Here is a 48,017-nt window from a genome sequence, read left to right as displayed (position 1 = left end):
AGCCCTGGCCACCCGCTACACGAAGCGGATCGCCTACTACCGATCAGAGATCGTCATCGCGGCCATCGTGTTGTGGCTGCGTACCGACTTACAGGACACGCCCTAGTTGCGGCCTGCCATGACCCCGCCGTCGACGTTGAGGATGGCGCCCGTGATCCAGCTCGAGGCCGACGAGAGGAGGAACGTGATCGCGGAGGCCAAGTCCTGTGGGGTGCCGACTCGGCCGAGTGGGTGCAGGCCGGCCATTTGTTGCAGTGTGGCGTCCCGCTGGTCGGCGGGCAGCCAGTCGAAATGGGGAGTACTGGTGACGGCCGGTGCCACTGCGTTCACCCGGATACCCTCGCCGGCGAGTTCGATGGCGAGGTTGTGCGTCAGTGCATGCAGGCCCGCCTTGGCCATCGAGAACGCCGACGATGGTGTCGCGGCGAGGGCCTGGTGCGCCCACATGGCGCCAACGTTCACGATCGCGCCGCCCTGACCGCCGGCGACCATACCTCGGACGACGGTCTGGGTGAGGAAGAAAGTCGCCCGATTGAGGTCGTGATAGGAATCGTAGTCGGCCACCTGGTGGTCGACGAAGGTCTTCAGCCGGACGAGCCCTGCCGAGTTGACGAGGAGGGTGGCGTCGGAGTGGTTCTCCGCAAGTTGCTTCTGCGCCTCGACGACCTGCTCCCAGTCGGTCAGGTCGGCCGCGATCGACCACGCGCTGCCGGAGCACGAAAGGCTCGCCACGGCGTCGTCGAGTTTGCGACCCGGGCGGCCGACGATCACCGCACTACCGCCCTCCGCGATCACATCCTCCGCGGTCTTGAAGCCGATGCCGCTGGAGCCGCCGATGACGACGCATTTTCTGCCTGCAAAGTCCGTGGCCACGCGAACCACTCTCCGTCCGGGTATGAAAACTTCCGATTTTCTGCTTTGCCGTGGCCGGACCGGCCGGCAGCAGGATCACCGATGCACGCGCGCCGACTTCCCGCGAGCAGGCTCCGCTGCTCCGCGGTGCACCAGCTCGCCTCGGGATCGACCTGGCTCGAGCGTCATCCGTCGGGCTCACGACTCGACTCGTCGGCCCACCCCGGTTGGACCCACTGCGGGGTCCAACTATGTGGGCCTCGAAGTGGACTGTCAAGTACTGCTTTTAGGGCTGTCAACCCGTCGGGATCATGATCCCCCACGAGACGCCACCTGCCCTACCTCGACCCATGGGCATGAAGTGCCGGAACCGCTGGCGAGCAGCGCTGATCTGGTCACCCTGGCTCGTGCCGGGACTCCTGCAGCGCCTCGGGGTCACCGGAGGAGCTGGCTAGACTAACCAGTTTGTAATATCGCGCATGACAGGCCGTGTCATACAGCCGGACTAGCATGACCACCATGACGAGCGTTGGCGCCCAGCCGCCTGCGCGACGCCTGACCGCGCGCGGAGCGTCGACCCGGAACCGCATCGTCCGTGCTGCCGCAGACCTCATGCACGCCGCAGGCGTTGCCGGCACCACCATGGACCAGGTGGTCGACGCGTCGGGCACGAGCAAGTCACAGCTCTACCACTACTTCGCCGACAAGGACGCGCTGGTCGCCGCCGTCATCAAGACGCAGGCCGCGCGGATGCTGGAATTCCAGGAGCCCCACCTCGAGCGGCTGGCATCCATCGCCGATCTGCGGCAGTGGCGCAACGCGGTTGTGCGGTCCGTCGACGAAGGTCAGGGCATCAACGGGTGCGCTGTCGGGTCGCTCTCCAGCGAGCTCGCGGACCGGTCGGAGCCGGCCCGGATCCTGATCGAGGCCGCATTCCGCTCGTGGGAGTCCTACCTCGCGGCCGGCCTGAGGCGGATGCAGGATCGGGGCGAGCTCGACCCCGAGGCTGACCCGGCCGAGCTCGCCACTGGCCTCATGGCCGCCTACCAGGGCGGTTACCTGCTCTCCCAGGCGGCGCGCAGCTCGCGTCCCATGGCAATCGCGCTGGACCTCGCGCTCGACAGCATCGAGGCTCGGCGGGCGCGCAGCGATCGCGCACCCGAGGCGGCGAGCTGACGTCGTTCGGGCGCCGCTGCCACCGCGTAGTCTGGACTTGACAGTCCAGTAGCGCGGCGGCCATATTCAGTCTGTCCAGGCCACCGCCGGCCTTCCGCCGGACGCCGAGGCCTGCCCTCCGAGCGCCGGCGATGATGATCGAGAGGGATTACCAGATGGCGTTGACGAGGGGATTCACCGGTCGCAGGCGTGGCGAGCGCGACACGCGGCTGCCTCCTGGCCAGTACGACGCCGGCACGAACTGGCCGGTCCTACATGCCGAGTCGACCCCCAGCATCGACACTGCCAGGTGGAGCTTCGAGATCGATGGTCTCGTCGACAGGCCGGCTCGGTGGAACTGGGATGAGATCCACGCGTTGCCGTCCTCTCGGTACGAGGGCGCCATCCACTGTGTGACCACGTGGTCGAAGTTCGACATGCAGTTCGACGGCGTATCGGTCGACACCCTCCTCGCTGCGGCCGGGGTCGGTGACGACGCGGCATTCGTGTTGGCCAGATCCCACACCGGCTACACCACCAACTTCCGGCTCGAGGACCTCACCGGCGGCAAGGCCTGGGTCGTGTGGGACGTCAACGGCGCCCCGCTGACCGGCATCCACGGCGGCCCGGCGCGGCTGCTCGTGCCCCACCTGTACTTCTGGAAGAGCGCGAAGTGGGTGTCGGGCCTGACATTGCTCGCCGAGGACCAGCCAGGCTTCTGGGAGGTACGCGGCTACCACGACCGGGGGGACCCCTGGCGCGAGCAGCGATACCAGGGGGACTGATGACCAGCGTTTCCGGAGGGCCGCCGCACCCGGGACCGTGGCAGACCGCCAAGGTCACCGGCATCCACCAGGAAACCCCCACGGCGAAGACCTTCACCCTCGCGCTGCCCCAACCGTGCTCGTTCTGGGCCGGCCAACACTTCGTCGTGCGCCTGACCGCACCCGACGGGTACCGGGCCCAGCGGTCCTACTCGATCGCCAGCCCACCCTCGGACTCGGCGGAGCTCGATCTCACCGTCGAGGTCCTGCAAGGCGGCGAGGTGTCGGGCTTCCTCAACGAAGCCGTCGAGGTGGGAGACGTGCTCGACGTGCGGGGCCCGATCGGCGGCGACTTCGCCTGGGATCTCCGGCCTGCGCTCGGCGTGGGCGGCGGTTCCGGGATCGTGCCCCTGATGTCGATGCTGCGCCACGCCCGCACCCTCGGCCGGCCGGACCTGTTCCGGCTCGTCGTCTCGGTGCGCAGGCCCGAGGAGCTGTACTACTCCGCCGAGGTTCCGGGGGTGGACACCTCGGTCGTCTTCACGCGCGCGGTCCCCGACGGGCATGTCCGCCCACCGGGTCGTCTCATGGCCCGGGACCTCACCACCGCCCTCGACGGGGACCGTGAGGTCTACGTCTGCGGGTCCACCGCCTTCTGCGATGCCGCGACCGAGCTGGTCGCAGCCGCTGGTGTGCCCACCGACCGGATCAGGGTCGAGCGGTTCGGGTTCTCGGGGTGATCGACCCGCAGCCCCAGCACGAGACGGCATTCCGCAACGACCGCCGGGCCGGCGCGTCGACAGGAGGACGACATGAGCAATGACAGCGACGGCGTGGACGGGGTCGACATCGACACCGGCCTGCTCGAAGACGACGAAACCCTGGACGGGCGCGGGGTCGACGTCCTCGACGAGGGCTACACGGTGCCCGAACGGCCGTGGGAGCGCGAGCACTACGGCGTCACGGCGCGGGAGGCCCACGATCACGAGAGCCTCGCCGGTCGCCTGGCCCGCGAACTGCCCGACCTCACCGACGCCGACGACGGCGACGGACTCGGCGACACCGCCGGCACCGACGGCGAGCTGTACGACGACGAAGTCGGCCTCGCCCGCTCGGGGCGTCTGGTCGACGTCGAGGCTGCCGGCGAATGGGACGACTTCGCCTATCTGACCGCCGTCGACGTCGGAAAGGATGGCGGGGCAGCCAGCGCCGAGGAAGCTGCCATTCACATCGTGCGCGAGCCCGACGACATCTGACCGCGACCAACCGCAACCGACAAACCGTACCGAGAAAGGAATCCCACGATGACCGAGCAGCAGCGGGCAGTTCTCGCCGGAGGGTGTTTCTGGGGGATGCAGGATCTCATCCGCGCCCGCCCCGGCGTGCTGTCCACCCGCGTGGGCTACACCGGCGGCAACACCCCCAACGCCACCTACCGCAACCACGGCACCCACGCCGAAGCCATCGAGATCACCTACGACCCGGCCGCCACCACCTACCGCGACCTGCTGGAGTTCTTCTTCCAGATCCACGACCCCAGCACGGCCAACCGGCAGGGCAACGACGTCGGCGCGTCCTACCGGTCGGCGATCTTCTACCTCGACGACGTACAGCGCCAGGTCGCACAGGACACGATCGCCGACGTCGACGCCTCCGGGCTGTGGCCGGGCAAGGTCGTCACCGAGGTCACGCCGGCCGGGCCGTTCTGGGAGGCGGAGCCCGAGCACCAGGACTACCTGCTGCGCCTGCCCCACGGCTACACCTGCCACTTCCCCCGACCGGGCTGGGTCCTGCCGCGGCGCAATGACGCCGCCTCGCAGCCGTCGTCGCAGCCGGCCTGACCATCACCACCATGGACGGGTCGGCGACCAGGACGAGTCCGGCGCTGCGGCGGATCCACGAACAGATCGTCGCCGACCCGACCAACCGGGACGCCACCGCCGCGGGCCTGCAGCCGATCTACACCGCGCACCCCGCCGCCCGGATCGTCCTCATCGGACAGGCCCCGGGAACACGGGCACAACACAGCGGGATCCCGTGGAACGACCCGAGCGGCGTCACACTGCGACGCTGGCTCGGGGTCACCGACGAGCAGTTCTACGACCCGACGCTGTTCGCGATCCTGCCGATGGACTTCTACTACCCGGGCAAAGCCACCCACGGCGACCTGCCGCCCCGCCCCGATGTCGCACCACGCTGGCACCCACCGATCCTCGCTGAACTCCCCCACATCCGACTCACCATCTTGATCGGCCGCCACGCCCAGAAGCACTACCTACCCGGATCCGCCGGAGCGAACCTCACCGAAACGGTCCGGGCGTTCCGCGACCACCTCCCCGACCGCATGCCCCTCGTCCACCCCTCCCCACTGAACTTCCGCTGGCAGACCCGCAACCCGTGGTTCGCGGCGGAGGCCGTCCCGGCGCTGCGCGCCCGCGTGCACGCGGTCCTCCAGCCGGACGTCGATCCGACAGGTCGGGAAACCGGAGCCTGATCGGCTGCTCCCCCCGAGGCCGTGCGCGGGCCGGTCGCCATGCGGCGCGCGACACGCTCGGCGCGTTCGGCCTGCTCGCCGCGATCGCCCTGGGGGCAACCGGCGGGCAGGTCTCGCCCCATCTCCCCCGCGGTCGCGTCGGGACCAGGTCCTGGTCACCTTCGCTCGCAGCGGTATACCCGTGCTCCTCGATCAGGCGCGTGCGTCACCACCCGAGATCACGCAGGCCTGGGACTCCCCGGGCCGCCGGCCCTACCGGCCCTCGTGCCGGCCGGACAGACCGGGCTACGCCCCGAGCCGCTCACCTGCTCGTCGATGGCCAGGTGCTCGTCTGCTGTGCCCGGCGGCCGGGCGGCCTGGCTCTCGACAGTCGGACACACCGCCACCCGGCGAGTCCCAACGTCTGGTGAATAAACTCGTTCGCGAGCGTCGGCCGCGGTCCGCCGCGTCTACCGGTAACGACCGTTGAAGCCGGAGCCGCCGCCAAGCTCAGCGAACCGGAGCCCAACGATCCTCCCGGCCTCGACGATCCACCGCAGGCCGTAGCATGCCCGATAGCTCGGAGGCCAGAACGAGCAGAAGCGACCGCCGTCGTCGAGATACCATTCGCCCTCGGTCGACCGGCCCCGCTCGACGTAGATGGTGGCGCCGGCGGGTTCGAAGACCTGCGTGGCGCCGTCGTCGTACACGAGACCGCCCGCGGTCAGCGCCGTGGGAATGTGCTCGGTTGCGACGACGTCGCCATCCGAGACGTGGATGTCGCTCAACGAGCTGGACATAGCTCCTCCTCAGCATTGCATTCCGGAAACACACGCACCACGATCGACCGCATGGAGCCCGGACGGCCGTGAGCGGTCAGCGCGACCTCGGGTCGTCGTTCGGCTTCGACTCCTCGCCCGCCGCGTGTGCGGCAACCTCGTACGGCGACGGCTTGCCGCCGACGTGCGCCTCCTGTCGGAAGCGCTTCACCATGTGCGGGTAGTGCAGCTCGAACGCCGGGCGCTCCGACCGGATCCGCGGCAGCTCCGTGAAGTTGTGCCGCGGCGGCGGGCACGAGGTGGCCCACTCCAGCGAGTTGCCGAATCCCCACGGGTCGTCGACCGTGACGACCCGGCCGTAGCGGTAGCTCTTGAACACGTTCCAGATGAACGGCAGCGTCGACGCACCGAGCACGAACGCGCCGATCGAGGAGATCGCGTTCAGCGTGGTGAAGCCGTCGATGGGCAGGTAGTCGGCGTAGCGGCGAGGCATCCCCTGGTTGCCCAGCCAGTGCTGCACCAGGAACGTCAGGTGGAAGCCGATGAACGTGAGCCAGAAGTGGACCTTGCCCCAGGTCTCGTCGAGCATCCGGCCGGTCATCTTCGGGAACCAGAAGTAGATGCCGGCGTAGCTCGCGAAGACGATGGTGCCGAACAGCACGTAGTGGAAGTGGGCCACCACGAAGTAGGTGTCCGAGACGTGGAAGTCCACCGGCGGGGACGCCAGCAGGATGCCGGTGAGGCCGCCGAGCAAGAACGTGGCCAAGAACCCGACGCTGAACAACATCGGGGTCTCGAAGGTCAGACGCCCCTTCCACATCGTGCCGATCCAGTTCACGAACTTGACACCGGTGGGCACCGCGATCAAGAACGTGGTGAACGAGAAGAACGCCAGCAGCACCGCACCGGTCGCGTAGAGATGATGCGCCCACACCGCAACGGAGAGCGCTCCGATCGCGATCGTCGCGTAGACCAGGCCCTTGTAGCCGAACACAGGCTTGCGACTGAACACCGGAAGGACTTCCGAGACGATGCCGAAGAACGGGATCGCGACGATGTAGACCTCGGGGTGGCCGAAGAACCAGAACAGGTGCTGCCAAAGGATCACGCCTCCGTTGGCCGGGTCGAAGACGTGCGCCCCGAAGTGGCGGTCCGCGAGCATCCCGAACAGCCCTGCGGTGAGCACCGGGAACGCGATCAGGATCAGGATCGCCGTCACCAGGATGTTCCAGGTGAAGATCGGCATCCGGAACATGGTCATTCCGGGAGCACGCATGCAGACGATCGTGGTGACGAAGTTGACACCACCGAGGATCGTGCCGAGACCGGACACGATCAGACCGGCGACCCACAGATCACTCCCCGTTCCCGGGGAATGCTGCACTGAATGCAGCGGCGCGTAGGCGAACCAACCGAAATCTGCCGGCCCACCTGGTGCGAGGAACCCGGACAGAACGATCAGGCTGCCGAACAGGAACAACCAGTATGAAAAGGCGTTCAAGCGGGGGAACGCCACATCGGGCGCCCCTATCTGCAGAGGGACGATGTAGTTCGCGAACCCGAACAGGATCGGCGTCGCGTACAGCAGCAGCATGGCCGTGCCGTGCATCGTGAACAGCTGGTTGTACTGCTCGTTGGACAGGAACTGCAGACCAGGTACCGCCAGCTCACCACGGATCAGCAGCGCCATCGCGCCACCGACCAGGAAGAACCCGAACGACGTGACCAGGTACAGGATGGCAATGTCTTTGGGGTCCGTGGTCCGCAACATCTTGAGGAACACCGAGCCCTTCGCCGATCGGCGGGTCGGGTTCGGTTGGGCCACCGGGACTGGGGTGAGTTGGGTCATGACGCCTTCTCAGGAGAGACAGTGCGGATTCGAGGGATAGCCGGACTCGCGACCTCGCGGACGGCGCCGTGCGAAATGCACCGGGTACGGCAACCAGGGCGGCTAACCGTCAGATGCGCACGAGCGGCGTGTCGACCAGGTGCTCGGCCAGGAACCAGCACTGCAGCTCTCCGGTACGGATGACCTGCGAGACCAGCAAGTCGTTGGTTCCGTCGTCGCCCAACTCCGCGCTCTTTGCGGCCGCCTTGTGAGCGTCGATCAAGATGCGTTCGTGCGCGTCGAGCAACCGGGAGAGCATCGCCGGAACCTGCTCGACGCCATCCGGCGGTCGCGGGATGCTGCTGAGCTCAGCCGCATGGCGCGGATCGCCCACCGCGACGGCGCCCAGGCTCTGGATGCGCTCGGCGATCGCGTCGATGAGGGCGAGCTGTTCGTCGGCGTGCTTGTCGAGCAGGAGGTGGAGCTGGTAGAAGGTCGCGCCGCGCACGTTCCAGTGACTCTTCTTGTAGAGCGCGTAAAGAATTTGCGTGTCCGCCAGAGCCCGGTTGAGCCTTTCGCCGGCATACATGCGCGCGTCATAGGACAACCCGACGGGGAACTGCTTCACAGTCCCGAACTTCTGGATCTCCCCTCCCCCGTGCTGATGTAGCCACGGCTGGCTCGACGGCGAGACGTGATCCGTTCCGTCCTGAGTCGCAGTCATCGGTGGACCTCCTCCACGTTCACAATTCGTACTGGCGCTCGATCCCGTTTTGCGCCGCGCACCTCGCACCGCAGCCATATCGAGCCGCTACTCGGTTGCCGCCACCATGGACCGCCTGACAGTCTCGTGCAGCTCCGCCCAGGACTGGGTGAACCGATCGACGCCGGCACGCTCCAGGGCTGTGAAAACTTCCGCGAGATCGACGCCTGTGGCACTGATGGCGTCGATCACCGCACGAGCCTCGGAGGCGCGGCCCGTCACGGCGTCGCCCTTGTCCGCACTGCTCAGTAGGCCGTGATCAGCGAAGGCGTCCAGCGTTGCCTCCGGCATCGTGTTCACGGTTCCGGGCACCACGAGCTCGGTGACGTACATCGTGTCCGGGTAGGTCGGGTTCTTCACGCCCGTCGATGCCCACAGCGGCCGCTGCACGCGAGCGCCCTTTGCCGCGAGGCGCTCCCAGCGGGAGCCGGTGAACGTCTCCCGGAATGCCTGATGGGCAAGTCTCGAGTTCGCGATACCGGCCATGCCCCGCAACGCGAGCGCTTCGTCTGACCCGATCTCTTCGAGGCGCTTGTCCACCTCCGCGTCGACACGCGAGACGAAGAAGCTCGCGACCGAGTGGACGCCGGGCAGAGGCGCGCCGGCGTCGAGTGCCCGCTCCAGGCCGTCAAGGTACGCCGCCATGACCTCCCGGTACCGCTCCACCGAGAAGATGAGCGTGACGTTGATGTCGATACCTTGCGCGAGCGCTTCTGTGATGGCCGGCAGGCTCGCCCTGGTCGCAGGGATCTTCACGTAGAGGTTCGGGCGAGCAACCGCTCGCATGAGGCTCACGGCCTCGAGGACGGTCGCCTCACAGTCGCCGGCCAGAGCGGGGTTGACCTCCAGTGACACTCGCCCATCCACACCGTCGCTCGCCTCCCAGACGCCGCGGAACAGTTCGCAGGCCTCCTGGACGTCAACGACCAACAGCTGTCGAACAGCGGCTCCGACCGTCGCTCTGTGCCGCGCGAGCTCCTGGATCTGCGGCGTGTAGACCCCGCCGTGCGCGAGTGCAGCGGCGAAGATGGTCGGGTTGGTGGTGACGCCGACGACCTGCTTGTCGTCGATGAGTCGCCGGAGTCCGCCGCTGACCAGACGGCCACGCGACAGGTCATCGAGCCAGATCGAGACACCCGCCGCGGTGAGTGCCGCGAGTCGGTCATCTGCCACGTGCGTTCCTCTCTGGGCTCCCCTGGGCGAGCAACGTGCCGGGCCACCGCTGGACCGCCCGGGTGGCCCGAGCTCCGCCCCGCGGTTCCGGCCGGTCACGACACCCCGCCCGCACGACTCGGTGCTCGCTCGATCCACCCGGGCGGAATGAGGCCTCGTCGAACAGTAGAGCTCAAACTAGACTGCTTGTTCCACTCTACGGCACCCGGCAAGCGCCCCACAGGAGGGAGGACAAGTGGCTCACATCACACCACCTAGCAGCCCTTCGATCGACGCGAGAGGCATCCTGATGGCCGCATACATCGATCTCACCTGCACGAACCTGGAGATCCAGCTCTCCGGTCCCCAGCAACGGCGAGCTGCCGCACATGCGCTCAAGCGCACAGCTGTGCTCCGATAGATCGCCCGCAGCGGTGTCCGCGCTCCTGACCTACCCCCAAGGGCGGTGCACAGATGGACCGTCTAGCACCAACGCAGCGGCACCTGGTGCGGTTGGCGTCCAGGTCCGTCGGCGCAGGCGCCGAAGCTGAGCCTGGCGACCCGATGAGCTTTCGCCGTCAAGGAGGAACATGTTCGCAGTGATGTTCGAGTCTCACCCGCAGCCCGGCCGGAGGGACACCTACCTGGAGTGGGCGACGCGGCTCGGCACCGACCTGCGGAAGATCCCCGGCTTCGTTGACGACCATTACTACCGGAGCTTGAGCCGGGAAGGCTGGCTTCTCTCGCTCTCGACATGGGAAGATGAGAAAGCGCTGGTCAGCTGGCGTACGCATCCGACGCATCAGCTGGCCCAGGCGAAGGGCCGCGACGAATTCTTCATCGACTACACCCTGAGAACAGGCCAACTGACGCGCGACACGGAGCTACCCGAAGGCCACGTCCTCGGCGAGCAGAGACTCGACGAGACCGTCGCCGGGGCGGGGAACACGGCCGTGCTCGTCGACAGGACGCAGCCCACCCACGCCCTCGACCCGCACGATGCGGTCGAGATGACCTCGCACCTCGGTCTCGACCTCGACGCCGCCGGACTGACCGACTGGGACGTCTACGAGGCCGTGCTGACGCCCGGCCACGTCCTCATGCGGACCGTGTGGCACGACTACGCCGCCGCCGAGGCATTCGAGACGACGGCAGCATTCCCCGATGGGTCACGCCTGCGCCGGATTCGGATCATCCGCTTCTACAGCATGTACAACCGTCGCGAGGCCCCTCAGTACTACCCGGACCGCCCGACCTGATCGAGTCCGCACGTCATACCGACCACCGCTTCTCAGCACTCATGGCTCGACCAGCGCCGGACGCGCGCCCTCGGCGAGCTTGAGCCGCGTCCAGATGTTCATGTTGATCACCACTCCGACGATCTCGAGCCTTTCCTCCTCGTCGAAGTAGGCGGCCATGCGGTCGTGGATCTGCTGGAAATCCTGACTCGCGGTAGCGTCCGCAGCCCGCGTCAGTGCCTCGGCATAGGCCAGAGCCGCCTGCTCCGCGTCGCTGAACAAGCCGGTCTCCCACCACGACGTGAGGGTCTCGATCTTGATCGGGGCAATATCGGAGCCCCGGGCGGCGGCATGGTGGACCACCAGGCAGTACGGACAGTTGTTCAGCTGGGCGACGCGCAGCCGCAGCAGTCGAGCCAGATCGCGGTCCAACTTCAGCTCGGCGGTGTAGCCGAAGGCAGCGGCCCCGGCCGCGGCCAGGTCCCGGAGTCGTTCGTTCTCCGTGGCGTCGAGTCGCGTGTTCCGGAAGCTCGCGACACCGTTCATCTGCTCATCCGTTCGGATCTGGGGGCGGGCTACTCGTCTTTCGGGCCGCCCCGGGCACGTGCGGCCGGGCGGTGGCGAACCCGGATACCGGGCAAGCGCTCAGGTCGGCTTCCGACTGCGAAACCCGATGAACGTGGCCTGGAGCCGCCGGTCCTGCAATGTGGGCGGCGAGCGCGACCCTGCCGACAGCGAGGTCGAGGGCTGACCGCAGCGGCTTCTCGCTCCGAGCGGCCTGAGCCAGGATCAGGCCGCCCTGGAGGGCCGCCACGACCCCGGTGGCCAACTCCGCCACGTCGGCCTCGGCGTTGAGTTCCCCGCGATCCTGCATCCGGCGAAGCCCTGCCGCCAAGTACGACTGCCAGGTTTGGAACGCATGATCGAGCTTGGCCCGCACGGGCCCGGGCTGCTCTGCCAACTGGCTCACCAGAGACCCGAGCGGGCACCCGCGCACACCGTTGCCCGCGCTGTTCAACTCGACCACGACATCGGCCCACTCCTGCAGGTCTGCCAGAGAGTGGAGGCTTCCGAGCAGCGCGCGCTGCCGGGCGAGCACCGCCGCGATCTGGAAGTCCACGACACCGTCGATCAACGCTTCCTTGGCTGGGAAGTAGCGATGGACCTGCGAGCGGCTGACCCCCGCCACGGCACGGACCCGCTCAACGCTGACCCCTGCGACGCCCAGCCGTAAGACGACCTCGGCAGCGCCCCGCACGATCCGGTCCCGCGTCGCCGCATCCCAGCCAGCGCGCCCCGAGGATCGCTCCTCGAGTTCCTCTCTCGACACGCACAGATGCTAACCAACTCGGACTAGCTGGTCCACTTCGCTTGCCGCACGTGAGCCGATCGGCAACGGCGAGCGCATTTGTGCCGCTCCACTGGCCGCTTCCCGCCGCGCGCAAGAGGAGGGCGGGTGGCAGGCAGAACGATCTCCGGTACCCGCGCGACAACGCCAGGAGCAAGTAGCGCCCGGTCCCGATCATCTAGACCAAGCGGTCCGAGATGTCCAGTTCAGACGTTGAACATCACGCCGTCAGGCTAGGATTGCATCTGTGACGAGTGCCGGAGCCGAACCGCCCGCGCGACGCCTGACCGCGCGCGGTGCAGTAACACGCGACCGCATCGTCCGAGCCGCAGCCGACCTCATGCACGCCACCGGGGTCGCCGGCACGACCATGGACCAGGTGGTCGAGGCTTCCGGCACAAGCAAGTCACAGCTGTACCACTACTTCGAGGACAAGGACGCCCTAGTCACAGCGGTGATCAAAATGCAAGCCGCACGTGTGATGGAGCGACAAGAACCCCATCTCGAACAACTCAGCTCGCTGCAGGGCCTGCGACGCTGGCGCGATGCGATCGTTCGTTTCGTCGACGAGCGACACGGAGCGTACGGCTGCGAGATCGGCTCGCTGGCCAGTGAGCTGACAGATCGGTCCGAACCAGCCCGGATCCTGATCAACGCCACGTTCCGAACCTGGGAGTCGTACCTCGCCGCCGGCATCCGTCGGATGCAAGAGCGCGGCGAGCTCGACGACAGCGCGGACCCCGCCGAACTCGCCACCGGAATCATGGCGGCCTACCAGGGCGGCTACCTCCTCTCACAGGCCGCACGAAGTGCCCAACCGATGGCACTGGCGCTCGAGCTCGCGATCCGCAACCTGGAAGCGTTCGCGCCCGCGAAGAAGCGTGCGTCCGGCGCCGCGAGCTGATAGCTCAGCTCCGAGGGGGCCTGACCGACGGCGGCGGTCAACCAGCGGTCCAGCACGAGGTGGCAGGACAACCGTCCCCCCGGAACGGGTTCCGGGGGGACGGCGGTGAACGGCAGTGCTTCGCTGAGCCAGCAGTTCGTGACGAGCGCGCGCCCGACCCCTACGACGGAAGTGCTACTCCACCTGCCGCTCGATCGGCCGAGGTCTCGCAGCAGTGCAGCTCAAGTATCAACTCGCACTGGCGGACTCGCCCTCACCCCACTTTTCCGCACCGAATAGCTCGCGATACTCGCCGTACCCCTCGCGCTCCAGGTCAGCTAGGGGCACGAACCGCAACGCGGCGGAGTTGAGGCAGTAGCGGCGGCTACCCAGGTCGCGCGGGCCATCGTCGAAGACGTGCCCCAAATGGCTGTCCGCATGAGTGGATCGAACCTCGGTCCTGCGCATCCCGTGGCTCCGGTCGTCAAGCTCCACCACGTTGCTCTGGACGAGCGGCTTGGTGAAACTCGGCCAGCCCGTGTGGCTGTCGTACTTGTCGACGGAGGCGAAGAGCGGTTCCCCCGACACGACGTCCACGTAGATGCCCACCTCCTTGCTGTCCCAATAAGCATTGCTGAACGCACGCTCGGTTGCGCCCTCCTGAGTGACACGGAACTGCTCAGGGGTCAATCGAGCGATCACCTCTGGCGTTTTGCCGTACTTCGCCGACTCCAATGTCATCTCCTCCGTTTCACTATGACTGACACCGCGATGATCGTTGCTCCTGGCCGAACCAGAGATCAGCTGCCCGGACAGCAGCCCGCCCTCCCCCTGATCGCAGCCGCTACCGAGCAGGTGGCGAGCAACCAGCGAGCCGGACTGGACCGTCTAGTCCGACTATAAGCGGTGCCTGTGGCGGCGTCGAGGCCGTCGCTCGCAGGCAGGTCGCAGACCTTCTCCGCGACGGCGACGTCACCCTGGTCTTCAACAGAGCCGCAGGGGTCGAGGCACGCTGAGTAGGGGCTGCACCATCCCGCTAGTCGCCTTGACCGAGCGCCGTCCAACCCTCAACACTCAGACTATATAGTCCAACCTGTACGCCCCAGGGGTCGACAGCCGGGAGCCGCATCCACCCTGGGCACTTGTACCAGGCAGTTGACTGGCCGCCGGCCAGCGAGTTCCTGCTCGGCAGCCGAGGTCCAACACGACGCCCGGAGAGACCGACATGTCCACACGCCGAATTCTCGATCTGAGCCACGCAGTACGAGCGGGGACGATCGCCGGTCCGGGGCTGCTCGCACCAGCGACCGCCGTTCGTCCTTCTCCTGATCTGCCACCTGAGGCCAACGGTCCCGGCACCGGGTTCGAGATCGACCGCATCACAACGGTGGGAGATGCTGGAACTCACCTCGTCGCTCCCTACCACCGGTTCCCCGACGGGACCGACTTGGCGGGCCTGTCGCTCGATTCACTGGTAGACCTGCCTGCCATCGTGTTGCGCGTCACCGGAACACCGGTACGTGCTGTAGACGCGTCGATGCTGGCCGTCCTCGGTGACGTCAGCGGCTGCGCGATCCTCGTGAACGCAGCGGATGAGGTCCGGTTCAGCAATCCCGATGGCCGCCCGACCCACGTCACGAGTGACGGCGCCCAGTGGCTGGTGGAGCATGACGTCAGGATCGTCGGCATTGATGCCGCGAACATCGACGATGCCACTGACCGGACCCGCCCCGCACACACGCTGCTCCTCGGCGCCGGGATCCCCATCGTGGAGCACCTCACGGCTCTTGATCAGCTACCGCTTCGCGGCGCACGCTTCACGGCAGTTCCACCCCGCATCGAAGCCCTCGGCAGATGCCCCGTGCGGGCGTTCGCCGTCGTCTGATCGGACTGGCCCATCGGTTCCAGGACGCGGACGACCGTTCTGAGCGGGCATACGGGCAACCGCGGCACGACGGCCTCCGGCTCACAGCAGCGCCCAGCGGCGTGTCGGCAACCGCCTGCGACGATCGGACGTAGGTCGGTCCAGCAGGTCGCGGGGTGAACAGCTCATATGCCCATGGCCGGGTCACCCCCGCCCGCACGGTTCTTCTCCGGCTTGTCGGCGATGACGGCCTCGGTGGTGAGGAACAGCGCCGCGATGGAGGCGGCGTTCTGCAGGGCGTTGCGGGTGACCTTGACGATGTTGGCGCCAGTGGCCTCGTCACCGTCCAGGCCCAGGCCCTCGAAGAGGCCTGCGCCGGCCTGGATCAGGGCGACGCCGCCGCCGGCGACGATGCCCTCCTCGACGGCCGCCTTCGCGTTGCGAACGGCGTCCTCGATGCGGTGCTTGCGCTCCTTGAGCCCGACCTCTGTGGCCGCTCCGCCCTTGAGCGCTTGCCGCGGGCCAGTCGTTGGGCTAACGGGTCCAATTCGAGGTCTGCTGTCGTGTAGTCAAGGTCGCAAGTCCAGGAGAGACGGCCCCGCGGATCGCTAGGGCGTGACTACACCTGCGTGTCCTCGGACTTCCCCACCCGCACCCTGCGCCGCGCGCTCGATGCCACCCTCACCCGGGCCACGTCCGCAGCGGCGAGCGCCGCCGGGGCCGTCAGGCCGCGACCGGACGGAAGCAGCCGATGAACCGCCGACACGTCAGCTACCGGTGGGGCTGCGCGAGATCATGGCTACCCGCGGGCTGTTCACCACCACCCACCTCGCGCCACTGCTCGCCGAGCGTGGCATCACGCTGTCGGCCTCCTTAGATCCACCGGCTCGTCACCGGCACACCCGAACGGCTGTCGCTGCCCGACCTCGCCGGGCTCATCGCCCCGCGCCGAGAACACGTCGGTCCGCAAGGCAGCCGACGCCAGCGGCCTGACGGCCATCGCAGGGCCGGCCGAGCTGCGCCCGGCTGCGCCCCGACCCGTGACCCGACCACCACACCCGCCCGACCACACATCGAGGTCGTACAACGACAGCGCCCAGACCTCCACCTCAACCGGGGCGAGCTGATCCAGCAGGAGACCCGGTCGGACGCGCGGGCCGTCGCCGACCGGCCAGCGGTGTTCCGCGTGCGGAGCGGCTTCAGGTCAGGTCGTGGAAGAAGGCGGTGATGTCGTCAGCGAGCAGGCCCGGTTCCTCGTAGGCGGCGAAATGGCCCCCACGCGGCATGGTGGTGTAGCGGGTGAGGTTGTAGGTCCGCTCGACCCAGCTGCGGGGCAGCCGGCCACCGAGGTCAGCCGGGAAGACCGCGACCGCGGTGGGCACCTCGACGTGCTCGACGCGTGGAGCGACCCCCTGGGTGCGCTCGAAATAGGGACGGAACGACGTCGAGATCGTGTCGGTGAACCAGTACAGGGACGCCTGGGTCAGCAGGAAGTCGTCGTCGAATCGAGTGGAGACGTCGCCGCCGCAATCGCTCCACGCCCGGTACTTCTCGAGGATCCAGGCGAGCAGACCCGACGGTGAGTCGGACAGCCCTTGGGCGAGGGTGAGCGGGCGCGTCTGCTGCTGGTGGGAGTACCCGCGCTCAGCCTCGAACCACGCCTTCTCCACTTCGAGGTAGGTGCGCTCCTCGTCGGTGAGCCCGGCCGGATCGAAGCCGGGCGGGTCGACGGCGTCCAGGAGATGGACGCCGGCCACGGCCTCCGGGTGGGCCTGCGCGAGGAAGCTGCACTCCCCTGCGCCGATGTCGGAACCGTGCGCGCCGTAACGCTCGAAGCCGAGCACGTCATGCATGAGCCGGTGCCAGAGGTCGTGGGTCGGAGTCCCGTCGAGGGCGGGCCGCTGCGGGGACAGCCCGAACCCCGGCAGGCTCGGGACGACGACGGTGAACGCGTCCTCGGGGCTGCCGCCGTAGCGGGAGGGCGCCGACAACCGGTCGGCCAGTCCGATCAGTTCGAGGAACGAGCTGGGCCAGCCGTTGGCGAGCAGGAGCGGCAGTGCGCCGTCGCGCTCGGCGTCGAAGCGCAGATAGTGCACGGACGCCTCGCCGAGGTCGGCGAACCCGGACGGCAGGGCATTGATCGCCGCTTCGTGCTTGCGCCAGTCGTACTCCGACTCCCAGTGCTCGACCAGTCGGCGCAACTCGTCGCCATCGGTACCGGCCTCCCAGGCCTCAACCGGCCACGGCTCCGCCCACCGTGTCCCGCGCAGGCGTGCGCGCAGGTCGTCGAGGTCAGCGTCCGACACCGTGAGTACCTGTCGGGGATCGGTCATCAGATTCTCCTCCTGTCGATCAACACCGTTGAACGGTAACAGCGGTGTCGCCGATCAGCAACACCGCTGAACAGGTATGGTGGTGTCGTGGATGCGCTCAAGGTGCTCGAGGAGTTCCTCAACACGGTTGACGAGCGATCGTTCAGCCGGCATGGCCGGATCCACGCCGGCGGCGAGCACCTGACGTCGCCGGGCGCACTGGCGGACTGGCTGGCAGCGCGCGACCTGGCCGATCCCGGCGTCGAGTTGGGGCAGGCGGATCTGGCCGACGCCATCGCCCTCCGCACGAGCTTGCGACGGTCGCTCGGGGGCGATGACGATTGCGGGGGCGGCTCCACCGAAGCCTTCGCGGACTACCCGCTGCAGCTCGCGCCTGGCCGGTCGGGCGAGCTACGCATCGCGGCCCGCTCCGGGCGGCGATGGCTCGACATCGTGGTCGAGACCGTGGCCGTGGCGGTCTGCCGGGGCGACTGGCGACGGATCAAGCTCTGCGCCGCACCGGACTGCCGATGGGCCTTCCACGACACGTCACGCAACGGTCGCGGGCGCTGGTGCGACATGAACGTCTGCGGCAACCGCCACAAGACCCGCGTCTACCGCGAGCGCCATCAACAAGCCACATGACCTATGCGCGGGGTGGCGCGGCGGGGCCCGTGCTGAGGGCGCGAGTGTTCGGCCGCAACAGGATCGAGCTGAGGTGCGGCTCAACCGGGTCGCCCGGCGCGCAACTGCGCCTGACCGACGCCGACGGGCACCGGCTGACCGCATCCGCCACCAACACTCCACCCGGCGGACCGCACCGCCAGCTCGCCGACCTCGAACTACACCACCGCCGCCGAGCCCGCGCCGAAGACCGCATCCGCAACGCGAAGGGTGTTCCTCGCGGTCGCGTGTACCGAGCGCGCCCCGAAGTTGATCGTGTTGACGGCGGATACATCATCGGCCGACCGAGCACGACGAGCTGACCGCGCGGTAACACCGTCATGGAAAAGGAGTAGCGGGTATGGCCATCGACGACGGGATCGAGCCCTTCGCACTGGAGTTTCCGGAGTCGGAGTTGCGGGAGCTGCGCGATCGGCTGCGGCGCGTGCGGATGCCTGAGCGTGAGACTGTCAGCCCGAGTGCGGATCCGGCGGCGGCCGACTGGCGTCAGGGGGTGCCGCTGGCCTATCTGATCGAGCTCGCCCGGTCGTGGGCCGAGGGCTACGACTGGCGGCGCTTCGAGTCGGAGTTCAACGCCCACGGGCCAGGACGCACTCGGGTCTTCGATCTCGACATCGCCTTTCTCCACGTGCGCTCGCCACGTGCCGACGCGCGGCCCCTCGTCCTCACGCACGGCTGGCCGAGCTCGGTGATCGAACCGCTCGAGGTCGCCGATGCCCTCGCAAACCCGGCCGAGCCCGACGCACCGGCGTTCCATGTGGTCGCACCCGCTCTCCCCGGCTTCGGGCCGAGCGGTCGGCCGTCGACGACGGGATGGTCGGTCGATCGGACCGCCGACGCCTGGGCGATCTTGATGTCGAGGCTCGGCTACGACCGGTTCGCCGCCGCCGGCGGTGACTGGGGAGGCCGCGTGGCGACCGCACTCGGTGTGCGGCACCCGCACCGCGTCGAGGCCCTCCATACTTTCACCCCCTACGTCGAGGTGCCGCCCGAGGAGGGCGAACTCACCGATCACGAGCTCGCCGGCCTGGCGGAGACCCGAGGCTTCTGGGAGCGGGGTGGCGGCTACTCCCTCGAGCAGTCCACCAAGCCACAGACGATCGCCTACGGCCTCAGCGACTCGCCGATCGCCCAGCTCGCCTGGATCGTCGAGAAGTTCCAGGGCTGGACGGACTGCGGGGGCCACCCCGAGAACGCCGTCTCCCGGGAGCGGATGCTCGACACGGTCACGCTCTACTGGCTCACCGGCACCGGCGGGTCCTCGGCAAGGTTCTACTGGGAGAACTTCCCACCCGAGCGTAGTGCGCACGTGCACGTGCCGACGGCCGTGACGATCTTCCCTCGCGACATCGAGCGGCTGCCGCGGTCCTGGGTCGAGCGCCGGTACCGCGATCTGCGCGTCTGGAGCGAAGTCGATCGTGGGGGGCACTTCCCGATGCTCGAGGTGCCGGAGCGCTACGTCGCCGAGCTGCGGAGCGCCTTCGCGGCGATGCAGCACTGACCGCACGGGGCCTCGCTGCTTTCGTTTGCGCAAGCCCGACTCTGGCCGATTCGAAAGTAAACCGAAGATTGCAACAAGGTCTCCGCCGGGATGGTGGCGGAGAAGCGCTGATGACCTAGCCTCGGCCACGCGACACCGGCTTTCGAGCGGTGCAGCGAACGAAAGCGACGACAGGAAAGGCACGATGGCAGAGCGGCCTCGCAGCGACAGCACACGTACCCGGGCAGCCACGCGATGAGTGTGCTCGGGGTGGACCTCGGCACCACCGGCGTCCGCGCGGTCGCCTTCGGCGCCTCGGGGGAGGTCGTCGCGAGCGCCAGCGAGGGTGTATCGCTCGTCCGACCGGCGGCTGGCCTGGTCGAGCAGGACCCCGCCGAGGTCATCGCCGCTGCCGAGGCCGCCATCCGGCGTGTCGCCGACGGGGCGAGTGCCCGCGCCGACGCGCCGGAGGCGATGGCCTTAGCCGTGCTCGGTGAGGCGATGTTGCCGCTCGCGACCGACGGGACTCCGCTCGCACGGATCGCGGTGAGCATGGACACCCGCGGCGAGGACTCGGCACGTGCACTCGCTTCGGCCGTCGCCCCCGGAGCGCTACACCGAGATCACCGGACAGCCCCTGCGCGGCATGTTCTCGGCCTTCAAGATCGCTGCCGGGTGTGCCGGCTGGCGGGAGGCCGCCGCATACCGCTGCGTCGGTGACCTCCTCATCGAGCGCTGGACCGGGCAGGCTGTGATCGACAGCACTGGTGCTGCCCGGATCGGGCTCTACGACGTCGAGGCGCAGCACTGGAGCGACGAGCTGCTGGTCGCGCTCAACGTGCTCGCGCCGTGGCTGCGGCCGGAGACGCTGCCGCGCCCCGTGCCGGGCGGCGAACTCGCCGCCAACTTGAGCGGCGAAGCCGCGGGTCGACTGGGGCTCGCCGAGGGCCTGTCGGTCGTCGCCGGCGCTCATGACCAGGCCGCGGCGTTCCTCGGGGCGGGCGGGATCGCGGGAGGCGCCTCCGTGATCGGTTTCGGCTCCAGCGACTGTGTGTCGGTGGGTAGCGCCACGCGGCCCTCATCCCTGCAGGGCACCGGCTTCGCCACCTACCGCGTCGACCCTGCGACGTGGGTCACGCTCGCGGGAACCGCCGCCGGCGGTTGGTCGCTCGACTGGTTCGCGCGCACGCTCGGCCGTCCGGTCGCGGAGGTGTTCGCTGAGCTCGCCGCGATGCCGCCGTCGTTGCTCGCGCTGCCCTACTTCGCCGGCCTCGACACGGACGCGGATGCCCGTGGCCTGTTCTTCGGCCTGAGCCTCGAGACGAGTGTGCCGCAACTTGCTCGCGCCCTGGTCGAGAGCGCCGGTTTCGAGTTCGCGAAGATCCTCGACGTCTTTCGCGGCGTCGGGCTCGATCCCGGGGAACTGCGCGTCACCGGCTCGGGCGCCCAGAACGCCGCTGCTCTCGCGATCCGCGCCAGCGCCGCCGACGTTGCGTTGACGCCGGTCCTCAAGGACGCGTCCGCCCGCGGCGCGGCCATCCTCGCGGCTCGCGGAGCCGGCATCGACGCCCCGGGGCTCCTGTCCCAGCCTGCGCCGATCGCTCTCACCCAGCATCCCGACCCCGCCACACGCAGCTGGTACGAGACCCAACGGGCGCGATATCGCCGGCTCTACGAATCCACCCAGGGTCTTGCCATCCCGCCTTTCACCGCCGATCCCACACATGCTGATCCGACACAAGGAGAACACGAATGGGCACCACCCTCGGCCCATCCTTCGACCTCGCCGTAACGAAGCGAGAGATCCTCGATTACTGCCTGCGGTCGATGGAGTACGGGCTGAACTTCAACACCCAGGGCAACATCAGCCTCCGGGTTCCCGGCGTCGAAGACCGATTCTTGATCACGCCCACCGACCTCGAGTACGACCGGATGCGCGCGGAAGACATTGTCCTCGTCAACGGCGACAGCGAGGTCATCGAGGGTGAGCTCCAACCGTCCAGCGAGGTCACCGTGCACATGGCGGTGTACCGCCGCCGTGCCGATGTCAACGCGATCGTGCACACCGAGCCGGTGTACTCGAACGTCTGGGGCGTCGTCGGCGAGCCGATCCGCGGAACGCTCGTGAACATGCTGAACTACAGCAAGGGCGACGTGCCGATCATGCCGTTCGCGATCAGCAACAGCACCGAGTTCGGCGAGCGCATGTGCGACGTGCTCGGCGGCGTCAACGCGGTGGTGTGGGCCAATCACGGACTGCTGACCGTCGGCGACAACCTCCGCGACGCCTTCAAGACCAGCGTTGCGGTCGAATCCGCCGCCAAGGTCCAAACCTTCGCCCGCGCCATCACCGATTCGCCGATCGTTCTCGAATGGGACAAGCTCGGCCTCGACCACGCTCTCTGACTGCGTGCTGGACGGCATCGATCCGCTCCGCACCGGTGAGCCGCCCCTGCGGCTCGACCAGCCGGGGCATTCGGACGACGTCGTGATCGCCGACGCCCGCCGACGCCCGGCGGCGCTCGCCGCGCTCCGTCGCCCGCTCCCACAACCCATCACCTCGTACAGCGCCGTAGGAGAGGACACGCTGATGATCCGTTCGAATCACACAACGCGCGGGGGCAGGCGGAGTCAGCGCCTTCTCGTTCTGACGACCGCGATGTTGGTTGCGGCTGGTGTCTTGAGCGCCTGCGGCGCCGGCGGCGTCGGCAGCACGGGCGATGACGGTCAGGTCACCCTGAAGATGGTCGCGATCAACCTTGCCCAGATCGAGGACCTCACGAAGCTGACTGCCGAGTTCGAGAAGGGCCATCCGAACATTCAGATCGACATCGTGCAGATGGAGGAGGTCGATCTTCGCGACACGCTGACGAAGGACATCGCCTCCGGCAGCGGCCAGTGGGACATCGCCACGGTCGGCGCGCTGGAGGTGCCGCTGTGGGCGAAGAACGATTGGCTCGTCGGCCTGACACCGCTGGCCGAGGAGACCGAGGGCTACGACGTCGATGACATCATCAAGCCGGTCCGGGAGATGCTGAGTGTCGACGGCCAGTTGTACGGGATTCCCTTGTTCGGTGAGGGCGTCTTCACGATGTACAACAAGGAGCTCTTCGAGAAGGCCGGCCTCACCATGCCGGAGAACCCGACCTGGCCGGAGATCGCCGATCTTGCCGCGCGGCTCGATACAGATGACCAGGCCGGCGTCTGCATGCGCGGGAAAGCTGCGTGGGGGGACCTCCTCGCGCAGATGGCGAACGTGATCCACGCCTACGGCGGAAACTTCTACGACGAAAGGTGGCATCAGACCCTTGATTCGCCGGAGTCGCTCGCGGGCATCGAATTCTACATCAACCTCCTGAAGGAGCATGGCCAGCCGGACCCGGCCGCGGCGGGCTTCCCCGAATGCTTCAACCTCTTCGCGCACGGCAAGGCGGCGATCTGGGTCGACGCGACGTCCGCGGCGGGCTCCCTCGAGTCGGCGGAGCTTTCGGATGTCGCCGGCAAGGTCGGCTATGTGCCGGCGCCCACGAACCTGCCGGGAGCGACCCCGTCGATCTGGTCGTGGAACCTCGCGATCCCGGCGACGTCCACCCAACAGCAGGAAGCGTGGGAATTCATCAGCTGGGCCACCAGCAAGGAGTACGTCAAGCTCGCCGGCGACACCGTCGGCTGGACGCGCATCCCTGCGGGGAGCCGCGCTTCGACCTATGACCTGCCCGAGTACCAGCAGGCGGCATCGGCCTTCGCCGACCAGACGCTCGCCGCCATGGAAAGCGCGAATCCGACGCAACCGGGCGTGAACCCGCAGCCCTACGTCTCGACGAACTTCGTGGCGGTTCCCGAGTGGCAGGACACCGGCAACCGTGTGGCTCAGTACCTCGCCGAGGCGCTGGCAGGCCGGGACACGATCGAGTCGGCGGTGCAGAAGTCCGCCCTGCTCCTGGAAGAAACGGGGGTCGCGCAGAAGTAGCCGCACGGATCCGAGCCGTGGACCCCGGGAAGAAGCCAGAGATGACACGAACAGAGAACCAGAGCTTGGGTGACGTCGATGCCGACGATCGCAGAACCTCCGACCAGATGAGTCTGCCGGCACCCCGACAGAAATCTGGGCGCCGGCAGGCGCGCCCGCCCGTAACCCTCAACGAGCGCCGACGGAGGCGGACCTCCCGGGCGCTGATCCTGCCTGCTCTGGTGATCTCGATCGTCATCACCCAACTGCCCTTCGCCGTGACCATCGTGCTGTCGTTCCAGCAGTGGAACTTGCTCCGGCCCGACCGGCGCGGCTTCGTCGGCTTCGACAACTACATCGAGGCGTTGACGCGCGGCGGGTTCCTGTCCTCACTCGGGTCCACGGTGCTCATCACCGGCGCATCGGTGATCACCTCGGCCGTGCTCGGCCTGCTGCTCGCTGTGCTCCTCGATCGGCGGTTCCTCGGACGAGGGACTGCGCGGACCTTGCTGATCACCCCGTTCCTCATCATGCCGGCTGCGGCGGCGCTGCTCTGGAAGTGGCTGATGCTGGATTCGACGAACGGGCTTGTCTCGTGGGTGCTGTCCCTCCTCGGTGCCGACCCCATAGCCTGGGTGACCGATCTGCCCGTGGTGACGATCATCATGGTGCTGGTCTGGCAGTACACGCCGTTCATGATGCTGATCTTGCTGTCCGGTCTGCAGTCGCAGGCCCCCGAGGTCCTGGAGTCCGCCGCGGTCGACGGCGCGGGACCCTTCCGGACCTTCTGGTTCATCACGTTGCCCCACATGCGCCAGTACCTCGAACTCGCGATGCTGCTCGGAACCATCCTCATGAGCCAGGTCTTCGACCCGGTGCAGATCATCACGAAGGGCACGGGTGGAACGAAGACGCTGCCCTACCTGCTCTACGAGCGGGCTTTCGGCGGCCTGGAGATCGGCGCGGCGGCCGCCCTCGGCGTCCTCACCGTCATCGTCACGATCATCGTGGCGACGGTCACTCTCCGCCTCCTCTTCTCGATCTTCACCAGTCAAGGAGCACGAGCATGAGCCGCAGCAGACGATCGCCTGGACGCAGGCTCGCCGGCGCGGGAGTCACCGCGTTCACCTGGATGATCGTCCTGCTTGCTTTCCTCCCCGTCCTGTGGATGGTGTTCACGTCCTTCAAGTCGGAGTCGGACGCGGCCACGAACCCGCCGAGCCTTTTTGTGCCGCTCTCCTTCGACCGGTACGTCGAGGCGTTCGACCGCGGAATTGCCGGTAACCTCCTCAACTCGGTCACAGTCTCCGTGTTGTCCACGGTGATCGTCATCCTGCTGGCGATTCCCGTCGGCTATGCACTGGCTTTCCGGCCGGGACCGAGGGCAACCGATATACTCTTTTACTTCATCTCTACGCGTTTCCTCCCGGTGGCGGTGGCTGCCATCCCCATCTACCTTCTACTGCTCTCGATCGGAGGACTCGACAAGGTCGGTTGGCTCATCGTCCTTTACCTCGGAATGAACCTCCCGTTGGCGATCTGGATGATGCGCTCGTTCTTCGCCGAGGTGCCGGCAGAGATCATCGAGGCGGCACAGGTGGACGGCGCGAACGTCCGTACCGAGCTCACTCGGATCGCGGTCCCGATCGTCGCGCCCGGGATCGCTGCGGCGGCGTTGATCTGCTTCATCTTCGCTTGGAACGAGTACTTCCTCGCGAACCTGCTCACCGCGACCGTCGGTCGGACGACACCGCCCATCCTCGGCTCTTTCGTCGACGGTCGCGGGCAATTCGTCGCCGTGCTGAGCGCGGCATCGACCATCGCGATCCTGCCTGTCGTCATCGCGGGATGGTTTGCGCAGAAACAGCTCGTTCGCGGGCTCGCCATGGGAGCTATCAAATGACCGAGACTACGCGCCGGGTCCATGTGACGCGCGAGGGTGAAATCGTGGTGCAGCGCGTCGGCATCCCGCGGCCAGCGGCGGGCGAGGCGCTCCTCGAGCTCGAGAGCGCCGGCATCTGTGGATCGGACCTCCACGCTGTTCGCGGGCGGCACCCGTTCCTCGCGCTGCCCTTCAATCCGGGCCACGAGGTCGTGGGCCGCGTCCGGCAGACGCGGTCCGGCCTCGTCGGAGAGGGGTCTCGTGTGGTCATCGAGCCGACGCTGCCCTGCGGCCGGTGCAAGATGTGCCGGACCGGGCGCGAGAACATCTGCCCCTACCGTGGCTTCTTCGGTTCGAACCAGCCGCAGGGCGGGATGGCCGACTTCATGACCGTCCGCGCCGACCGCCTGCACGTCGTCTCACCCGATCTCCCGGCGGGGGGCCGCGGCGATGATCGAGCCGCTCGCCACCCCGGTCCACGCCATACGGCTGGCGGGCGGGGTCGAGGGGAAGACGGTCGCGGTGCTCGGTGCGGGATCAATCGGCCTCGCGACGTTGATCGCGGCTCGCGAGGGCGGAGCCGCAGCCATCGCCGTCACAGATGTCGATGAGGGCAAGCTGGAGTGGGCACGCAACCTCGGTGCGGATCACACCGTGTCCGCCACCGAGCTCGACTACGCCGGCCGGGTGTCGGAGCTGATCGGAGAGAGCCTCGATCTCGTCGTGGACTGTGTGTCGATAGAGTCGACCGTCTCGGCCGCCATCGCCATGGTGGGCCGTGGTGGCACGGTGGCGCATCTCGGGGTGCCGGTCGCCCCGATGACCATCGACCTCCCGTATGTCCAGGAGAATCAGATCCGGCTGCAGGGATCAACCGTCTACGCCGGCGACGACTTCTCTACGGCGATCGAGATCGCGGGACGGCGCAGCGCTGAGCTTGCTTCCCTGATCTCGGGTGTCATCGATCTCGACGACGTCTCGAAGGGCTTCGAGCTTGCGCGGCATCCCGAAACGATCAAGGTTCTCATCGCGCGCGAGGCGTCCGAAGGTGTCGCCGCAGCGCCCAAATGACGCGACGATGCGCTGTACCCGAGCGAGGGATGACGGTCCAGGACCGACACGTCCCGATTGACAAGCCTTCGGGGAAAATCGAAGATCTGGGGATGTCACGCAACGCCGCTCCGCTTCTACCTGGTCCTCGCCGGGAGCGCATCCTCGCGATTGTCGAGCAGCACGGATTCGCCAAGGTGGCCGACCTCAGCAAATTCTTCGGCGTCTCGGAGGTCACGATCCGCACCGACCTCGACGCGCTCGCGAGGACTCGTGTCGTACAGCGGGTGCACGGCGGGGCGGTCTCCGGGCTGCGCTCGCGCGCCCTGGAACGGCCCTTCGAGAAGTCGATGCTCACCGCAGTGGATGAAAAAAAGCGGATCGGGCGCGCCGCATCGGGACTCGTAAAATCCTATCAGGCGGTGATGATCGACGTCGGCACCACCACCACTGCGGTGGCGCGGTCCATCGCATCCCGGGAGGATCTCTCCGATGTCGTCATCATCACCAACGCGCTGAACATCGCGCTCGTGTTCGAACGCGCGATCCCTCGTTTCACCGTCATCGTAACCGGAGGAACTCTTCGACCCGAACAGCACTCGCTGGTCGATCCGCTGGCAGACATGCTCTTCGAGCGGATGCAGGCCGATATTGCCTTCGTCGGCTGCACCGGGATCGACCTCGAGGTGGGGATCACCAACGCCAACGTGCCCGAGGCGGACATGAAACGGCGGATGCTGCAGGCCGCGCACCGAGGAGTTGTCGTCGCCGACAGCCAGAAGATCGGGATGACTCAGCTGAGCCGCGTAGCCGGCCTCGACGAGATCGACACGCTCATCACCGGTTCCGACGCCGACCCTGAACGACTTGAGCGGATCCGGAACACAGGTCTCGAGGTCTTGACCGCGTGATCGCCACGCGATGGAGCGGCGCTGGAAGCTCGGCGACACCGATCTGTTGTGCCTGGTGGTGGCCCCGGCAGAACACCGTGTTGACAGCTGGGGCAGTGGTCCCCAACTGGTCCCCAAGCAGGCTCTGCCTAGTGACTCGAGCAAGATCTGGCCGCTTCGGCGTGCCCTGTGAGTGGACTTGCCAGTCGTGGTCGCCGGCACCGGCCTGGCCCACCAGTTGGCCTGATCAGAAGCCTGTCCGCCCGCGGGCGTGACCCGTCACAGATGTGCCACTCGGTGACTCCTACCCAGGCCGGTGCCGACCGTTTGCCCGCTCCCTGCTGGAAGGACCAGGCCGGTGCCCATGCTGGCAGAACTCGTCGACGCCGTGGTCGGTGTCGACACCCACCGCGATACACACGACGTGGAGATCGCCCTACCGACCGGGACGCCGGTCGCGACCTGCCAGGTCAGCAACGACAGCACCGGTTACGCCGAGTTGCTTGCCTGGATCGTTGACCACGCTCCAGGTCCTCGGCTGGCGGTGTCGATCGAGGGCACCCGCAGCTACGGCGTCGGGCTGGCCCGCGCGGCCGCAGCCGCCGGGCTCATCGTGGTCGAGTGCGAGCAGCCCGACCGCAAGGCCCGCTGCGGGAAGGGCAAGTCCGAAGTCCGACCCGAGAGACGCACACCTGGCCGTACTGCTGCCCTTCGGCTCGACGCCGACCGTCTCCCGCGGGCCAGTCAGCGCCGCCCAAGCGATCGTGTCGTTCTCACACCCTGGGCGGTGCCGAAACGACGCGGCCTTCGCCGCGTTGGGCGGTGTCAGCCCGCTGCAGGCCAGCAGCGGGCGGGCCGTGCCACACCGGCTCGACCGCGGAGGCGACCGAGCGCTCAACCGGGCGATCGCGACGTCGCGGATGCGGTGCTGCCCACGACGAAGGCCTACGTCGCCCGGCGCATCGCCGAAGGCAAGACCGACCGGGAGATCCGCCGCTGCCTGAAGCGCTACATCGCCCGCCAACTCCACCGCACCCTCACCGCTGCGATGATTCTTGACAAACCATAGAAGCGTCCACCACGCGGTGATCATCACCGCCGGACGAGCCTCGGCCTCTCACGACACGCCGAAGTGCCGTTGCAGTACTAGCCAGCGTCGCCTTCGAACCGGGGACGGTTGGGATGCGGCTCGATCCAATCCTGTGCACGACGCCACCAGACCTCCGCGGAGCACTCCAGCCCTCTGGGATCGTCGAGGGTCCCGGCCTTGACGATCACCGTGTCGGGACGCTCGTGCAGGACCGTAAGAATGGGAGTGCCGCAGTCCCTGCAGAAGAGCCTGTCTCGCAGGTTTCCATTTTCGGCCCCCGTGGTCTGGTAGCTCTTCGGTGTGCCCGTGATCTCGATCCTGTCCCGTGGAACCAGAACGTTGACAGAGAACGCGGAACCGGTGTGCCGCTGGCAGTGCCCGCAGTGGCACACGATAACGGCGTCGGGCTCGCCCGTGTATTGGTAGCTGATGGACCCGCAGAGGCAGCGGCCGGAGCGCGCGGCGCGAGCGGGTGCGTCGGTGATGCTCATGTCGATCCCTTCTTCCTCGTCGTGGCGGATTTAGAACTCGAGGATATCGGCGACTAAATCGATCTCGAAGTAGCTGAAACGCTGGCTCTTTCCCATCTCCAGGACCGGCAGAGCCGCGTACTCGTCGCGCTCTCCCGGAGTATCCGACCCCCACGCCCAACGATCTCGGCGCGTTCTGCGACCGTTCGCAGACGCCAGTCCTCGCGATATCGCCTGTCCGCTACGACTAGGGCTTCGAAGATCTCCTCGTCGCCCTGAAGGGGAAACGCCGCTGCAAGTTCACCAGTGGTCGGATTGACTGTGCTGAAAGACATGACTCCCTCTCGGTCGTTCAGTTGGATTCTGCGATCAGGCTCCCGCCGGGAACGCGTGCTTCCTCCCAGCGAGTACAGCAACTGCGGCTGCCATCAGGAGCATGAGGGCTGCCCACGTGGTAGAGACGCCCACGGGGGCTGCGATCAGAAGCCCTCCAGTCAGAGCCCCCACAGCGATCGACTCCGAAAACACGGTGATCGTGATCGCTCGTCGCGAGGGCGTAGATGGTCACCGTCTACCCCGTCAGGGCGCCGCTGGTATTGAAGGTGTTGCTCATCTCCGGCAGCAAACCTGCTGGAAGCACCTCTGCCAGGATGCCTACGAAGCCGCTGAAAGAAGGACCAAAAAGCGCCGGCTAGAGGAATCGCGGAACGCGTCGATCGGTTCGTATCGGACCGCGGCGTTAGCCTTTCCATCTGCTTTCCCTGAGTCTTCGATTGATTCATTGCAAGTCTGCGGCAATACTGCAGCGTTGACCAGGCCTCCACTTTGCGTACGACAGCTGTGACTACGACCACCAGTGGTACGTTCACACCCGGGCCAGGCCCCGCGATGGGGGATGCTGGATACATGACGACGCAGACTGACAGTGACGCGAAGCCGCTCGACGTGCGTGCTGAACTCAGTGAGTTCCTCCGTACCCGGCGGGCCCGCTTGCAGCCGGGCGACGTCGGGGTGCAGGCGATCGGCCGGCGTCGGCGCGTTCCGGGACTGCGGCGAGAGGAGTTAGCGCAGCTCGCCGGCGTGTCTGTCGCGTATTACACACGACTTGAGCAGGGCAACGGGCGCAACGTGTCCACGGAGGTGCTCGAGGCGATCGCCACAGCTCTTCGCCTGGACGAGTCCGAACGCGCCCATCTGTTCCACCTCGCCAAGCCACAGCCAACGCGCCGCCGCCAGCCGACGCGTCCACAACGAGTGCGCCCAGAAGTGGCAGAAATGCTCGATGTGCTCGAAGGCACGCCAGCCTACGTCTGGGGCCGCCGTACCGATGTGCTTGCCTGGAACCGAGCCGCCGCAGCACTTTTCGGTCGCTGGTTTGAGCGATCCAGTTCGGAACGGAATTGGACCCGAATTGTTTTCCTCACCCCGGAGGCACGAAGCTTCTTTGTTGATTGGAACACTAAAGCATCCCAGGTTGTCGGCCAGCTCCGACTCGATGCAGGCATGAACGGCAACGACCCGCAGTTGAGTTCCCTGGTCGGCGAAGCGTCGCTGAAAAGCGACGAGTTTCGCCGCCTCTGGGCCGCACACGACGTGAAACGACAGTCACATGGACAACTGCGCATCAACCACGAGGCAGCAGGCGAGCTACTCCTCCACTACGAGACTCTCATGCTGCCTGACGACCAGGATCAGGCTGTCACGGTCTACCGCACCGAACCGGGTGCAGCGCGCAAGTCACTCCGCTTCCTGATCAATTCGACTGCTAGTGCAGGACAAGAGTAGGAACCAGCTGCACGCTAACGAATTTCGCTCGGATTGCAATGGGCTCACCGCCAAGTCGTTGCAGCCAACTTCTGCGCGGGCGCCCATATGATCGCAGGCAGGCTGCCGCCACTGGCCTCGAAAAGCCGAGTCCTGCCCGATGATCCGGTTGCCGTGCCGGTCGAAGCTGCGCGCGGTCACGGTGTCGACGGCGCCGCGGCGGCGGGTATTCACCGACCCGGTAGTAGCGCCGTGTGACCGCCCTCGGCGGCGAGCACCCGTTCCGGTGCCCGCGCTGGCGCCCGTGCCATAGCGCGCGGGCCTCGGGTGGGGTGAGGGCGGCCAGTACGGCCCGGCCGAACCGGTGAAGACCTGCATCGACGAGGTGCTCGCCCCGCAGGTCCTCGCGATGCCCGAGGCCATGCCCGCCGTCGTCGCCGAGACCCTCTACGCCCGCACCCGCGACTTCGGGCAGAAGGGCACCTACGTCGAGGCGATCAGCGCGATCGACATCGCACTGTGGGACCTCCTGGGTCGGACCCTCGGCGCCCCGGTCTCGACCCTCCTCGGCGGCCGGTTCCGCGAGCGGGTCAAGGCCTACGGCACGAGCGGCTACTACACCGACCCGGAGTTCCGCGCCGACCGCGACCTGCCGGGCCTGGCCGACGCCGTCACCGGCCACGTCGCGGACGGCTTCGACATGCTGAAGATGAAGATCGGTCTGCTCCCGGTCGCGCAGGACGCGGCTCGCATCCGCACGGTCCGCGAGACTGTGGGCGACGACGTCGTCCTGCTCGCCGACGCCAACCACGCCTACAACGCCGCGACCGCGATACGGGTGGGCCGGGTGCTCGACGAACACGGGTTCGCCTGCTTCGAGGAGCCCGTCGTCCCGGAGGACCGCGCCGGGTACTCCCGGGTGCGCTCCGCCCTGGACGTCCCGATCTCCGGTGGCGAGGCAGAGTTCACGCGCTTCGGCTTCCGGGACTTCATCGAGCAGGCGCGCGTGGACATCGTCCAGCCCGACCTGTGCGTCTGCGGTGGCTTCACCGAGACCCAGCGCATCGCCACGCTCGCCTCGACGCACGGCGCCCGCACCGTGCCGCACGTGTGGGGCTCGGCGGTGGCGCTCGCGGCCGCCCTGCAGATGTGCAGCGTTCTCCCGCTCTCCCCCTACACCCTGCGCCCGATCCCGCTGCAGAACGAGCCGGTCATCGAGTTCGACCGCACCCCCAACCCGCTGCGGGACGAGCTGCTGGTCGAGCCCTTCCGACTCCGGGAGGGCCACCTGGACGTCCCCACCGGGGCAGGGCTGGGGATCGAGATCGATCTCGGGCAGCTGGAGCGTTACCGTACGGCCTGAGTCCCGGGGGGGATCACGATGAAGGAGAGCAGGGGCCCGCGCAGCAAGCTCGCCGACACCGTCGCGCAGCAGCTGACCACGCTGATCCTCTCCGGCAGCTACCCGGTCGGCTCCAAGCTGCCCTCCGGCGACCTGCTGGCGAGCCGGTTCGGCGTGGGCCGCAGCTCGATGCGGGAGGCCGTCCGCACCCTCGAGGCAGCGGGCTACCTCCGCAGCACCCAGGGCGTCGGGACCTTCGTCATCAACGACCGCCCGCCACCCGGCCCCGTCGACCAGGGCTTGCGTGACGGGTACACGATGCGCGACCTCTTCGAGACGCGGATCGCGATCGAGGGCAAGACCGCCGAGCTCGCCGCGCTGCGACACTCGGACGCCCAGCGGACCGCGCTGCTGGACGTGCTCGAGGAGGTCGAGCAGCCCGGCCTCGAGCACGACGAGTTCGTCTCGCTCGACGCCCGCTTCCACCGCGAGGTCGCCGCGGCCGCCGGGAACCCACTGCTGCTGCGCATGTGGGACTCGATCCAGCCCCAGTTCCGGGAGTACTCGCTGCGGGTCGTGGGCATGCCGGGACGCCGCGAGCGCGCCCACAGCGACCACCGCGGGATCGCGGAGGCGATCTTCGACCGCGACCCCACGCAGGCCGGGGATCTCGCCCGCGCACATGTGGTGACCGTGCAGCGCGAGCTGCACCGGCTGGAACGCTGAACCTCGCGACTCGACTACCGCGACCCGGCCGGCGCGCCGGGTGCCGGAGCGCCGGTCCGCTCCGGGCCGTCGGCGAAGAACGGATCGGTCGCCTCTGCCGGGGGCGGCGCGGTCACCAGGCTCGTCGCCACCATGAGCACCAGCGCAGCGGTGAAACCGGGCAGGACCGGGTCGATCAGGTCGGTGTCGCCGAACACCCTCCATCCGATCGTGGCGACGAGCCCTCCGATCATCGACGCGATCGCCCCCTCCCGGGTCGCACGCCGCCAGACCACCCCGGCGACCACCGGTACGAGGAAGACCGCGCCCATGAGCGCACTGAACAACGCCACGATGAACTGGACGAGCTGCCCGGCCCCGACGCCGAGGATCAGCAGGACCAGCGGCACGAGGCCGGTGAGGACCGTGCCCAGCCGTCCGATCATCACCTTGCGCCGGGGCGAGCTGCTCGGGCGGATGATCCCGTAGATGTCGTGCGCGAGGGCGGTCCCGGCCACGAGCAGGATCGAGGAGACCGTCGACATCATCGCCGAGGCCACCGCCGTCAGCAGCAGCGTGCCGAGGAACGCCGGCAGCGCGTACTCGGCCAGGACGGGCATGGCGAGATCCCCGTTGCCGAGCGCCGGGAACAGTGCGGTGGCGCCGATCGCGAGCACGAAGACCAACGTGTGCGCGACCCCGACCAGGACGATCACGAAGCCGATGCCCCTGCGGATGGTCGCCATGTCACGCATCGCGTAGAACCGGACCAGCTGCTCGGGTCGCGCGACAGCGCCGAGGAAGAACGCCAGCGAGAGCGTGATCAGCAGCGACGGCGGCAGCCCGTCCCAGGTGAACATCGACGGGTTGGCACCCTCGGCCAGTGCGAACAGGTTGGCGAGCCCACCGACGTGCTGCAGGACCGCCGGGATCGCGAGCGCCGCACCGACGATCATGATCATCATCTGCAGGAAGTCGGTGTACACCACGGCGAACATCCCGCCGATCACCGTGTACAGCAGGATGATCACCGTGAACCCGATCATGCCGACGTTCAGCGGCACGCCGAGAACGACGTTGGCGATGAGTCCCCCGGCGATGACCTGGGCCGAGATGTAGATGACGAAGGCAACGAGGATGATCACCGCGGCGATCACCCGGGCCGCCCGGCTGTAGTACCGCGCCTCGAAGAAATCGGGCAGCGACACCTTGCGCTGTCGCGTGAACCGGGGCGCGATGACGGCGACCATCATCCAGTAGGCCAGCGGGAAGACGAACACGACCCAGGCGAACGACCAGCCCACGGCGTAGACCACGCCGATGGTGCCGATGAACAGCCCGGAGCTCATCTGGGTCGAGGCGATGCTGGCGCCGCCGACGGCCCACCCGAGCGAACCGCCCGCGATGTAGTAGTCCTCGGCGTTCTTCGTCATGCGCAGGCCGAGATAGCCCAGGCCCACCGTGAGCAGCAGGTACCCGCCGAGGACGATGCTCTCAGCCATCGTGGCTCCCCTCCCTCGCACTGCCCGCCGGGCGCGTCGTTCGCCCGGTGCCGCGATCGCGCCGGTCCCGGTAGGCGCTCCAGGCGTAGTAGGCGGCGGTGAGCAGGACGTACAGGAGCAGGTAGCCCCAGACGATGAACCCGGATTCGAGGACGGCCATCAGCTGCTCCTCCCCGCAGCGGAGGAGTCGCGCCGGGTCGAGGCGCGCAGGTGCAGGTAGGAGCCCGCGATGCCACCGATCAGCAGGACGACGATGATCCCCTGGGCGATGCGGTCGTAGGTGAGCACGGCGGGCGTCCCCGAGGTGGACACCGCGCGGATCAGGGCGGGCGCGGTCGAGACGTCGAAGGCGACCAGGGTCCGCCCGTCCTGCCGGCTCACCCGGGCCGGGGTGCTGGGGAAGCCCTCGACGTAGTCGTAGCCCGGTGCGAGCAGAAGGTTCGCGGTGAAGACGCCCGGGGTGGAGTCGGCCGGCGCCCACTGCGGGGCCAGAACCGGTACCTCGCAGATGAGCTCGTCACCGCTGGTGCGCGCCGCTCTCGCCACCCGGTAGCCGAGCACCAGCTCCAGTTCCTGGCCCGCGGCGAGCGGCACCTGCGGAGCCACGTGGACGGTGGTGCGTCGATCGTCCGCCGCGACGGTCGTGTGCAACGGACGACCGTCGAGCGTCCTGGCGTGGACCTCGCTGATCGGCTCCGGGCCGAACCGGAGCGCCGTGAACGGGACGGTCTCGACCGGCCCCGCCACGCCTGGGCCGGCGGTGAAGACGTACCGCAGCTCGACCACCGCGCTGTCGCCCTCGACCCGCATGTCCGCCGCACCGGAGCTCAGGCTGGGAGGTGTCGTCGCGGCCAGGGCCGGGGGCGCAGCGATGGCCAGGGCGGCGAGGACCGCGACGGCCACCCCCGCACCCCGCACGATCATCATGGCTGCCCGGGTCCGGCGCCGAGCAGCAGATCGCCCAGCTTCGCGCCGGCCTCCATCTTGGGCGGCGTGCGGTAGGCGTGCCGGCTGTGCGTGAGTCCCTGGGCGACCGTGGCCTCGGCGGCCTTCAACGCCGCCCTGGCCGGGTTGATCACCGGCACCCCGAGCTCGGTGGTGAGCTGCTCCGCGACGTCGAGGAACCCCATGCTCATGCAGCCGAGCACGATCACGTCGGCCCCGTCCTGCTCGACGGCGAGGCGGCCCTGCTCCCGCATGCGCCCGACCGCAGCGTCGTGGTCGGCGTTCACCTCGAGGACGGGCGTGTCGATGTGCCGGACCGAGGCGAGGGCGTCCGCCGCTCCCGCCTCCCACGCCAGCCGGCGCAACGCCGGACAGATGCTCGCCGTGACCGTGACGAAGCTGAACCGGTGCCCCAACGTCGTGGCGAGGGCGACCGACGCCCCGGCCGGGCCGACGACGAGCATGTCGCTGATCTCCCGCAGCCCGTCCAGGCCGGGGTCACCGAAGCAGCCGATGATCGCGGCGTCGTACCCCTGCTCCGCCACCCGGTTCAGCAACAGCCCGGTATGGGGGATCGCGAGGTACTCCTCGTACATCGACTCGATCGACGCGGGACCCTGGTCGACGGCGTGCACGCGCACCCCGGTGCCGGGGAACGCCCAGCCGGCGAGCTTCGCCTCGCGTCGTTCCAGCTCGGCCGCGCCCAGCTCGGTGAGGTGCATCGGGCCGGGCACGAGGTAGGCGATCCGTGGGCCGGTCGGTTCGAGCGGTGCTGTCATGACTGCTCCTCAGTGCTCCTCGTGGTCAGTCCGGGTCGGCGGTGACCGGACGGGGACGGCAGTAGCCGCGCGCGTCGACCACCTGGTGGCCCGCGCTGAACACCGCCCGCACGTCGAAGACGGCGGTGATGTCGTCGAGGGGGTCGCGCCCCAGTGCGACGACGTCGGCGCGGCGGCCAGGGACGAACGCACCGGCGTCGCCCGTGCCGGCGACCATGGCGCCGTGGAGGGTCGCGGCGGTGAGCGCCTCGGCCGGCGACCAGCCGTGCTCGACGAGCCATTGCAGCTCGTGGCCGAACAGCCCGTGCATCGAGTCGGTGCCCAGCGCCACCCTGATGCCGGCCGCACGGACCAGTTCCGCTGTGCGCTCCATCGCAGCGCGCGCCGCGCGGACCTTGGCGAGGATCGCCGGTTCTCGCGCGTCGCCCGCCTCGATGCCCGCGGGATGGAACAGGATCGTGGTGGTCAGGACGAGCCAGGCGCCGGAATCCGCGATGGCGCGGACGTTCTGCTCGGTCAGCAGCGCGCCGTGCTCGATGGAGCGGACCCCGTTCGCCACGGCCAGGTCGACCCCGGCCCCGCCGTGGGCGTGCGCGGCAACGGTCAGGCCCGCGGCGGCCGCCTCGGCGACGACGGCGGAGATCTCCTCGCCGCTGTAGTTCGAGTCCGTCAGCGCGGTGCCGGTCGAGGAGACCCCGCCGGTCGTGAAGATCTTGATGTGGTCGGCGCCCTTGTCCGCGATGCGGCGGACCGCTGCGCGCAGGTCGGCCGGCCCGGAGACGCCGGCCGGCCCGCTCCCGTGCCGGCCGGGTGGGCTGAGCCCGCGGCCGGCGACCCGCAGGCGGGGACCGGCGACCTCACCGCGCTCGATGGCTGCTCTGAACTCGAAGTCGATGTCGTGCTCTTCGGTCATGATCCGGGCGGTCGTCACGCCGGAGCCGAGCATCCGACGCAGGTTCGCCACGCCCCGGACGGCTTGCCAGGCCGGTGCCGCCTGCAGCTGCTGGTGCTGGTCGCCCTCGCCCGGTCGGATCGTGACGTGGGTGTGGGCGTCCACGAAGCCGGGGACGAGCACGGCGTCCCCCACGTCCACGGTGACCGCTCCGGCCGGGCGCACGTTCCCGGCGGTGCCGACGGCGATGATCCGGCCGGCCTCGACGAGCAGCCCGGCTCCCGGATCGACCGCGCCCCGGACCGGGTCGACGACGCCACCGCCCTGGATGAAGGTGAGCGGCTGGTCAGCGGCGGCGCTCAACGCTCACCCGCCCGACAGTGGTGCCCGGGACCAGGTCCGAGCAGTGGGCGAGGGCGGGCGTCGCACCGTGGTCCCACGTAGGTAGGGCGGGCTCGACCAGCCGCTGCAGCACCGCGGCGGCACGCTCGGGACCGGGCAGGACCGGCTCGCCGTCGACCATCACGGTCGGCACGAAGTCGACGGTCAGCCGCCCCGACCCCGGGTCGGGCAGTTCGACGACCAGGACGACCGACTCCTCGTTGGCGGCGGAGCCGAACGGGTTCTGGTACGGGGCGGCGGGGATCTGCAGCGGGAAGGGCTGGCCTGCGATCGGGCCGTCGGCCCGCGCCGCGCCGGAGAGGCTGCTCCAGCCGTGGAAGAGGTAGTTCCCGATCGAGTACGCGATGAGCCCGTCGCCGTACCGTTCGATCGGATGCACCACGTGGGGGTGGTGGCCCACCACGAGGTCGGCGCCGCTGTCGACGAGGCGGTGCGCGGCCGGCCTCTGGTACTCCGCGAGCACGCCGTAGCTGGTGGCGGCGAACCCGTGCGGCACCCCCCAGTGCACGGCCACGACCACCAGTGTCACCTCGTCCCGGACCCGGCGGATCTCGGCGCAGGCGGCCTCGAGGTCCGGCGCGTACGCCTGGGTGTGCACGTAGGGAGCGGCGCCGGGCTGCTCGGCGGCGATCGACGGGTCGATCGACACCTGCTGCAGGACCCGCAACGGCGCGATGCCGGGCCGGTCCTCGGTGGCGGCGAACCCGGGCGGCAGCGCGGAGCAGAGCCCGATCACCGCGACGTCGCCCGCCCGCGTGGACCGCACCACCGTCCGGAGCGCCTCGGCGGCGGTCTCCCCCGAGCCCACGGCGTCGACGCCTGCGGCCCGCAGCGCCGCACGGGTGTCCCGCATGCCCTCGACGCCGTAGTCGAGGTGGTGGTTGTTGGCGAGCGTGACCAGGTCGAAGCCGAGCGCGGTCACCTCGGCGACGCGGTCCGGGTGGGCCCGGAGCGTCGCGGCCTTGTCGGCGCGCGCGGTGGCCGTGGTCAGCGGGGTCTCGAGGTTCCCGACGGCCAGGTCGGCGGACCTCAGGAGTGCGCGCAGCCGTGCGTCGGCGGCCGAGAGCGGGCGCACGGGCACCACGTCCCCGGTGACGGCCAGCCAGAGCGATGCGAATACGTCGGGCGCGGCATCGTTCACCACCGCACCTCCTTCCGAGCGATGAGGCACAACAGGCGAGTGCTGTGGATCACGGAGGAGTGGCGGCAACTGTCGCAGAAATTCAGCCTTTCGACAAGAGAGATCGGGAGAATCCGTCGGACACGCGCCATCTCTGCATGATCTTGGCCGATAGTGGCCACATTAGCGCCGCGTCATCCGTTCTCGTCCCGATTGCTTGCGACCGGGGTGGACCTCTGCGACTCTCGGCTTCGTGAGGCCGAAACCAGTCATCCCGGCCGCAGCGACAGCCCTGACCGGCGCTGAGGCAGCGGTTCCCCTGAGCGATCTCGACCGGCGGATCGTCGCGGCTCTCCAGATCAACGGCCGAGCCACCTGGCAGCAGGTGGCGAACGTCGTGGGAGCGTCGGAATCGGCCGTCTCACGGCGCGCCAACCGGATGATCAAGCAGGGCGTCCTGCGCGTCTTCGCGGCGGCCGATCCGTTGCTGTGCGGCCTGGGCTACCCGGTCCTGCTCCAGATCGAGTGTGCGGTCGGCGCTGCCGGCGCCGTCGCCCGCACCCTCGCCGCCCGGCCCGACGTGCGGTTCGTCGCGCTCCTCGGCGGCGGGTACGACCTGGTCGTCGAGTTGATCGTGCCGTCGAGGGCCCACCTCACCGCCGTCCTCGTCGAGGAGCTGAACACCGTTCCGGGGATCGTGCGGACCACCACCGAGAACGTCGTGCGCACCTTCAAGACCTCCTACGACTGGGGCCGCACCCTGCTCGGCGACGCCGCCGCGCTGCTCGACCGGCCACCGGAGACGGCCTCGCCGCCCGAGCTCGACGACATCGACCTGAGGCTGATCCAGCTCCTCACCGCGGACGGGCGGAGCAGTGTCACGGACCTCGCCGAACGGCTCGCCGTCAGCGAGTCGATGGCGCGGCGGCGCCTGGAGCAACTCACCGCGAGCGGCTGCCTACGGTTCGGCACGCTCATCGACTCCGAGCTGCTCGGCTACCACTGGGAGCTGTTCGTCTGGCTCGGCGTCGACCTCGGTTGCCTGGACCGGATCGCCCGGGAGCTCGCCACGCACCCCGAGGTCCGCTACGTCTCGGCCACCGCCGGCTACAGCGACCTGGCGTGCGAAGTGGTGCTGCGCGACCACGAGGACCTCTACCGCTTCAACACCGAGGTCCTCGGCAGCCTCGAGGGCGTCAACCGCGTGGAGATCGGCACCGAGCTGCACACCGTGAAACGCGCCTACGTCAACGTCTCCACCCGCTACGGCGTGCCGGAGGCGCGCCTGCTCTGAGCGGGACCACCCGGGCACCACCCATCGACGAGAGGAGTCTTCGTGACCACCGAGGCAACTCGCAGCACGGCCCGGCAGACCCGGTACACCGGCTACAAGTCGTACTCCTACCTCACTCCGGGCGCGGACTACGTCGAGTTCGACCTGGACGACGAGCTCGACCGCGTGCCCGCCTACGACCTCGGCCTCACCACCGAGGAGGAGGAGCGCGCCCGCCGCCTCCTCGACGACAACGTCGTCATCAGCCTCCACGACCACCCGCAGGTGTTCCCGCGCGACATCTCCCAGATCCGGGACTACATCCGCACCGGCCGCGAGCACACGGGCTACCTGGGCCTGTCCCGCTCCGGCATGACCGCCGTCTTCGACAACCTGATGGACGGCACCGCGTGCGTCACCAGCCAGTGCGGCTGGAAGTGGAGCGACATCACCTACGACATCGGGATGCGGCTCTCCGACATCGCGCACCAGGACTATGTCCGGGTCGTCCACGGCGTCGACGACATCCTCGACGCCCACGAGACGGGCGGGCTCGGTCTCGTGCTGTGCCTGGAGGCGTCCACGCCGATCGAGAACGAGGTCGACCGCATCGACATCCTGTACGGCATGGGCGTCCGCCAGATGGGCATCGCCTACTCGGAGGCCAACACCCTGGGGTCGGGGCTGAAGGAGGCCGGGGACGGCGGCCTGACGGTGTTCGGCCGCCGCGCGGTCGAGCGGATGAACAAGCTCGGGATCGCGATCGACGTCTCCCACTCCGGCGACCGGACCTGCCTGGACACGTTCGAGGCCTCCGAGAAGCCGGTGTTGATCACGCACGCGGGGGCGCGCGGCGTCTGGGACACCCCGCGGATGAAGCCGGACGAGGTGCTCAAGGCCTGCGCGGAGCAGGGTGGCGTGCTGGGCCTGGAGGCGGCCCCGCACACCACGCTCTCCCACGACCACCCGCTGCACTCCATCGAGTCGGTCATGGACCACTTCACGTACTGCGTGGAGCTGATGGGGATCGACCACGTGGCGTTCGGCCCGGACACGCTCTACGGCGACCACGTCGGGCTGCACCGGATCTTCGCGTCCAACCTCGGCGTGCACGACGCCCACCGCGGGCCGCGGTACGAGCAGGTGCCCTACGTCGCGGGCCTGGAGAACCCGACGGAGTGCTTCCCCAACATCATCGGCTGGCTGGTCAAGCACGGCTACAGCGACGAGGACATCACCAAGGTCATCGGCGGCAACATCATGCGGGTGCTGCAGGAGATCTGGTGAGCGCGGCTCACCGCATCGCGGCAGCCGGTCCGGACCGTCGGAGCAGCCCGTGCGCGCAGTGACGATCGCCGCCTACGGCGGCCGTGAGCAGCTCGCGGTCACCGAGGTGGCCGACCCGGAACCCGCCCCCGGCGAGGTCGTCGTCCGGATCGCCGCGGCGGCGCTCAACCGGATGGACACCTTCATCCGGCAGGGGCTCACCGGACCCGGGGTGCGCCAACCGCGCGCGCTGCCCCACGTGCTGGGCGCGGAGGGCGCAGGCACGGTCGTCGACGTCGGCACCGCCGACACGGACCTGGCCGTCGGCGACCGGGTCGTGCTCTACCCCGGGCTCCACTGCGGGAGGTGCAAGTACTGCCGGAGAGGCCAGCACAGCCGCTGCGCTCACTACGGCATCCGCGGCGAGGACGCCTGGGGCACGCAGTGCGAGCTCGTCGCCGTGCCGGCGACGGACGTGCTGCGCATCCCCGACGACGTGACGTTCGAGGAGGCGGCCGCCGCCCCGGTCGGCTACACCACCTCGTGGACGATGCTGGTCACCGCAGGCCGGCTGCGGCCGGGCGAACGGGTCCTCGTGGTCGGCGCCAGCGGCGGCGTGGCGATCGCCGCGATGCAGATCGCCGCTCACAGCGGCGCGCAGGTGCTGGCGACGACCCGGGACCCGGAGAAGGCGCGCCGGCTGGCCGAGCTGCCGTTCGTCCACCAGGTGATCGACGGCGCGGCGCCGGGCTGGTGCAAGGAGGTGCTGGCCGCCACCGACGCCGAGGGCGTGGACGTGGTGGTGGATTCGGTCGGCGCACCCACCTGGCGCGACTCGATCCGCTCGCTCGCCCAGGGCGGGCGGCTCGTCGTGTGCGGTGCCACCGGCGGGGACACCCCCGACGTCAGCATCCGCGAGCTCTACCAGTCGCACCGGCAGATCATCGGAGGCCCGTTCGGTGGCTGGGACGATTTCCAGCGGGCGATGGAGTTCATGTTCCGCACGGGGGCCAGTCCCCTGGTGCACGCGGCGCTCCCCTTCGAGGAGATCGCCGAGGCACACCGGATCATCGAAGAGGGCGAACACATCGGCAAGGTCGTGGTCCGCCCGTCCTGAGCGGCGGAGGTCGGGGCGGGACGAGATCACCGAAGGGCCCCGCTCCCGGCTCCCCCGAGTGCCCGGGCTGTGCAGGCGGCACTGGCCTGCCCCCGGGGACCGGGCCTGTTGCACGGTGACGCTCCTCGCCCCCTCGCATAGCGTGCGACCAGGCCGGCCGGCGTGGACGCACCGGCGACGATCTGCGAGGAGGGCCCGATTGCGCATCGGCATCGATGTCGGCGGTACCAACACCGACGCCGTACTCATGGACCACGACCGGGTCCTCGCGGCCGTGAAGACGGCGACGGCACACAACGTGACTGACGGGATCTCCGAGGCGCTGGGCCTGCTCCGGGCGCAGCGGCACTTCGACGCCGGTGAGATCGCCGCGACGATGATCGGGACCACGCACTTCATCAACGCGCTGGTCGAACACCGACGGCTCGCGCCGACCGCCGCCGTCCGGTTGGGGTTGCCCGCGACGAGCGCCCTGCCGCCGATGACCGAGTGGCCGGACAGCCTGGTGGCGGCGATCAGCGGCCGGCAGTACCTGTGCCACGGCGGGCACGAGTTCGACGGCCGCGTGATCAGTGAACTCGACGAGGCCGAACTGAAGGCCGTCGCCGACGACCTCGGGGAGCACGGCATCCGGAGCGTCGCCATCACCTCCGTCTTCTCCCCCGTCACGGACGAGTTCGAGCGGCGCGCGGCCGAGATCCTGGTCGGGCAGCTGCCCGAGCTGGAGGTGTCGCTCTCGCACGAGATCGGCCGGGTCGGGCTGATCGAGCGGGAGAACGCGACGATCATCAACGCCGCACTCCGGCTGCTCGCCCGACAGGTCGTCGACGGGCTCGAGTCCGCGATCCGGGCGGAGGGCATCGACGCGCCCCTGTACCTGAGCCAGAACGACGGCACCGTGATGGACGTCGACTACGCCCGCCGGTACCCGGTGGCCACCTTCGCCTCGGGGCCGACCAACTCGATGCGGGGAGCGGCGTTCCTGTCGGGGCAGACCACTTGCGCGGTCGTCGACATCGGCGGTACGACGACCGACATCGGGGTTCTGCGCGGCGGCTTCCCGCGCGAGTCCAACATCGACGTCAGCGTCGCCGGCGTGCGCACCAACTTCCGGATGCCCGACGTGCTCTCGGTCGGCATCGGCGGGGGCAGCCACGTCCACGCCCCGGGGGCGACGCCGCCGCTGGGCCCCACGTCGGTGGGCTACCGCCTGGCCCACGACGCCCTGGTGTTCGGCGGCTCCACGCTCACCGCCACCGACATCGCGGTCGCCGCAGGGCGGGCCGAGATCGGTGACGCCTCCCGGGTCGCCGGGCTCGACCGCTCCCTCGTCGCCACCGTGCTCGACCACATCAGCGCCGAGGTCCTCGACGCGGTCGACCGGATGCGGACCGGGGCGGATCCGCTGCCGATCGTCGCGGTGGGCGGCGGCTCGATCCTGCTCCCAGAGAGCGTGGACGGCACCACGATCAGCCGTCCCGACCACTTCGCCACTGCCAACGCCGTCGGTGCGGCCATCGCGCAGGTCAGCGGCGAGATCGACCGCGTCTACTCCGTCGCACCCGGAGCACGCGACTCGGTGCTCGACGACGCGCGCAACCTCGCTGTCGAGCGCGCCATCGCGGCGGGCGCGGCCCCGTCCACCGTGGAGATCGTCGAGGTGGACGAGGTCCCGCTGGCGTACCTGCCCGGCAACGCGACCCGGGTCCACGTCAAGGCCGTCGGCACGCTGCACACGGCCTGAGCCGGAGAGGACTTCCAGATGAGCTTCGTGATCACGCGGGACGAGCTGCCGGACCTCGCCCGGGGGGCGGCCGTGCTCGGCACCGGCGGTGGCGGCGACCCGCGCCTCGGCCGGGCGATGGTCGCCCACGCGCTGTCCGGCGGGCCGGGTGAGGTGACCGTCCTGACGGTCGACGAGGTGCCCGACGACGCGTTCGTCGTCCCCGTCGCCGGGATGGGCGCGCCGACGATCAGCAACGAGAAGATCCCCAGCGTCGAGGCGCCGGTGGCCGCTCTGCGCGCCATCGAGCGGCACCTCGGCCGCACGGCCGACGCCGTGATCCCGGTCGAGGTCGGCGGGATGAACTCGATGGTGCCGCTGCTCATCGCGGCGCAGATCGGCCTGCCGGTGATCGACGGCGACGGGATGGGACGCGCGTTCCCCGAACTGCAGATGAAGACCTTCGCGGCCTACGGCGTACCGGGCTCGCCGATGTCGCTCGCCGGCGTCGCCGGGGAGAGCATCATCATCGACACCGGCCCGGACAACCACCGGATGGAGTGGCTCGCCCGCGGGGTGACCATGCGGCTGGGGGGCGCCGCGCAGATCACCGAGTTCACCATGACGGGCAAGCAGGTCAAGGACACCGCGGTCCGGGGCAGCCTGACGGTGGCGATGCGGATCGGGCGTGCGTTGCGCGAGGCGCGCGCCGAGCACCGCGACCCGATGGACGCCCTCGCCGAGACCATCGCCGCGACCGACTACGAGCACCTGCGGGTGCTGTTCCGTGGCAAGGTGATCGACGTCGAACGCCTCACGGACGGGGGGTTCGTCCGGGGCCGGGCGACGGTCTCCGCGTTCGGGGAGGACTCGCGCCTGGAGATCGTCTTCCAGAACGAGCACCTGACCGCGACCCGGGACGGGCGCATGCTGTGCACGGTGCCCGACCTGATCTGCGTCCTCGACATCGAGTCCGGCGAGGCGATCACGACCGAGGCCATGCGCTACGGACAGCGGGTCGCGGTCATCGGCATCGCCGCTCCGCCGGTCATGCGCACGGAGGCGGCGTTGGGCGCTTTCGGCCCCGCGGCGTTCGGCCTGACCGACGACTTCGTCCCTCTCGAGGAACGCCTCCCCGTCGGCTGACGCTCGCTCTCGAGCGCGCTCGTACGCGGATGCCGGGCGTGCGGCGCCTCTAGGATCCCGAGATGGCGATCAGCGTCGGGGCGTCCGATGTCCGGGCCCTGGAGCTGGGCACGGCGCTGCTCGGCTCGGGTGGCGGCGGACCCCTGCCCGCGGTGGGAGACCTGCTCAGGAGCGTTCTCGACCGGCACGGACCGGTGTCGCTGGTCCCGGTCGACGCGGTCGGTGCGGGCTCCTCGGTCGTCCCCGTCGGCATCATGGGATCGAGCTCGGCGCTCACCGAGGTCCTGCTGTCGGGCACCGAGTTCAGCGCGGCGATCACCGCGATGAGTGAGCGGTCCGGCCGGCGCCCGGACTTCCTGATGCCGTTCGAAGGCGCGGGGGTCAACGGCCTCATCGGCTGCTTCGTGGCCTCCGTCACCGGCCTCGACCTGGTCGACTGCGACCTGATGGGGCGGGCCCTGCCGCGCCTCGACCAGATCTCGACGGTGGCCGCGGGGACGGAGCTGGGCGCGGCGGCCGTCGCGTCGCCGAGTGGGAGCTCGGCCCTGCTGCACGCGGCGTCCCCGGCCAGGCTGGAACGCATGCTCCGCTCGCTGCTGCCCGAGATGGGTGGCTGGGCGGCGGTCGCCCTGCCACCGCTCGCAGGCGAGCAGCTCGCCGGCAGCGTCGTCGCCGCCACGCTGAGCCGGGCGCTCGCGCTCGGGCGGGCGCTCGAGCAGGCCGAGCGAGAGCACCGCGGTGACCCGGCCACGGTCGTGGACGTCCTCGCGGAGGCCACCTCCGCCTCGGTGCTCGCCCGCGGGCGGGTCGACGCCGTCGCCAGGTCCACGGCAGGCGGGAACGCCCTCGTGCGCGACCACCGCGCCGGTTCCGTCCTCCGGCTGGAACTGGCCAACGAGTACTTGCTGGCCATCCGCGACGGAGCGCTCGTCGCCGAGACGCCGGACATCATCACCTGCGTGGATGCGCGGTCGATGCGCGTGATCGGGTGCGACGAGCTCCGGGTCGGCTCGGACGTGGCGCTGCTGCGGTGGGCGGCCCCGCCGTTCTGGGACGTCCCGGCGCACCGCCGCCTCGTCGATGCCGCCGCCTTCGGGCTCGCGACGACCCGACCGGCGGAGCTGCGATGACGCCCGGCCCCACGGTCGCGGCGCTGGTCGCCCGCGAGGAGCTGGGTCTGCGGCTGGTGGCGGGCGCGGACGGCAGCCGACGGCGGGCCGGCTCGGTCGGCATGGTCTCCGCGGTGGACAGCACCGCCCTCTCCCCCGACGCCCTGCTGTTCACGGGTTTCGACCTGGCTGCGGCGGGGTGGCGGGCCGACGTCCTGATGCGCCGCGCCCACGAGGCGCGCGCCGCCGGTCTCGTCGTGCCGGCCAACGGGTCGCTCGCCGCCCCCACCAGCGCCCTCGCCGACCACCTGGGGCTCCCCGTCCTCGAGACCACCCGGGACGTGCTGGCCGCCGCGCTCGCCGTCCAGGAGTGCATCGCTGCTCCGCAGGTGCAGCGGGCCGCAGCGGTTCTCGCGGCGCACCGCGATCTCGCGCGCCGGGCCGGGTCACCGGAGGACGTCGTGGCGGTGCTGTCGGCGCTGGCCGGGGTGGACGTGAACGTCCAGGACGGGAGCGAACGCGCGCTCGCCGGTGCCCCGAGCCCGCCGGGCGACGGAGCCGGGCTGATCCGGGTTCCGGTCACCACGCACGCGACAGCTCCGGCCATGTGGGTCACCGCGCGCCTGCCCACGACCGACTCCGAACGCGAACGGACGGTGCGCGACCTCCTCACCGCCGGTGCGAGCGCGCTGCAGCGCTGGACCGCGATCCGGCGCGTCGAGCTGGAACGCGACGCACGACTGCGCGCCGGTCTGCTGTCCGAGCTGCTCCAGCTCGACGACGAGCCGTCAGGCGCCTTCCGCCGACGCATCCTGGAGCTCGGCTGGCGGATCGACGGCTGGCACGTCGGCTACCACATCCGCGCGCTCGGCACCGCCGACGTCGTCGCGGAGACCACGGACGTCGTCACCGTGCTGCACCGCCACGGCCTGGACCCGGTCGTGGCCGAGACCGTCGACGGCTGGTCGGGGTGGTGCACGTCGCCCAGCCCCTACGGGATCGACGAGGTCCGCGACCTGGTCCACCGGTTCCGGCAGGTGCAGCGCTCGCTCGCCGCCCAGCTGCCGACGTCGCTGGGGCTGGGCAGCGCGGAGTCCGGCCCGCTCGGCATGGTCGCGAGCATCAGGGCGGCAGGCGACGCGGCTCGCGTGGCCCAGGCCAGACCGCAGACAGGCCACTTCCTGCACGTCGACCAGCTCGGCGCCGCGCAACTGCTGCTCGCCACGACCCGCACGGAGGCCTTCGCGCCGCGGGCCCGCGACCTGCTCCGGCCGCTGCGCGAGCAGGGCGGGTCGCTGGTCGAGACGCTGCTCGCCTACCTCGACAGCGGCTCGCACGTCCTGGAGACGGCGGCGGTGCTCGGGGTCCACCGCAACACCGTCACCGCCCGGCTGGCCCGGATCTCCTCGGTGCTCGGCGTGGACCTGGAGGATCCCGACACGCGCCTCGCCCTGCACCTCGCCTGCCGGGCGCTGTCCGCCGAGCAGGGCTGACCCTGGCCTGGGCAGCCGGCACAGCTGCCGCCCGCAGGCTGTGCCGCTCGCCCATGGTCACTCCACCAGCCCTGTGATCAGGTGATCCCCGTTCAGCCGACCGTGGAAGGGGGGACCGACGATGCCCCGCACGTTGGGTCTCGTGACCATCGGGCAATCGCCGCGACCGGACATGACGGCCGACATGCGCCCGGTGCTCGGTGACGTCGAGCTGGTCGAGCACGGAGCGCTCGACGGTCTCGACGCAGGCGCGGTGCAGGCCCTCGCCCCGTCCGACACGGACGAGGTGCTGGTCACCCGCCTCACGGACGGCTCCACGGTCTCGGTGGCGCACGCCGCGATCGTGCCGCTCGTGCAGCAAGCGGTCGCTCGGGCCGAGGACGACCACGTGGCGGCGACGCTCGTCGTCTGCACCGGCAGCTTCCCGGAGGTGCCGGCCCGGCGTCCGGTGCTGTACGCGGAACGCCTGCTCACCGCGGGCGTCGACGGGATCGTGGGCTCGGCCCCACTGGCCGCGCTCTGCCCCGACGACC

The 48,017-nt window shown here is 69.2% G+C and carries 48 protein-coding genes and 5 pseudogenes (1 of these 53 running past the window's edge); 35 read left to right on the top strand and 18 right to left on the bottom strand.

Annotated elements, in window-relative coordinates; all coding sequences use genetic code 11:
- Positions 1-102: 102 nt before the first annotated feature.
- Positions 103-873, bottom strand: a complete 771-nt coding sequence (locus CFP66_RS33695; protein ID WP_094929358.1) for an SDR family NAD(P)-dependent oxidoreductase — start codon at positions 871-873, stop codon at positions 103-105.
- 498 nt (positions 874-1,371) lie between these two features.
- On the opposite strand from CFP66_RS33695, the gene CFP66_RS33690 reads away from it, so the two are divergent.
- The 6 genes from CFP66_RS33690 (at position 1,372) to CFP66_RS33665 (ending at position 5,265) form a co-directional block, all read left to right on the top strand.
- Positions 1,372-2,028 carry a TetR/AcrR family transcriptional regulator gene (locus CFP66_RS33690; protein ID WP_233159937.1) on the top strand — a complete coding sequence of 219 codons (657 nt, stop codon included), beginning with the start codon at positions 1,372-1,374 and terminating at the stop codon, positions 2,026-2,028.
- A 155-nt stretch (positions 2,029-2,183) separates the two neighbouring features.
- The gene (locus CFP66_RS33685) at positions 2,184-2,792 is read left to right on the top strand and encodes a molybdopterin-dependent oxidoreductase (protein ID WP_094929382.1); all 609 of its coding nucleotides are present in this window, start codon (positions 2,184-2,186) and stop codon (positions 2,790-2,792) included.
- Positions 2,792-3,511, top strand: a complete 720-nt coding sequence (locus CFP66_RS33680) for an FAD-binding oxidoreductase (protein WP_094929355.1) — start codon at positions 2,792-2,794, stop codon at positions 3,509-3,511. The genes CFP66_RS33685 and CFP66_RS33680 overlap by 1 nt, the downstream gene beginning before the upstream one ends.
- A gap of 72 nt (positions 3,512-3,583) precedes the next feature.
- Complete coding sequence (locus tag CFP66_RS33675; protein ID WP_094929353.1) at positions 3,584-4,027, top strand: DUF5709 domain-containing protein; 444 nt, start codon at positions 3,584-3,586, stop codon at positions 4,025-4,027.
- A gap of 48 nt (positions 4,028-4,075) precedes the next feature.
- A complete protein-coding gene (gene msrA / locus CFP66_RS33670; protein WP_094929351.1) occupies positions 4,076-4,612 on the top strand; it encodes a peptide-methionine (S)-S-oxide reductase MsrA in 537 nt (178 codons plus the stop codon).
- A gap of 11 nt (positions 4,613-4,623) precedes the next feature.
- Positions 4,624-5,265, top strand: coding sequence for a uracil-DNA glycosylase family protein (locus CFP66_RS33665; RefSeq protein ID WP_094929349.1), 642 nt, complete (start codon positions 4,624-4,626; stop codon positions 5,263-5,265).
- Positions 5,266-5,714: 449 nt separating this feature from the next.
- Here CFP66_RS33665 and CFP66_RS33660 read toward each other — a convergent pair whose 3' ends face one another.
- The 4 genes from CFP66_RS33660 to tal all read right to left on the bottom strand — a co-directional run bounded on the left by CFP66_RS33660 (position 5,715) and on the right by tal (position 9,787).
- Positions 5,715-6,044, bottom strand: coding sequence for a hypothetical protein (locus CFP66_RS33660; RefSeq protein WP_094929348.1), 330 nt, complete (start codon positions 6,042-6,044; stop codon positions 5,715-5,717).
- 76 nt (positions 6,045-6,120) lie between these two features.
- A complete protein-coding gene (gene ctaD, locus CFP66_RS33655) occupies positions 6,121-7,872 on the bottom strand; it encodes a cytochrome c oxidase subunit I (RefSeq protein ID WP_094929346.1) in 1,752 nt (583 codons plus the stop codon).
- 109 nt (positions 7,873-7,981) lie between these two features.
- Positions 7,982-8,575 carry a Dps family protein gene (locus tag CFP66_RS33650; protein WP_094929344.1) on the bottom strand — a complete coding sequence of 198 codons (594 nt, stop codon included), beginning with the start codon at positions 8,573-8,575 and terminating at the stop codon, positions 7,982-7,984.
- A gap of 87 nt (positions 8,576-8,662) precedes the next feature.
- The gene (gene tal, locus CFP66_RS33645) at positions 8,663-9,787 is read right to left on the bottom strand and encodes a transaldolase (protein WP_094929343.1); all 1,125 of its coding nucleotides are present in this window, start codon (positions 9,785-9,787) and stop codon (positions 8,663-8,665) included.
- A 569-nt stretch (positions 9,788-10,356) separates the two neighbouring features.
- Between tal and CFP66_RS33640 the strand changes: the two genes are divergently transcribed.
- On the top strand, positions 10,357-11,025 hold the full coding sequence (locus CFP66_RS33640) for an antibiotic biosynthesis monooxygenase (RefSeq protein ID WP_094929340.1): 669 nt from the start codon (positions 10,357-10,359) through the stop codon (positions 11,023-11,025).
- A 39-nt stretch (positions 11,026-11,064) separates the two neighbouring features.
- On the opposite strand, the gene CFP66_RS33635 is transcribed toward CFP66_RS33640, so the two are convergent.
- Positions 11,065-11,550 (bottom strand): carboxymuconolactone decarboxylase family protein, encoded by a 486-nt coding sequence (locus CFP66_RS33635; protein ID WP_094929339.1) that lies wholly within the window; start codon positions 11,548-11,550, stop codon positions 11,065-11,067.
- Between the two features lie 4 nt (positions 11,551-11,554).
- Positions 11,555-12,334, bottom strand: a complete 780-nt coding sequence (locus CFP66_RS33630; protein ID WP_094929337.1) for a TetR/AcrR family transcriptional regulator — start codon at positions 12,332-12,334, stop codon at positions 11,555-11,557.
- 265 nt (positions 12,335-12,599) lie between these two features.
- On the opposite strand from CFP66_RS33630, the gene CFP66_RS33625 reads away from it, so the two are divergent.
- Positions 12,600-13,256 (top strand): TetR/AcrR family transcriptional regulator, encoded by a 657-nt coding sequence (locus CFP66_RS33625; RefSeq protein WP_094929336.1) that lies wholly within the window; start codon positions 12,600-12,602, stop codon positions 13,254-13,256.
- Positions 13,257-13,484: 228 nt separating this feature from the next.
- Here the strand turns inward: CFP66_RS33625 and msrB are convergent, their stop codons facing one another.
- Positions 13,485-13,976: a peptide-methionine (R)-S-oxide reductase MsrB gene (gene msrB / locus CFP66_RS33620; RefSeq protein ID WP_094929334.1), complete on the bottom strand. Its 492-nt coding sequence runs from the start codon at positions 13,974-13,976 to the stop codon at positions 13,485-13,487.
- 484 nt (positions 13,977-14,460) lie between these two features.
- Here msrB and CFP66_RS33615 point away from each other — a divergent pair, with 484 nt between their 5' ends.
- The gene (locus CFP66_RS33615; RefSeq protein WP_094929332.1) at positions 14,461-15,120 is read left to right on the top strand and encodes a cyclase family protein; all 660 of its coding nucleotides are present in this window, start codon (positions 14,461-14,463) and stop codon (positions 15,118-15,120) included.
- Positions 15,121-15,284: 164 nt separating this feature from the next.
- Here the strand turns inward: CFP66_RS33615 and groEL are convergent.
- Positions 15,285-15,608: pseudogene (gene groEL / locus CFP66_RS49440) on the bottom strand (chaperonin GroEL); the annotation flags it as partial.
- A gap of 690 nt (positions 15,609-16,298) precedes the next feature.
- The gene (locus CFP66_RS33600) at positions 16,299-17,432 is read right to left on the bottom strand and encodes an epoxide hydrolase family protein (protein ID WP_094929330.1); all 1,134 of its coding nucleotides are present in this window, start codon (positions 17,430-17,432) and stop codon (positions 16,299-16,301) included.
- Positions 17,433-17,519: 87 nt separating this feature from the next.
- On the opposite strand from CFP66_RS33600, the gene CFP66_RS33595 reads away from it, so the two are divergent.
- From CFP66_RS33595 to CFP66_RS50455, 14 genes and pseudogenes are all read left to right on the top strand, one after another.
- Positions 17,520-18,056 carry a CGNR zinc finger domain-containing protein gene (locus CFP66_RS33595; RefSeq protein WP_094929328.1) on the top strand — a complete coding sequence of 179 codons (537 nt, stop codon included), beginning with the start codon at positions 17,520-17,522 and terminating at the stop codon, positions 18,054-18,056.
- A 92-nt stretch (positions 18,057-18,148) separates the two neighbouring features.
- Positions 18,149-18,304 (top strand): annotated as a pseudogene (locus CFP66_RS33590) (IS1380 family transposase); the annotation flags it as partial.
- A gap of 131 nt (positions 18,305-18,435) precedes the next feature.
- A complete protein-coding gene (locus CFP66_RS33585) occupies positions 18,436-19,596 on the top strand; it encodes an epoxide hydrolase family protein (RefSeq protein ID WP_094929326.1) in 1,161 nt (386 codons plus the stop codon).
- Positions 19,597-19,845: 249 nt separating this feature from the next.
- Positions 19,846-20,295, top strand: a complete 450-nt coding sequence (locus CFP66_RS49435) for an FGGY family carbohydrate kinase (RefSeq protein WP_158228313.1) — start codon at positions 19,846-19,848, stop codon at positions 20,293-20,295.
- Positions 20,222-21,367: an FGGY-family carbohydrate kinase gene (locus CFP66_RS49430; RefSeq protein ID WP_094929323.1), complete on the top strand. Its 1,146-nt coding sequence runs from the start codon at positions 20,222-20,224 to the stop codon at positions 21,365-21,367. Before CFP66_RS49435 ends, CFP66_RS49430 begins: the two co-directional genes overlap by 74 nt.
- Positions 21,328-21,981, top strand: coding sequence for a class II aldolase/adducin family protein (locus CFP66_RS33570; RefSeq protein ID WP_094929321.1), 654 nt, complete (start codon positions 21,328-21,330; stop codon positions 21,979-21,981). The genes CFP66_RS49430 and CFP66_RS33570 overlap by 40 nt, the downstream gene beginning before the upstream one ends.
- Positions 21,982-21,985: 4 nt before the next feature.
- Positions 21,986-23,545: an ABC transporter substrate-binding protein gene (locus CFP66_RS33565; protein ID WP_094929320.1), complete on the top strand. Its 1,560-nt coding sequence runs from the start codon at positions 21,986-21,988 to the stop codon at positions 23,543-23,545.
- Positions 23,546-23,766: 221 nt separating this feature from the next.
- A complete protein-coding gene (locus tag CFP66_RS33560; RefSeq protein ID WP_233159935.1) occupies positions 23,767-24,594 on the top strand; it encodes a carbohydrate ABC transporter permease in 828 nt (275 codons plus the stop codon).
- Positions 24,591-25,427 (top strand): carbohydrate ABC transporter permease, encoded by an 837-nt coding sequence (locus tag CFP66_RS33555; protein ID WP_094929317.1) that lies wholly within the window; start codon positions 24,591-24,593, stop codon positions 25,425-25,427. The genes CFP66_RS33560 and CFP66_RS33555 overlap by 4 nt, the downstream gene beginning before the upstream one ends.
- A pseudogene (locus CFP66_RS50465) lies at positions 25,373-25,807 on the top strand (alcohol dehydrogenase catalytic domain-containing protein); the annotation flags it as partial. The gene CFP66_RS33555 and the pseudogene CFP66_RS50465, both read left to right, overlap by 55 nt.
- Positions 25,808-25,856: 49 nt before the next feature.
- On the top strand, positions 25,857-26,477 hold the full coding sequence (locus CFP66_RS33545; protein WP_094929314.1) for a zinc-binding dehydrogenase: 621 nt from the start codon (positions 25,857-25,859) through the stop codon (positions 26,475-26,477).
- Between the two features lie 92 nt (positions 26,478-26,569).
- Positions 26,570-27,367, top strand: coding sequence for a DeoR/GlpR family DNA-binding transcription regulator (locus CFP66_RS33540; RefSeq protein WP_094929381.1), 798 nt, complete (start codon positions 26,570-26,572; stop codon positions 27,365-27,367).
- 343 nt (positions 27,368-27,710) lie between these two features.
- A pseudogene (locus CFP66_RS50460) lies at positions 27,711-27,956 on the top strand (transposase); the annotation flags it as partial.
- 154 nt (positions 27,957-28,110) lie between these two features.
- Entirely contained in the window at positions 28,111-28,350 is a 240-nt protein-coding gene (locus CFP66_RS50455; RefSeq protein ID WP_198961836.1) for a transposase, read from the top strand.
- Positions 28,351-28,492: 142 nt separating this feature from the next.
- Here the strand turns inward: CFP66_RS50455 and CFP66_RS33530 are convergent, their stop codons facing one another.
- Both CFP66_RS33530 and CFP66_RS50450 read right to left on the bottom strand, forming a co-directional pair.
- Positions 28,493-28,927 (bottom strand): GFA family protein, encoded by a 435-nt coding sequence (locus tag CFP66_RS33530; RefSeq protein ID WP_094929313.1) that lies wholly within the window; start codon positions 28,925-28,927, stop codon positions 28,493-28,495.
- Between the two features lie 53 nt (positions 28,928-28,980).
- Positions 28,981-29,241, bottom strand: coding sequence for an aldehyde dehydrogenase family protein (locus CFP66_RS50450; RefSeq protein WP_198961835.1), 261 nt, complete (start codon positions 29,239-29,241; stop codon positions 28,981-28,983).
- Between the two features lie 571 nt (positions 29,242-29,812).
- Between CFP66_RS50450 and CFP66_RS33525 the strand changes: the two genes are divergently transcribed.
- From CFP66_RS33525 to CFP66_RS33515, 4 genes and pseudogenes are all read left to right on the top strand, one after another.
- The gene (locus CFP66_RS33525; RefSeq protein WP_198961834.1) at positions 29,813-30,691 is read left to right on the top strand and encodes a helix-turn-helix transcriptional regulator; all 879 of its coding nucleotides are present in this window, start codon (positions 29,813-29,815) and stop codon (positions 30,689-30,691) included.
- A gap of 316 nt (positions 30,692-31,007) precedes the next feature.
- A pseudogene (locus tag CFP66_RS50035) lies at positions 31,008-31,229 on the top strand (mandelate racemase); the annotation flags it as partial.
- Between the two features lie 90 nt (positions 31,230-31,319).
- A complete protein-coding gene (locus CFP66_RS33520; RefSeq protein WP_255413911.1) occupies positions 31,320-32,033 on the top strand; it encodes a mandelate racemase/muconate lactonizing enzyme family protein in 714 nt (237 codons plus the stop codon).
- Between the two features lie 18 nt (positions 32,034-32,051).
- Positions 32,052-32,738, top strand: coding sequence for a FadR/GntR family transcriptional regulator (locus CFP66_RS33515; RefSeq protein ID WP_094929307.1), 687 nt, complete (start codon positions 32,052-32,054; stop codon positions 32,736-32,738).
- Positions 32,739-32,752: 14 nt separating this feature from the next.
- Here CFP66_RS33515 and CFP66_RS33510 read toward each other — a convergent pair whose 3' ends face one another.
- From CFP66_RS33510 to CFP66_RS33490, 6 genes are read right to left on the bottom strand one after another with little or no spacing between them, the layout of a single operon-like run.
- Positions 32,753-34,219, bottom strand: a complete 1,467-nt coding sequence (locus tag CFP66_RS33510) for a sodium:solute symporter (protein WP_094929305.1) — start codon at positions 34,217-34,219, stop codon at positions 32,753-32,755.
- Positions 34,212-34,379, bottom strand: coding sequence for a hypothetical protein (locus tag CFP66_RS48120; protein WP_158228309.1), 168 nt, complete (start codon positions 34,377-34,379; stop codon positions 34,212-34,214). The genes CFP66_RS33510 and CFP66_RS48120 overlap by 8 nt, the downstream gene beginning before the upstream one ends.
- Positions 34,379-35,146, bottom strand: a complete 768-nt coding sequence (locus CFP66_RS33505) for a hypothetical protein (protein WP_143517448.1) — start codon at positions 35,144-35,146, stop codon at positions 34,379-34,381. The genes CFP66_RS48120 and CFP66_RS33505 overlap by 1 nt, the downstream gene beginning before the upstream one ends.
- Complete coding sequence (locus CFP66_RS33500) at positions 35,143-35,943, bottom strand: aspartate/glutamate racemase family protein (protein WP_094929302.1); 801 nt, start codon at positions 35,941-35,943, stop codon at positions 35,143-35,145. Before CFP66_RS33500 ends, CFP66_RS33505 begins: the two co-directional genes overlap by 4 nt.
- A 25-nt stretch (positions 35,944-35,968) precedes the next feature.
- Entirely contained in the window at positions 35,969-37,198 is a 1,230-nt protein-coding gene (locus CFP66_RS33495; protein ID WP_094929300.1) for an amidohydrolase family protein, read from the bottom strand.
- Positions 37,182-38,378, bottom strand: coding sequence for a CapA family protein (locus CFP66_RS33490; RefSeq protein WP_143517447.1), 1,197 nt, complete (start codon positions 38,376-38,378; stop codon positions 37,182-37,184). The genes CFP66_RS33495 and CFP66_RS33490 overlap by 17 nt, the downstream gene beginning before the upstream one ends.
- A 232-nt stretch (positions 38,379-38,610) precedes the next feature.
- On the opposite strand from CFP66_RS33490, the gene CFP66_RS33485 reads away from it, so the two are divergent.
- The 8 genes from CFP66_RS33485 to CFP66_RS33450 all read left to right on the top strand — a co-directional run.
- A complete protein-coding gene (locus CFP66_RS33485; RefSeq protein ID WP_143517446.1) occupies positions 38,611-39,651 on the top strand; it encodes an Lrp/AsnC family transcriptional regulator in 1,041 nt (346 codons plus the stop codon).
- 42 nt (positions 39,652-39,693) lie between these two features.
- Complete coding sequence (locus CFP66_RS33480) at positions 39,694-40,917, top strand: dipeptidase (protein ID WP_094929294.1); 1,224 nt, start codon at positions 39,694-39,696, stop codon at positions 40,915-40,917.
- Between the two features lie 49 nt (positions 40,918-40,966).
- Positions 40,967-42,013, top strand: a complete 1,047-nt coding sequence (locus tag CFP66_RS33475; protein ID WP_143517445.1) for an alcohol dehydrogenase catalytic domain-containing protein — start codon at positions 40,967-40,969, stop codon at positions 42,011-42,013.
- A gap of 199 nt (positions 42,014-42,212) precedes the next feature.
- Positions 42,213-43,757: a hydantoinase/oxoprolinase N-terminal domain-containing protein gene (locus CFP66_RS33470; protein ID WP_094929291.1), complete on the top strand. Its 1,545-nt coding sequence runs from the start codon at positions 42,213-42,215 to the stop codon at positions 43,755-43,757.
- A gap of 18 nt (positions 43,758-43,775) precedes the next feature.
- A complete protein-coding gene (locus CFP66_RS33465) occupies positions 43,776-44,882 on the top strand; it encodes a DUF917 domain-containing protein (RefSeq protein WP_094929289.1) in 1,107 nt (368 codons plus the stop codon).
- Positions 44,883-44,944: 62 nt separating this feature from the next.
- The gene (locus CFP66_RS33460; protein WP_094929287.1) at positions 44,945-46,012 is read left to right on the top strand and encodes a DUF917 domain-containing protein; all 1,068 of its coding nucleotides are present in this window, start codon (positions 44,945-44,947) and stop codon (positions 46,010-46,012) included.
- The gene (locus CFP66_RS33455; protein ID WP_094929285.1) at positions 46,009-47,484 is read left to right on the top strand and encodes a PucR family transcriptional regulator; all 1,476 of its coding nucleotides are present in this window, start codon (positions 46,009-46,011) and stop codon (positions 47,482-47,484) included. Before CFP66_RS33460 ends, CFP66_RS33455 begins: the two co-directional genes overlap by 4 nt.
- A 142-nt stretch (positions 47,485-47,626) precedes the next feature.
- Positions 47,627-48,017, top strand: the 5' portion of a protein-coding gene (locus CFP66_RS33450; RefSeq protein WP_198961833.1) for an AroM family protein. The gene runs 263 nt beyond the window's last position; 391 of the gene's 654 nt are visible here — the first part of the coding sequence; it begins with the start codon at positions 47,627-47,629; its stop codon lies beyond the right edge, outside the window.

Source organism: Pseudonocardia sp. MH-G8 (genome assembly GCF_002262885.1).
GTDB lineage: Bacteria > Actinomycetota > Actinomycetes > Mycobacteriales > Pseudonocardiaceae > Pseudonocardia.
The sequence above is the reverse complement of the archived record's forward strand: the minus strand, read 5'-3'. Positions and strand labels throughout refer to the sequence as shown.

Coding starts and splice junctions, on each gene's coding strand:
- CFP66_RS33690 (WP_233159937.1), top strand. CDS start 1,372: ATGACGAGCGTTGGCGCCCAGCCGCCTGCGCGACGCCTGACCGCGCGC.
- CFP66_RS33685 (WP_094929382.1), top strand. CDS start 2,184: ATGGCGTTGACGAGGGGATTCACCGGTCGCAGGCGTGGCGAGCGCGAC.
- CFP66_RS33680 (WP_094929355.1), top strand. CDS start 2,792: ATGACCAGCGTTTCCGGAGGGCCGCCGCACCCGGGACCGTGGCAGACC.
- CFP66_RS33675 (WP_094929353.1), top strand. CDS start 3,584: ATGAGCAATGACAGCGACGGCGTGGACGGGGTCGACATCGACACCGGC.
- msrA (WP_094929351.1), top strand. CDS start 4,076: ATGACCGAGCAGCAGCGGGCAGTTCTCGCCGGAGGGTGTTTCTGGGGG.
- CFP66_RS33665 (WP_094929349.1), top strand. CDS start 4,624: ATGGACGGGTCGGCGACCAGGACGAGTCCGGCGCTGCGGCGGATCCAC.
- CFP66_RS33660 (WP_094929348.1), bottom strand. CDS start 6,044: ATGTCCAGCTCGTTGAGCGACATCCACGTCTCGGATGGCGACGTCGTC.
- ctaD (WP_094929346.1), bottom strand. CDS start 7,872: ATGACCCAACTCACCCCAGTCCCGGTGGCCCAACCGAACCCGACCCGC.
- CFP66_RS33650 (WP_094929344.1), bottom strand. CDS start 8,575: ATGACTGCGACTCAGGACGGAACGGATCACGTCTCGCCGTCGAGCCAG.
- CFP66_RS33640 (WP_094929340.1), top strand. CDS start 10,357: ATGTTCGCAGTGATGTTCGAGTCTCACCCGCAGCCCGGCCGGAGGGAC.
- CFP66_RS33635 (WP_094929339.1), bottom strand. CDS start 11,550: ATGAACGGTGTCGCGAGCTTCCGGAACACGCGACTCGACGCCACGGAG.
- msrB (WP_094929334.1), bottom strand. CDS start 13,976: ATGACATTGGAGTCGGCGAAGTACGGCAAAACGCCAGAGGTGATCGCT.
- CFP66_RS33615 (WP_094929332.1), top strand. CDS start 14,461: ATGTCCACACGCCGAATTCTCGATCTGAGCCACGCAGTACGAGCGGGG.
- CFP66_RS33600 (WP_094929330.1), bottom strand. CDS start 17,432: ATGACCGATCCCCGACAGGTACTCACGGTGTCGGACGCTGACCTCGAC.
- CFP66_RS33585 (WP_094929326.1), top strand. CDS start 18,436: ATGGCCATCGACGACGGGATCGAGCCCTTCGCACTGGAGTTTCCGGAG.
- CFP66_RS49430 (WP_094929323.1), top strand. CDS start 20,222: ATGTTCTCGGCCTTCAAGATCGCTGCCGGGTGTGCCGGCTGGCGGGAG.
- CFP66_RS33570 (WP_094929321.1), top strand. CDS start 21,328: ATGGGCACCACCCTCGGCCCATCCTTCGACCTCGCCGTAACGAAGCGA.
- CFP66_RS33555 (WP_094929317.1), top strand. CDS start 24,591: ATGAGCCGCAGCAGACGATCGCCTGGACGCAGGCTCGCCGGCGCGGGA.
- CFP66_RS33545 (WP_094929314.1), top strand. CDS start 25,857: ATGATCGAGCCGCTCGCCACCCCGGTCCACGCCATACGGCTGGCGGGC.
- CFP66_RS33540 (WP_094929381.1), top strand. CDS start 26,570: ATGTCACGCAACGCCGCTCCGCTTCTACCTGGTCCTCGCCGGGAGCGC.
- CFP66_RS33530 (WP_094929313.1), bottom strand. CDS start 28,927: ATGAGCATCACCGACGCACCCGCTCGCGCCGCGCGCTCCGGCCGCTGC.
- CFP66_RS50450 (WP_198961835.1), bottom strand. CDS start 29,241: ATGTCTTTCAGCACAGTCAATCCGACCACTGGTGAACTTGCAGCGGCG.
- CFP66_RS33525 (WP_198961834.1), top strand. CDS start 29,813: ATGACGACGCAGACTGACAGTGACGCGAAGCCGCTCGACGTGCGTGCT.
- CFP66_RS33515 (WP_094929307.1), top strand. CDS start 32,052: ATGAAGGAGAGCAGGGGCCCGCGCAGCAAGCTCGCCGACACCGTCGCG.
- CFP66_RS33510 (WP_094929305.1), bottom strand. CDS start 34,219: ATGGCTGAGAGCATCGTCCTCGGCGGGTACCTGCTGCTCACGGTGGGC.
- CFP66_RS48120 (WP_158228309.1), bottom strand. CDS start 34,379: ATGGCCGTCCTCGAATCCGGGTTCATCGTCTGGGGCTACCTGCTCCTG.
- CFP66_RS33505 (WP_143517448.1), bottom strand. CDS start 35,146: ATGATGATCGTGCGGGGTGCGGGGGTGGCCGTCGCGGTCCTCGCCGCC.
- CFP66_RS33500 (WP_094929302.1), bottom strand. CDS start 35,943: ATGACAGCACCGCTCGAACCGACCGGCCCACGGATCGCCTACCTCGTG.
- CFP66_RS33465 (WP_094929289.1), top strand. CDS start 43,776: ATGAGCTTCGTGATCACGCGGGACGAGCTGCCGGACCTCGCCCGGGGG.
- CFP66_RS33460 (WP_094929287.1), top strand. CDS start 44,945: ATGGCGATCAGCGTCGGGGCGTCCGATGTCCGGGCCCTGGAGCTGGGC.
- CFP66_RS33455 (WP_094929285.1), top strand. CDS start 46,009: ATGACGCCCGGCCCCACGGTCGCGGCGCTGGTCGCCCGCGAGGAGCTG.